Source organism: Staphylococcus sp. EG-SA-15, from assembly GCF_017151895.1.
GTDB lineage: Bacteria > Bacillota > Bacilli > Staphylococcales > Staphylococcaceae > Staphylococcus > Staphylococcus aureus.
Genome location: NZ_JACVZN010000002.1, coordinates 1 through 57,671 on the forward strand (window position 1 = coordinate 1; position 57,671 = coordinate 57,671).

Sequence of the window (57,671 nt, forward strand, 5' to 3'; positions counted from 1 at the left end):
ATACATTAGTTACTACTTTTCCAGTATTACCTGTTCTAGTCATTAAAATATCTTCTTTATTTGCAATTACTGATTGAGGGGGATTTTCGATAAAATATTTAGTTTGACTATTTGGTCTTAAAAATTCGTTTGTTATATAAAAATACAACTCTGGAGAATATTCAGTTTTACGTTCATTAATAGCAATCTGTAATCCTTGATTTATTTTAGTAAAATCAGCAAATTGCTTCTCTTCCCATTCGCCTTCAAACCCTGGGAATCTCAACTCTGGCACATTTTTCTTTTGTGTATTACTCATCTTTCAACACCCCAAGCTCTTTCAGGTATGCATTGATTTCTTGTTCGATTTCTGCGATTTCTTTGTCGATATTTTTCAAATCTTGTTGGACTTGATCTAAATCAATCGGTGCTTCTTCTTCGAATGTATCAACATATCGCGGTATGTTTAAGTTGTAATCGTTATCGGCGATCTCTTGTAATGTCGCGCTGTAGCTATATTTATCAATCGTTTCTTTACGCTTATATGTGTCTATAATACGTTCGACTTGGGCATCGCTTAAATGGTTTTGATTTTTTCCTTTTTCAAAATCATTGGATGCATCGATAAATAATACATTGTCGTCTTGTTGGCGACATTTTTTAAATACTAAGATACATGTTGGAATACTTGTCCCATAGAAAATATTCGCTGGCAAACCAATCACGGCTTCTAAGTAGTTCTTTTCTTCTATTAAATAACGACGAATGACACCTTCGGCAGCACCTCGGAATAATACACCATGCGGTAGTACAACTGCCATGGTACCTTCATCGTCTAGGTAATGTACCATGTGTTGAATAAAGGCAAAGTCTGCTTTGGATTTTGGCGCAAGCTTGCCGTAACCACTAAAGCGTTCGTCATTTTCAAACTTTGAATCAGCTGTCCATTTCGCACTATATGGTGGGTTCGCAATAACCGCATCAAATGTATTGCCTAAAAAGGCTGGATTTTCCAACGTGTCATCATTGCGGATATCGAAGTTCTCATAGCGCACATCATGTAACAACATGTTCATACGCGCCAAGTTGTATGTAGTATTGTTACGTTCTTGTCCGAAATAACGATACACTTGTGTCTCTTTACCAACACGTAACAGTAATGAACCTGAACCACATGTTGGGTCATACACGTGACGTAATTTATCTTTACCGTCTGTGACAATCTTCGCCAGTATCTTAGATACTTGTTGTGGTGTATAGAACTCACCTGCTTTTTTACCCGCTGTCGCCGCAAAGCGCCCGATAAGAAATTCGTATGCATCACCTAACATATCAATTTCCATATCACTGTGAACAAATGGTAAATCGTCAAGATTAACCATGACTTTGGAAATTAGTGCAGTACGTTCTTTGACATTGTTACCTAGTCGCGTTGAACTCAAATCCATATCGCTGAACAGACCGATAAAGTCATTTTCACTTTCTTCACCTAGCGTTGATGTTTCAACTTTACGAATCGCCGTCGCCAAATGTTCGATATCGAAATCTTGCGTTTCAATTTCACGAATCATCGCACTGAATAAATCTTGTGGCTCAATGAAGTAACCGACTTGATCAATTAATTCTGCTTTTAAGTCTTCACGGTATTCTTCGTCTGCCCATGCTTCTTGATACGTGATGTCTTCACCTGACAAGGCATCTGCGTATTCTTGTTCCGCTTTTTCGGATAAGAAGCGATAGAAAATCAAGCCTAAAATGTAATTGCGGAATTCACTCGCATCCATATTCCCTCTTAAATCATTCGCAATCGACCATAATTTTTTATGTAATTCAGCTTGTTGCTGACGTTGTTTTTCAGTAATAGACATGTGATTCCTCCGCCTTTGAATAAGTAATTTATCTCTTTGTGTAATAGATTTATTATAACATTTGGTTATGTTGCGATGTTGAGAATTTTGATGTTGGTGGTGGGAATTTTACCTTTATGGAGATTGGGATAGGATTCATGACACACAAACAAAAACGGCTTAACGACGATATCGATTGATGCATCCTTTTTGTATAAGCTATGCGCACCAATTTACATTTCACCGTTAAGCCGCTTCAATTACTTTTAATTATTTACTTTAAGTTAACTTCAATATCTTTAATTTGTTTGCTTTCTATGACTTCCCCCATATATTTAAATTTTAATTTAGACCTTAAATCAAGGTTATAAAAACTGCCATCTTTCAAGCTAATTTTGACCCTACCATCTTTTGAGATTGTTTTATAAAGTCCGTATTTTTCAATTAGATGCTTTCTCAACTTATAATCCAGCTCTTTTAATGTTATTTTTTCTTTTTTAATGTAATAAGGGTAACCTTTCACAAAAGCATCTTCACCCTTTTCTTTTGAAATATTTAATATTGGGGCACTGACAACTCCAGATGTTTTATTATTCTGTATTACACCACCAACAGTATAAAATATATCGTGCTTATCTCTTTTTTCTTGAACAAAGAAAACATCTAACCCCTCATAACTACGCTGTTGAAATTTACTTTTATCATTTCCAGGCAGTAAAACTTGAATCTTAATACCTCTAAACTTAAAACGTAAGTTGTTTTTACCATGTTTCAAAGCACTAATATTTTTCATTTCCATAGTCTTTCCAGTGTAGTATCGGTATAGTGCCTCCTTGTCATGTTTATTTACTGACTTTTGATTTTGTTTTGCATGACCTGAATGAACTTCTGTTGTTAAAGTTCCTGTTGTTAAAATTCCTAAAGCTAATGTTGCTTTTGCTAATGCTGTAAATTTCATATTTATTTGCTCCAATCTTAATATATTGGATTGTTTTCATTACGTAATTTGAATCATACATTTTTATTATAACGTGCATCGTTTCATACGATAATTAACCTCGATTTAAATATACTTGAATTATTCTTAATGAAAAACAAATATATTTTAATGTTCAGGTTAAATGACTTTCATTATTTCATTTAGTTGTTTTACCGGATTATCGATTACTACAACTGATGATGTTACTCTGTTCTGCTCTTTGAATTACAAAAACAACTTAACAACAGTAATGTATTTAACACAGTTCCTTATATAAGGACACAAATGCCAATTCACATTTTGTCGTTAAGTCGCTTCTTAAGTTATTATACTTAATTAATTCAAATTCACTTCAATATTTTTAATTTGCTTACTATCCATTACATCAAACATACGATCAAAACTTAATTTTTCACTTAAATCAATTACATATTTCTTTTCGTCTTTCATATTAATAACGATTCTACCTTTATCTGACGCGCCTTTATACAATCTATATTTTTCGACTAACATTTTTCTTATTTTAAAATCCAGTTCCTTCAACGATACTTCTTCCTTTTGAATAAAGAACAACTCATTTATCGAAAAGCCATGTTTAGGATCGATTTTTTTAACTTGTAGACTTGGATTACTTACAAATCCAAACACTGATCTCACATTTTTCTTTGTTATACCGCCAACGCTATATATGCCACCTTTTATATCTATTAATTCAGGTACTGCAAAGACATCAAGGCCATGTGTTTTTTCTTTATATTTATTTTTATCGTCACCAAGTAAAAATACTTTAAAAGCTTTATTTCGTTGTTTAAAGTTTAAAACGTTAGAGCCATAGTAATCTTCGCTTTTAACACTAATATTTGTTGGTTCAAAACTTTCTTCAGAATAGTATTGATGTAGCATATTGATATAATATTTGCGTTGTGTCTCATCAAGTTCTACTTTCGCGTGAACAGCTTTACTTTCTGTTGTAAACACACCTGTAGTTAATATTCCTAATGCTAATGTTGCTTTTGCTAATGCTGTAAATTTCATATTTATTTGCTCCAATCTTGATATATTGGATTGTTATTATTACGTAATTTGAACTATCTGTCTTTATTATAAGGTGCATCAAAACAGACTGACATTAACGCTCATTTAAATAAACTTGAATCATTATTAATGAAAATCAAACGTATGTTAACATTCGTATTAACTGATTTTTAATAGCAACATAAATTTTTTTAGGGGAATCATTGTTCTTTCCGATTAGTTTTAGATCTTAAGTTATTCGATACAAAGTGTACAAAAAAGCAGCTTAATAACGTAGTCAATGTTCGATATGTTTTTATTATTAAAACACGTATCAAAATCATTAAACATGGGATTATTAAACCGCTTCTTAAGCTTTCATTCTATATATATCATTGATTATTTCAAATTCACTTCGATGTTTTTAATTTGTTCACTATTAATGACATCTGCCATACGCTCGAAACCTAATTTATCACTTAAATCAATTTCATACTTATTTTCATCTTTCATATTAATAACAATTCTACCTTTATCAGCTGCCCCTTCATACAATTTGTATTTTTTAATTAACAGTTTTCTTATTTTGAAATCAAGTTCCTTCAATGATACTTCTTCCTTTTGAATAAAGAAAAATTCATCATACGAAAAACCGTCTTTATCGTCTATTTTTTTAACTAGTAAGTTCGGCGTTCTTAGAGACTCAAATATTGATTTTACATTTTTCTTTGTTACACCACTAACACTAAATATTCTTCCATCTAAATCTACTAATTCCGGTACCGCAAAGACATCTAAACCATGTGTTTTTTCTTTGTATTTATTTTCATCTTTTCTCAATAAAAACACTTGGAACTTTTGATTTTGTTGGTTAAAAAGCAAAACGTTAGAGTCATAATAACCTTGACTTTGGCCACTAACATTTGTTAACTCATAACTAGGTCCTGAATAGTATTGATGTAACTTGTTTGTATCATATAAACGGTTCATTTTTTCATACTTTCCTTTTGCATTAACCGATTGATTTTCTGTTATCATTGCACTTGTTGTTAATATTCCTAATACAAATATCGCTTTAGCTATCGCTGTAAATTTCATATTCATGTGCTCCAATCTTAATATATTGGATTGCTTTTATTACGTAATTTGAATAATACACATTTATTATAAAGGGCATTGAGACAGGCTGACATTAACACTCGTTTAATTAAACTTAAATCATGGTTAATGAAGTTCTAATTAATATTCAATGGACATCACTTTCAGGAGTAATTTGAATTTTTAGTATGCTCATAACCTACGTTATAAAACATAAAAACAGCCTAACGACACTGTTGATTTAGATACGCTCCTTTATGTAAGGTGTATGTATCTATTCAACATTTCATCGTTAAGCTGCTTCAAATTTATTACTTTAGAGTCATTGATTACTTACTTTAAATTTGTTTCAAAGTCACTTCAATCTTATTAATATCCTTACTATTCAACACATCGCCCATGCGCTCGAATTGCAATTTATCACCTAAATCAATTTCTTGCTTTTTCCCGCCGTTCAAGATGATAGTGATTTTACCGTATTTAGACGTACCTTGATATAAACCGTATTTTTCAACTAATTGCTTTCTAATTTTGAAATCAAGTTCTTTCAGTGAAACTTCTTCTTTATTAATTAAAAATGAGTCATTTGTAGCGTCTAAATTTCCTCCGTCCAATTTATTAACTAATAAATGTATATTAGTTTCAGAAGATTGGTTATTTTTCTTCGTTACACCACCAACAGTAGATAATCTACCGTTTGGATCAATTAATTCTTTTACCACAAAGACATCTTGACCTTGAAGTCCTTGTTTATATTTAGCTTTATCTTCTCCTAATAAGAATAATTGGTGATTTTGTTTTTCTTGGTTAAAGCGTACAACGTTAGAACCGTTATAGTTTTCAACCTTACCACTAATATTACTGAATTCAAAACTTTCTGATGAGTAGTATCGATGTAAGTCTTTAATATCATATAAATGTTGTACTCTCTCTTGCTTTTCTTTTGCGTGGACTGCTTGGCCTTCTGATGTAATCACACCAGTAGTTAATAAGCCTAATGCCAATGTTGCTTTAGCTAACGTTTTTAATTTCATAGTACTATTCTCCCAATCTATTTATAAATTTTGTCTTAATATATTTTTATATGATTAATTCAATTACGTAATACGAACAATCTACTATCATTATATAAGTGAGATACTGCGCTATGAATTAACCTCTTTTTAACTATTTTTGAACCAACGTTAAGTTAGTTAATGAAATACTAACAGTATTAATTATTTTTTATAACACAATGCTAATTTTTTAACTATTCACACTTTCCCTCAATTTAATTATGTTTTCCACATTGTTTCATGTCACGAAAAGGACAACGCGCGACTATAGGTATCAACTATTTCCAAAATTTTGATCATGAACCCGCTTCTATTTTTCATCTCTCCAACACAAAAAAGAAGCTAAGCAACTTATGTTGCCTAACTCCTCTATACTATCCATATTTTACTATTATCCATATTTCATTGCATTATCTAATGTTGGCTTCTATTTTTTCAATATTTCTACCGTCAATGACGTCACTCATGCGATTTGTTTGTAATTTTTTATTAAGTTCAAACGTATAATAGCCGCCATCTTTCATTATCACTTTTATCTTACTATCTTTAGGAAACTTTTTATACAGATCAAAATTTTGAATTAAATACTGTCTCAATTTAAAGTCGAGTTCTTTAAGTGAAATCTCTTCTTTATAAATGTAGTGTACTCTACCGTACGTAGCAATACCGTCACCTTCATCTCTCTTGATTTGAAATCTTGGTGCGTTTATATAATCATAATAAGCGTCTTGATTTTTCTTAGTGACACCACCATATGAAAACACTGTGCCATTACGGTTTTCCGCTTCTTTAACAACAAATATGTCTAATCCCGGATTTTTGCGTGCTTTAAATCTTTCAATATCTTTACCAAATATCTGTACTCTTGTGAATTTTCTATTTTTATCAAAGATAAGGTAATGCTTGCCACCTTTGCTATAACGATAACCAGTAACATTTTTAAGTTCCTTACTTGCGCCACTATAGTAATCTCTTAAGTCAAAAATATCTTTTGTCACATTTTCATATTTTGCTTCATGTTCACTCGCATTTACAGTTTGATGCGTTGATGTTATTGTTCCTGTTGCTAAAATACCTAATGCTAAACTTGCTTTCGCAATTGCTGTCATTTTCATAGTTGTATGCTCCATTCGTAATTATTAGATTTGTTCGCTTACGTCTATTGAATCATACAGCTTTATTATAATTGGCGTATTTGACCTTTCACATTAAACCATGTTTAATAATCATTGAATCATTATTAAGTAAATTAAGGAATCTATAATGTTCGTTAAATAAAACTGATTCCGTTGTGATCCACACCCGATAGATAGGGATTTACAGATAAATTCAGGACTCTTCCACGTCATATTTGGACCCATTGAAAATTCGGGTTCTCAAATCATCGAACATAACAAAAGAAGCTAAGCAACATGTAGGCCGTTGTCACTTAACTTCTTGTTTTTCCGATGACAGCTTCTATTTAGAGAATGTCATGATTATTTTATATTCACTTCAATGTTATCAATATTAGTGCCATCTATGACATCTGCCATGCGATTTTCTTGTAATTTTTTGTGCAATTCAAACGTGTACTTTCCACCGTCTTTCATTTTAATAACAATTTTACCTGAACCAACGTTACCGTAAAGATTATTTTTTTCAATAAGTTGTTTTCTCAATTTAAAATCAAGTTCTTTCAAGGAAATCTGTTCTTTAGTAATCTTGAATTCTGAAACATCATGAGAGATTGTACCTTTATTATCTTCCTTAGTAATTCTTACTCCTGCTTTGTGATCAACTTTTTTACTATTACTCTTTGTGATACCACCGACAGAATATTTTTCCAGATTGTAATTATTTTCTTCTAAAACGACAAATACATCGACATTCCTATGTACTCCTTCACCATATTTTTTATCATCTTTACCAACTAAAGCAATTTTATATATGAAATAATCTGGGACAACATTCATAAATCTTATTGTCGTCCATTTTTTTAAAATAATACCAATCTCATTTTTAAATTCTAAACTTGGTTTCGTATAATACGCTCTTAAATCTTTAAATTTAGGATTTATTTCTGTTGGTACTTGTTTTGTGGTTGGCGATTGTGGCGTTTCCACTTTAGTTGAAGATGGTGTTGTCGCGTTTGGTTTTGATTGCGGTGCTTCTACTTTAGTTGAAGATGGTGTTGTCGCGTTCGGTGTTTGTTGCGGTGCTTCCACTTTAGTTGAAGGTGGTGTTGTCGCATTTGCTGCTTGCGTTGTCGTTGTGATTACACCTGTTGTTAAAAGGCCTAGTGCTAAACTTGTTTTAGCAATCGTTGTTATTTTCATAGTTGTATGCTCCATTCGTAATTATTAGATTTGTTCGATTACATTCATTGAATCATACAGCTTTATTATAGATGGCGTATTGCTCCATTCACATTAAACCTTGTTTAACTATATTTGAATCATCGTTAAGTAAATTAAGAAATCCATAATGTTCGTTAAATAAAAATGATTTTGATGTGATTCAACACTTGGCACATTTGAAGTTTCGTCACTTTTAAGACATAGAAATGCCACTTTTACAAACAAATGAATATTCGTCTTTTTACATCATTGCGCATAATAAAAGAAGCTAAGCAACATGTAAACCGTTGTCACTTAACTTCTTGTTTTTCCGATGACAGCTTCTATTTAGAGAACGTCATGATTATTTTATATTCACTTCAATTTTATCAATGTTTGTACCTTCTATGACATCTGCCATACGATGCTCTTGCAGTTTTTTGTGTAATTCAAACGTATACTTCCCACCGTTTTTCATTTTAATAACGATTGTTCCTGAACCCATGTTACCGTAAAGATTATGTTTTTCAATGAGTTGCTTTCTCAATTTAAAATCAAGCTCTTTCAAGGAAATCTCTTCCTTAGTAATCATGTATTCTGAAACATCACGTGAAATCATACCTTGATTATCTTTTTTAGTAATGCTTAATTCTGCTTTGTGATTAACTTTTTTACTATTAGTCTTCGTGATGCCACCGACAGAATATTTTTTCAATTGATATTTATTGTCTTCTAAAACGATAAATACATCGATATTATCGTAAGGTCCATCTTTATATTTTTTCTCATCTTTTCCAACTAAAGCTATTTTATAGATGAACCTATTTGGAATAACATTCATAAACCTAACCGTCGTCCATGGTTTGAGCATAAATCCAAACTGCTTTTCAAATTCAAAACTTGGTTTCGTATAATACGCTCTTAAATCTTCATATTTAGGAGTTATATCTGTTTGTGCTTGTTTTATGGTTGGAGATTGTGGTGTGTCTGATTTAGTAGATTGCATTGGTTGTGGCGTGTTTGTTGATGGAGGTGTTGTCACTTTAGTTTTCGGCGTTGTGGATTCGGTTGTCGTTTGTGATTGTTCTTGTTTAGGCGCTGGCGTTGCTGATATATTAAGCAATTTCTGCGCTTCTTGTTTAGGTTGTGATACTTTTTCTATTTTGGAAGTTGAAGTTTTTTCCTCATTAGTATTTGGTGCCTTTTCGAGTTTAGGCGTGCGTTCTTGTCCTGTGTTAGCTGCTTGTGTTGTCACTGTATTTGCACCTGTTGTTATGTTTATCATTGCTGATCGCTCTGCTTTAAGCGTTGGTACTTTGTCAACTATAGTTGATTGTACTTTTTCTGCTTTGACTGATTGCGTCGTTACTGTAATTGCGCCTGTTGTTAAAAGCCCTAGTGCTAAACTGGTTTTAGCAATTGTTCTCATTTTCATAATTGTATGCTCCAATCTATATTATATTCGATTGTCTTTTTACGTAATTTGAATCATACAACATCATTATAGATGGCATTCTAAGATAATCACATTAAACCCCTTTTAACAATTATTGAAGTATTATTAAGTAATTTAAGCAAAAAATAATGAGTGATTATGAGGTTAATATAGCGTTTCTATGTGCCTTTGAAATGATTTTTAAGCATTAAAAAGAAGTTAAGCAACGTTTGATCGTCACTTAACCTCTCTATTTCAATTTCAAATTATTTCGTCGTCAAGTATGTGTGTTATGCTTTTCTAACTTTGATTTCAATTCTATCAATATCTGTGACATTGATAACATCGGACATCCGGTCTTCTTGTAACTTTTTATCCAATTCAAATGTATACTTTCCGTAGTATTTCTTTTTGACGGTAATTTTCCCTGTACTCATTTCACCGTAAAGACCATAATTATCAATAAGGTATTTTCTTAATTTAAAATCAATCTCTTTCAATGACATTGCTTCTTTATCTATTTTAAATGGGAAAAAGTCATAATCATATTCACCAATATGATCTGCTTTAATAACTCTTGCTTCTGCTATTAGGTCGACAGCTTTATCGTTTGCACTAGTGATACCGCCAATAGAGTACTTTGCACCTTCAAATCTCTTATCCTCATTAACGTAAAATATATTAAGATTACGATGTACACCCGTATGATAATGTTGCTTATCTTTGCCAATTAAAGCAAGATTATTAACAGAATTACCATCTATGATATTCATAAATTTAATACTTGGTTGAATGAAACTGATATAACCTGTCACATTTTTATATTCAATACTAGGTTGATTATAATAAGCTTTTAATTTTTTGCTATTTTCACTTATTACAATAGGTTTCTTTTCGGCATAAACTGGTTTTTCCGTTGTAGTATTTACACCTGTTGCTAATATTCCTAATAACAAACTTATTTTTGCAATATTTTTCATTTTCATAGTTGTGTGCTCCAATCTATTATAATTAGATTGTTTTATTACGTAATTTGAATCATACACCCATATTATAGGAGCTGTGTGCTGATATTCACATTAACCTGTTTTTAACTATTCATAAAATATGATTAAGCTATTTAAGCAAAAGATAATGCGTGGTGCGACTGTTTGTGTGAGTTTTGTAACTTTTCCCCTCAAAAAAAGAAGCTAAGCAACAGTACGTCGCTTAACTTCCATATATTTCCATAACAAGCACTATTCAACATAGCGCTTTGTTGTTAGAAAGTATTATTTCATTTCTACTAGAATTTTATTAATCTTAGTGCCGTCGATTGACTCACCCATACGTTCTTTTTCAAGTTTTTGACTTAAATCGATTGTATGTGTTGTGCCATCATTCATTGTAATTGTAATTTGACCTTGTTTAAGACCATTTGAATACAAGCCGTGTTGTTTAATCGCACGTTCTCTTAATCTATAATCAAGTTCTTTTAATGAGATGTCTTCTTTATAAATTTGGTATAGACTACTTTGTGGTTCTTCTTTACCTTTCTTGATTTCAAGGATTGGTGTGTGTATATAGTCAATAAAAGGTTGACTGTTTGTTTTTGTTACGCCACCAATTGAGTAATTCGCAGCTTGCCTACTGTCACCTTCCCTAACGACAAATATATCTAGACCTGGATTATTTCCTTCTTTAAATTTATCTTTATCCGGACCTAGTAACGATATTTGATAATACTGATGATCTGTTGCGACTTCCATATAATCTTTACCATTTTCAGTATATTTATATCCAGTCACATTTTTACGCTCGAAAAATGGTTTATTATAATAGTGTTTCAACTCTGATTCACTTTGTTGTTTAACTTCTGTTTTCGCTTGTACTGATTGTATATTCGACGTTATTACACCTGTTGCTAACATTCCCAATGCTAAACTTGCTTTTGCTATCGCTTTAAATTTCATAATTTTTAGCCCCAATCTATTTAAATTTGATTTTTCAATTACGTAATATGAACAATCTACCTACATTATATTGAGGCGCTATCCCCTTTCAAATTAAACCTCATTTAACTAAACTTGAATCATTGTTAAGGTAATTAATAAAATGCTAACTGTTATTAATCAATTCTTATCCGTCGAGACTCTTTTTTATACAAATCACACTTTATACCATTTTTATTTTAAAAACTGTAAAACTTTCAGACACAAAACAGACATCATATTGTCGTAGTACCTGATTAAAATTTTCAAAGATATTAGTGATACACATCAACTAAAACGCGTCATTACGGCATTTTCAACATTAATAATATTTACGTATTTACTATACACGTCGACAATAAATACAGATTAGAATTTTTTATAAAATCAAATGTTTTGAAAACCATCAAATAAGTATTATGTTATGTATATAAAGATTAGGAGATGAAGTGAATGAATATTATGTTAACAGGTGCTACAGGTCATTTAGGCACACATATTACAAATCAAGCCATTGCAAATCACATAGATCATTTTCACATTGGTGTTAGAAATGTTGAGAAAGTTCCAGAAGATTGGCGTGGAAAAGTTTCTGTTCGACAATTAGATTATTTTAATCAAGAAAGCATGGTAGAAGCATTTAAAGAAATGGATACCGTTGTGTTTATTCCAAGTATTATTCATCCATCATTCAAACGTATTCCTGAAGTGGAAAATTTAGTATATGCGGCAAAGCAAAGTGGCGTTGCTCATATCATTTTCATAGGTTATTACGCAGATCAGCATAATAATCCATTCCATATGAGTCCTTATTTTGGTTATGCAGCACGTTTATTGGCAACAAGTGGCATTGACTATACGTATGTAAGAATGGCAATGTACATGGATCCACTTAAACCATATTTACCAGAATTGATGAATATGCATAAACTGATTTATCCAGCTGGTGATGGTCGTATTAATTATATTACTAGAAATGATATTGCTAGAGGTGTCATTGCTATTATTAAAAATCCAGATACTTGGGGCAAACGCTATTTATTATCAGGCTACAGTTATGATATGAAAGAACTTGCTGCTATTTTATCTGAGGCATCAGGCACAGAAATTAAATATGAGCCCGTTTCATTAGAGACATTTGCAGAAATGTACGATGAACCTAAAGGCTTTGGTGCATTATTGGCATCAATGTACAACGCAGGAGCAAGAGGACTATTAGACCAAGAATCCAATGATTTCCAACAATTAGTCAATGATCAACCACAGACACTACAATCATTTTTACAAGAAAATATTTAATAATAAAGGAGCGATACAGTGAATATCATATCGATAATTTTAATCATATTTGTGGCATTAGAGTTTTTCTATATTATGTACCTTGAAACGATTGCTACAACTTCCAAAAAGACTAGCGAGACATTTAATATAAGCGTCGATAAATTGAAAGACAAAAATATTAACCTACTTTTGAAGAACCAAGGCGTATATAACGGTTTAATCGGAATTTTGCTAATATACGGTTTGTTTATCAGCAGTAATCCAAAAGAAATATGCGCAGCTATTTTAGTGTATATCATTGGCGTTGCTATTTATGGTGGCCTTTCAAGCAATATTAGTATCTTTTTCAAACAAGGCACATTGCCAGTATTGGCACTCATATCAATGCTTTGGTAAATATTGGTGTTTGGGGGTTTGGAGATGTAGTCTGGGGTTGAGAGTTTGGAGGGTTTGAGTGTTTTGGGTGTGGACGTTCATAAACTCAGAGTATTTCATCCTAATTATTTCAAGCAGAGGTGACAGTAACGTTGCCTCTGTTTCCTTATAGAAAAATTATTTAATGAAGAAAACCCATATCTGATTTAATTTTCAGCTGATAAATACTAATAGCTATAAACGTCTGTAAAGTAGAAGATGCGTTTTAAAAAAATTATTATTTAAATAGTTGATTTAAATAAAATTTAAATTTTTCATCACAAGTACGCCTACCATCAATGTGTAATGACAAGTTGTTTCTAATATCTGCCCCTAAAGAATCTAATACAAAATCAATTCCTTCTGTTCTTGCTAGTTTAGCAGCAGGTACAAAATCGCTATCACCAGCTATTAAAATAATTTTATCTACTTGATGTTTAAATGATAATGAAGCTATGTCTAAACCTATTTTCATATCAACACCTTTTTGTTGTAATGATAGGGAAAAATCTTTTTCTTTCAAATCATTTAAATCGATACTTCCATTTAATAATTTTTTTGTAATAGAGTATTTTAAGTTGTATTCAACTGAATACTCACTCAACTCTCCTAACCTCAATGCTACCTTTCTTTTTTTGCTCATTTCTTTGAAAAAGTCTTCTGTCCACTTTTTCGTATCAGTATTGGAAAAATTTACATTCTTTTTTAATAAGGGGTGATAAACTATCTTATCAATAGGAGGACAATCATAGTAAAATATTCTGTATAATTTATTATATATTTCTTCTTTGAAATGTGTCTCTTTTAAGTGTCTATTGCAATAACTATATAACTCGTCAGCTCTTTCTTTCGCTGTAACTTTTCCGTAGACTTTTGCGCTTATCTTTCTATAGTATCCACCATCTACTAAAATGGCTACTTTTTCCATTACATCACTCCTTTATATCAAAAAATCCATGATTTCGAAATTCCCGTATGGTGGGGTTCCTACTCTCATGGATCTGTTAACAAAATTATCTGTACCGATATATTATCACAACTTGAATATCCTTTCAACGATTTTAAAAAATATTTTATAAAACATCGCACAACTTAAACACTTGGTTTATTACGTATATCCTCAATACTTACTTTTCATGTACTATCGTTTCAATCATGGTTTTGGTCAAAAAACGTATTTTCATCATAAACTTTTATACCTTCATTAATGAGTAAAGCAGTTGCCACACCTACACCCTTTTTCTTATTTCCTGTAAAATTCCCATCATATATCTCTTGTGATCCACATGATGGGCTATTTGCTTTTAAAATAACTGTATCACATTGATATTTTTTCAAAATTTTTAATGTAACTATTGCTCCATGTTTATAATCGTCAGTTACGTCTTTGTCAGAAATAGTAACAACCTTTGCAGCGTTATTCCACACATCAAAACCATCTCCACCAATAATTTCTGCAGGTTCTCTAGGAATTAACAATCCACCAAGCAATTCTGGACATGCGTGAATAGCTTTTCCACTGTCTATTAATTTTTTCAATCTAACATCCAATTGATTGCCACCATCGTATCTTACATTTTCGCCTATCAAACACGAACTAATTAAAATCATCCCAACCACCTATAAATCATTTTGCTTTAATTTATTTGTCGTATTGCTAATGCCCCTTATGCTTCTCTTTTGCTTTAACCTTTTTAATTTCTCTTTTTCTTTTTTGAAATGCATCACGTTTTTCTTTATAGTTCTTCCGCTTTTGCTTTTTCTTTAATTCTAATTCTTTCTTAATAGCTATTTGTGCTTGGGTAGAGTATTTAGGTTTCTTTTGCTCCTTAGCAATTTGTCTTTGTAGCCTTTTCGGGTTTACTTTTCTAGAAATATTTTTCGTATAAACAATAGTTTGCATATCATCAATCATTTTCATTAATTGATGATGAATAAAATCCAATACCTCTATATCATCAGGTTCATTCCCAAATGTGTATTGGATAAATTTTGATTTATTTCCCATTTTATATTCTACCAATGCTACAAAAAATTGCCCATTGTAAAAAATAGATAGCTCCATGCTATCCCTCCTCTAGTTTAATTAGAAATGACGGACGACCCGAGGAGGAAGGTTACTGACAGTTTTAAAACTGCATTAGGACTACCAACCCAATTGTGTTTTTACACTTCTATATACAGAATATACGCCACAACGTTCCATGTAAACTGTAATTTTAAAAATTCACATTACAGAAGGTATATGTAAATAACGCTAATAAAATATTAACAGGGAAATACTTACACCCCATTAGTGTTGATTGGCATTGCATAACGCTTTTAAACAAATAATTTGGTAACAATAAGAAACGATTTACACAAAGGTAATTGTATAGTAAAATTATTTTATAATACTTAAATTGAATTGTACAAGGAGTGAATATCATGGTACCAGAAGAAAAAGGTTCTATTACTTTGTCAAAAGAAGCAGCTATCATATTTGCAACTGCAAAATTCAAACCATTTCATAATAGAATTAAAAATAACCCACAAAAAACAAATCCATTTCTTAAATTACATGAAAACAAAAAATCTTAATCACTTTATTTATAGCATTTCTGATCTCAGAAATTTAATAAAGGACAACGCCCTCTTTCATAACTATATAAGTCAAGAAACCAAGAAATTCCAAACATCTTTAAACCCTTCAATAGCACATTTCCTAAAACATAAAGCAATAAAAATGAACGATCAAAATTCCATACGTACGTATTTAATTATAGATAAATCAGACCTTGAAATAATGGGATACTTCTGCTTAAAAATTGTAAATATAAAGCTTGAAAAAGACGTTAGTGGAAAAACGAAAAAAGATATTGATTTAGATAAAAATATTCAATATGATTTGAATACTAATACTATGGATGATAAGGGCAGATACGTCGATGAAAATGGAAAACTAATAAATAAGGATTATGACGTTTTCGTAGAACAATTTGAAAATGAAGAATATGAAGCTACATTAATCGACAAAGAAACTGGCGAAATAATAAAATTCAACTCAATTGAAGCTAAATCTTCTGCATTGCCATTAGTAATATTAGCTGCTGTAGCTGATACGGAATAAACTATGCAATTAAAACATATGGAAAAAAAGCAACTCAAACCGCTATCAAAACAAAGAGTTTTGGTAAATTTTTACCTTCTGTAGCCAATCTAGGAGCTAATAAAAGAAAACATATTCTTGCTAGTAAACATAATTGGAATAAAGTTACTAAAAACAATTGGAAAGATGTTTCTAAAGTAATGTCGCATGTTATGAGGTATGGAAAGCAAAGCCGATACAAAAAGTCCGCATACCAAAAAACACTTGTCATGAGTGATAGAACTGTAGTCATAACTTATACACGAAAAAATGGCAATATATATATCGAATGGATGGGTTAAATAAATGAAAAGCGTTAACATTCTATTAAATTTATTACCAACTGAATTAAAAAATATGTTAGAGAATAAAGATATGGAGAATATTCTAACATACTTTATGTCGAACGAAATTTCAGATGAAAAATTAGTATCATATTTATCAAATCTTGCGAATCAAATAAATACAATTGAATATCATGAAATGGTCGCAAGCATCTATCACTTTCATTTCAATTACATAGATAATGCCTATGATTTAGCATACTATCATTATTGGCAATCGTTAGAGATTTCGCAATTTAATAATGCTAATTTATTATACGAATTTTTAGAAATCCTTGGAGAACCAGACTTTAATATGATTTCACATGAGAATATTCAATTGGTCGCAAATAAAATTCTTGAAAGAGACCCTAATAATAAGTTAGCAATTAAATATATTAACTAAAAAACTACTAGGCATAAGGAATGATGGACATTTAATTTCATCGTTCCTTTTGTATTTCTAATATGCTTCGTTGTATCCATCTACAAATATTTCACTTCAAAAATCCAATATTATTTCACTAACTTTAAAAAATAAAACCATACAGTACTTGCTATTACAATAACTACGAAATTGCTAACAAGTCAAATTCTATAACAATTCACAACATACTAATACTACTTGTTTTATATATCATTTTAATATATAAAATTACTCCTTTTTTACCTTTAAAAATGACCTCACTCTTAAATTAATAGGTGCTGTGGTTTGGTCATTTATATTATTATATAAAAATGGCGACCAACAAAGGCCGCCTAAACAATTAAAACAATCTATCCATCGTATCAAACAATTAAATGATGCCATGATTCAATTAGCACAACAACTCAATTATTTTAAAAATATTCATTCGATACCTGGTATTGATATCAATCAGGTAATACACACTTTAAAGATACCATCAACTAGCGTGATAATAAAAAGCAAGATATATCAAACTTATTTATATAATTCTCTAACAACTTCTTCTATTAATTTATCACCACGATTTTTGATCATTTTTATTAAACTATCATATTTTTCATCAATTATATCTATTTCAATAGTATCTATTGTTCTTTTATCTGGATAAAAACTGTTGTTAACATACTGATTTTCTATAGTTCCCGTAATAGATGCCTTATCAATATCTATTGCTGAATAAAGAAATTTTTCTTTTTTTCTTCTATTAATACCAGAGTCAAGTAACATGATGTTACCTAAAGATCCAGCAGGGATTATTGCATTACCTTTATGCAGCTTGTATAATTTTCTTGAAAAAATATGTTCATAATCTAAATTATCATTCAAAGATGAATAGAAGCTTCTAAATTTATTAGCAATAAAAGTAATGATCATCTTCTCATCCGTTTGAATATTAATACTTGTCTTATTTATATTCTCTTCATTCCATCTAAGTAGCTCATTTCTAAACACTTCTTTTGCTAACGGCTTTAAATATCTATTGTTTTGAGATATGTATATATCCATTAATTTTCGATCACCTGTTCCTGACCAGTACTTTCTTATCACATCATAAATTGCATAAATTATGATATTAGACAAAATCACTTGTTGATTTTTTTTCAAAGATTTAGTTTGTTTAATAGAAAATGTGTTTTTATTTTCATCTAATTCAATACTATACGATGAGATCCATAAAGATGAAAAGAATGACATTATTTGTAATCTAGTAAAAGATTTAGTTTCATATTTATCTTCTCTTGACGATACTACCATAGAGAAAGCTTCTTTAAACTTGTTATTTATTATTTTATATATCTTCACAATTTTTTCAAACAAGATTTCTATATTATTTTTATTCTTCATATATTGATATTTATATGGTAACTCATTCATCTTATTTGTAGGAATGCCAAATACAATTAGCATTGTTTGAAATCCTAATTCATTGCATATATCTTCTGTTGACTCTTTAAAAAATGCTTGTAATTCATCAGAAATCACTTTACCAAGTCCATAACATAATTCAGATAAATTAATTACTCTTGACGTCTCCATTTCTTTAGGGTCAAAATTTTCAATTAAGATACCTCTATCATTATTTAATTTTTCGTACCTTTCTATTACATTTTTAAGTATCTCATCACTATACTTTAAATCTCCCAATTCAACTTCATATCTGTCCCAATGTGCAGCAAAAACTTGATACTTCGATAACTTTTAACCTCCACTGTTTAACCTTTGAAAAACTTCTGCCAATTCAGTCTCTTCTCCTTCAAAGAAGATACACGGAATCTTGACATTACTAATATCTAGTTGATTATTAAAATAAGTAATAACATCTGACTGTATTTGAGTGATTTCATCTCTAATATCTGTTTCACCTAATACTGGAAATTTATCTACCATTTTTTTAGCTAGTTCATTTACTTTTACATTTTCTTTTGTAGAATCAATATATTTTTCAATAATTTTCAGCAGAATATCTTCGGCATAATTAACTACTTCTGCTTTTGTACTCTCTGATGCCCCTTTATACAATTCAGCAATTTTCAATGTAAAATCTTCAAATTCAATATAGTTTGTTGGATTCTCCATGAAATCTACCATTGTAGAATACCTTTGCAGGCCATCAATAAGACTGTATTTATTATCATTTTCATATTCGTATAACAGAATAGAACCAAAAGGAAAACCATCTTTCAGCGTTGAGAAAAATTCTTGCTTTTGATTATTAGACCAAACTAGTGCTCTTTGAAAAGTTGGTAACTTTAATTTTCCTTCTAACTCTTCAAACGTTCTTGTTTCTATTCTATATCCCATCCAAACCTCTCCTTTTATCTCAAATACGAATTAAATAGCTATAAAACTATAAAAATTGCTAGAAATATGACATACAAATATATTATAAATTGAAATGTTGTTAAAATACAATATCTTTTCCATTTACATCTTATGTTTAAAGATCAATAGTACTACAACTATTTAAGGATAGATATACATTCTAAGTTTTTAAATACATTCTTCAGTTATATTTGTATATTCCAAATGTTTATTAATAGCATTTCTGATCTCAGAAATGCCATTAAGGACAACGCCCTCTTTCATAACTATATAAGTCAAGAAACCAAGAAATTCCAATCATCTTTAAACCTTTCAATAGCACATTTCCTAAAACATAAAACAATAACAATGAACGATCAAAATTACTTACGTGCGTATTTAATTATAGATTTGTCAATTTCAAGTGATTTAGCCATAACTATAAATTTTCCTATTACAAAAAAAGGCCAGCTATGTTTCGCATTGTTAAGAGGCGTTAGCTGACTTCTGATAAATTAATATTAATCTAAGTGTTATTAATTTTCAAATATAATTCCATTAATATTTGAAATAAATCATCAATTCTATAATTTAAAATACATCTATCCTCAAATCTCACTATATCTTCAATAAATATAGGTACTAATATTGGAATATCAACAATTAAAAGTAAAAAGCTATTTACAATCTATTCGTCTTATTATATATATGTCTGACATTATGACTTATTCACATAAGTATAATAGATTTCTTCCGAGACATACTCTGTTGATTGGAGAACATGTTCATACTCATTTTCAATTACAAAATAATTTACAAATAAAAAATAGCTCTACATCTATATAAACTTATATATGTTCGAGAGAAAGACAAAATCGACTTTCTTTATACTTGTTTACTGATCGCCACTGTTTTTTTGAAACGAATGAACTTAACTAAATATAGTAAATAAGCAATAAATATAAACAGATTAGAAATTAATATTTGCATCGTGCTGATATTACCAAATTTTATACTAATTATTACCCATGATATTATTACTAAAAATAAGAACGAACATACCCATAGATTAAAAAATTTTTTCATGGTATCACTCCTACACTATTAGCAGAATGTGGCTCCACCGGTTAGACCCCCGCCGACAGCACCACCAACAGCTCCAACTACGCCTCCACTAACTGTCCCAATTACTGGAATAGTAACTGTTCCTACTCCTGCACCTGCAAGACCTAAAGTAGTGCCTCCTGTCACTGCGCCACCCGCTATACCAGAAACGCATTTCCCTACTCCACGTTCTTTTTGTGTTTTCTGCACATAAAAACCTAATTTACCGTCTTTTTCAAAATAAATTAACGTAACATTTTTACCATTTTTATCTTTTGCAGTTGATGGCAAAATTTCCTTTTTACCAGTCTTTACATCTTTTAGTGTTGCCACTCCGAACTCCTTTTATATAAAGAAAGAATCCCACATATACTCAAAAGGCATACTAGAGTTCTCTACATAATCTATAGACTCATTTTAACCATTTACAATATACAAGTAAATAAATCAAATAAACCTTTTCGTTTTTAGTAAGTTTTTATTTCTCCGAAAAATTTTATTAAACGATATGCATGATTTCAATCTAGATTGATTTTTCAACTACTTACCGAGCTTTCCATAAACTATGTCGTTTTCTTACATATGTTTCAATCTTCGACCAATCTCAAAGATAGATTGATCGAAGATGTTGAAGTCGTGTTTCACGACGCCACATTTACGATTAACATATCTAGTTATCCAAATTCCTCTTCCACTGTAACAGTGGCGTTTCCCAGCGCATAATAATCTCTAACAATCTTAATAGATTTAAATAAATTAACGACTCTTAACAGTTAAGAATAATATTCTGACACTTATGCAAAACAATTAAATTTAATAGCAATCTCTTCTAAACTATTTTATGAACGGGATGGCAATATGGTAATCAAGTTCATGTGAAAAATTTATTAGTTACTGGCTACACAACTGGAATTTTGAAAATCATAGGGCAAATGTTACTTGCTGTAGCAATTTTTTCACTAACTATTTATTTTGCTTATATAATGGAATCTTTACTTTTTGGGTTCTTACAAACAGTCACTTCATTAGTACTTTTAATATGTTCACTTGTATTAGCTTGGACTTCTTTCATAGTTACATTACTTTTAATAATTGTGTTAAGTGGCATTTTCTATTTTGGTGAAAACGATTAATTAAATTATTAAATGCTAGTTATACGAATTAGGACCTTTCACTCACTTTGTTTTTTTAATGATTATTTACTTATATTTCAAACATTTGGTTTTGCAAATTCACTATTAAAGGAGATAAATGTATAATGAAAATCACAAAAGCTATTGGTTCACTAGTCTTGACTGCCGTTTTATTAACGTCTGTTTCACCTTTAACTAACGCAAATGAAATACAGACAAACAATACAAAAACTGCTCACCAAAGTTATGAAAATATAAATGGTGTGAAAATTAATCGCAATCCTAACTTGCCAATGAATCCAGAAGCACAACAACGAATTGGCGGAACAAAAGTAGTTAAAACTGCTATAAAGCTAATTATTAATAATAGGGGCAAAGCAAAAAATGTCATACAACAAGTTGGTGGCAAAAAAGCTGCAACTATTTTTGATAAAGGGTATTCAGGTATTGTAAAAGAATTGAAACCATTGCTAAAATGGTCAGAAGTACCAGCTAACGCTGTCGGTGATGCAGTTAAACGAGGCGCAATAAATGCCGGTCTAAGTAAAAGTGATGCTGGAATAATCTCAACTGTAGTCAAAGAAGCCATTGCATGGTTATTCTAAAATGATAAAGGAGTGTTTCATATGCTTGAAGATAACGGCGATATCAGATTGCTATATCAATCAATAGAAGAACTTGCTTCAGTTTTGGGTCAAAGTCAATTCGAAACTAAAACTGTCAGCTTAATATTTGTACAAATGGACTTAAGATATAGCGTTTTCGAAAAAGTGCAAACTGATTTTATGAAGTATTTAGCACATAAAAATTCTGATGAAATAAAATATATAGACTTAATCAAAATAATAGAAAATGCATTACCTGAAGATAAAGAACTTAGTATCAATGTGATTAATTCCATTATTATTGGTTTCGCTAATAACTATTATCCAATATTGCAAAGTTTAGTACCGGAAATACAAAGTAGTTATGGCATAACCATAAATAAAAATTTCAATATAGATAGTATAGATTTTTAAATATTATTTAATAAGAATAGGAAACCGATCCCAGGACATAAAATCCAAATCGTAGGCTCTACAATCTTATATTGGTAGTAGTTGACTGCGGAGCCCCAACATAAAGAAATTGGTACGCCAATTTCTACAGATATAACTCCCATCATTTCATCACATGATGTTGCCCATACCAATCGCACCAAAAAAGGCTAGAAACCGCATAATAACGGTACTTCTAGCCTATCATTTGCTATATATAATTATTCCCACTCGATGACAAGAGTACTTTTCGTTAATTTGTACCAGTTTATAACTATTGATATATCAAGATTTTTAATGCTCTATACTTCTCAACAGTTCATGTCACTGCATAATTTACGTATTCATTGCCTACAACGTATGAGATGATATATCAAATCAACTCTACAAGGTTGTAAAATATCAACATTGAAAGCAAGGTACATTTACTCATTATTTGTGGCGGATAAAAGATAAATGCTTTTTATTACTCCTATAAAATAAACCGACCATATTATAATTCAACATTTTTATAAATATAGTGTTATTTGAAAATCTTTCTAACTACAACACAGGGCATTATTCAGCGTAAAAAGACAATCACTTAGTTATTAGTGTGCGCTATTTTTTATTTAGTTATTTTAAAGTAAGAAAGGTTATTTTCAATAACTCCTAACCTAGAAAGTTTAATAAAGTTATGTTCTGAACATTTATTCTCTATCTTAGTTAGAGTCTCATTCCATTCAATAATATTATTTTCTGGCATACTCATAAATATTTTCTTCATAGCTAATAAAAATGTAACTAACCTTTGCTGATATTTATACTTTTCTATATTTACATACATTTCCTCATCACTATGATGTTTTGCACAGGTGTTTGTAAAATTAATTCCATAAATTATATCTGTGTGAGCTATTCTATTTCTCAAAAACCTGATACTATTCAACCATGCACACAATAACTTTTCTGGAAGTTTTATGCTTATACCAGTATTTTTTTCTATTAAATTTTCAATTCGCTTACTTACTTTATTTCTATAAGTTGGTAATGTAGTTCTATAAAAAGTAGACAAATCTCCAAAACTAAAATTTTGGAATAAAACCCAAGCTGGTATAATATTGTATTTTTTAATATTATGTTTAACGTTATCGTTACTTTTCTTTTTTTCTATAGCTCTCCAAAAAACATTTTGTAACCTATTGAACTCTTTTAGCTTTTTGGCAGAATATTTATACTCATCATTAACTTTCTCAAAATATAAATCTTTATCTAAATAGAACAGTGTCGAAGGCTTGTTATTATACTCAATTTCTAACATATATACTTCTAAAATAATATTTCTTATATGAGTTTCCAACATATTTACTAAACTAAATAATTGTTTCAATAAATATCTATCAAATTTATAAAGTATATATACTTCATCAAAATTTTTCGGCTCATCTTTACCAAATTCATTATACATAAAATGCTTCAAATTATAATAGCCAACACTATGTAAAAGCTCCACACATTTTTCTTTTGACTTAATTTCAGGAAAATATAAATTTTTAGTTTCTAATTTATATAACATTTGTTCTATTGTAAAGGGAGTGGGTATTTCACTTTTAGGAGCATCGTTTAGTGTCTCAAAAGTTACTTTTAAATTATCATACTCTTTAACGTCGATTACTTTTTCTTTATACATTATGCTTTCTAATTCTTTTAAGTTAATTTCAAGTGATTTATCCATAACTATAAATTCTCCTATTACAAAAAAAAGGCCAACTGTGTTTCGCATTGCTAAGAGGCGTTAGTTGACTTCTAATAAATTAATATTAATCTAAGGGGTGTCAATTGTCAATTGTAATTCAATCATTCTTGTCTTCTCAAACCTCACTAAATCATCAATAAATATAGGTTCTAACATAATCAGATTTACCTTATCGCCAAATATTCTATGATAACGACCACTTTCTTTTATGTAGTACAAAAGATATTTATTTAAAACTCTTGTCTCTTAGTAACAAATAAATTTGCTCTCACTCCTCTAACGGATATCATCTACAATCATTGTATGACTAGGATTGTCGTTAAATACTTCTTCTACATTTTTGTCTAACTTCTCATCATCTCCGTCTCAAAATATAAGAAAGAGATGACTCCCATCATTTCATCACATGATGTTGCCCATACCAAGTACACCAAAAAAGGCTGGAAACCGCATAATTACGGTAATTCCAGCCTAACCTTTCCTTTAAATTTCGAGCTAAAAATAACCCTCTAACAATTAATGTTAAAGGGTTATATTATTAAATATAATTATTCCCACTCGATTGTGCTTGGTGGTTTTGATGTAATGTCATAGACTACGCGGTTGACGTGATCTACTTCGTTTACGATACGACTAGAAATCTTTTGTAGGACTTCCCAATCGATGCGTGCAAAATCACTTGTCATACCGTCGATAGATGTTACTGCACGGATACCTACTGTGTGATCATACGTACGGTAGTCTCCCATAACACCTACTGATTGAATGTTTGGTAACACTGTGAAGTATTGCCAAATTTCTCTTTCAAGACCTTCTTCTCTAATCACTTGGCGTAAAATCGCGTCTGATTCTCTAACGATTTCTAGTTTATCTTCAGTAATTTCTCCAAGTACACGAATACCAAGACCAGGTCCTGGGAATGGTTGTCTCCACACTAAATGTTCTGGAATACCTAATTCAATACCTAATTTACGTACTTCATCTTTAAACAATGTATTGATTGGTTCGATTAATTCGAATTCCATGTCTTCTGGTAATCCACCAACATTGTGGTGTGATTTGATTGTTTGTGCTGTCTTAGTACCTGATTCGATGACGTCTGTATATAGTGTTCCTTGCGCAAGGAAGTCTACACCTTTAAGTTTTGATGCTTCATCATCAAATACATATACAAATTCATTACCAATGATTTTACGTTTTTGTTCAGGATCTGAAACACCTTTTAATTTATTCATAAAACGATCTTTCGCATTAACACGAATAATATTCATGTTGAACCCTTCACCGAATTGTTCCATAACCATGTCGCCTTCACCTTTACGAAGTAAGCCATGGTCTACAAAGATACATGTTAGTTGATCCCCAATTGCTTTATGCAATAGTACAGCTACAACAGATGAATCTACGCCGCCACTCATCGCACATAATACACGACGGTCTCCTACGCGTTGACGAATCTTTTCAATTTCGATTTCGATAAAGTTTTCCATTGTCCATTGACCTTTACAATCACAAACACGACGGACAAAATTATTTAATAAATCATTACCATATTCTGTATGACGTACTTCTGGATGGAATTGAACACCATAAATGCGACGTTTCTTATCTTCGATTGCTGCATAGTCTGTACTTGGGCTATCAGCGATAACTTCAAAGCCTTCTGGAATTTCAATAACTTTATCAGAATGACTCATCCAAACAGTTTGTTCTGCTGGTAAGCCAGCGAATAACTCATCTGACTTCGCATTAATGATTGCTTTACCGTATTCACGTTCATTGGCACGTTCAACTTTACCACCTAATAATTTAGTAGTTAATTGCATGCCGTAACAAATACCAAGTACTGGAATTCCTAAATTATATATTTCCGGATCAATTGTAAATGAACCTTCTTCATAAACTGAATTTGGACCACCTGATAAGATAATACCTTTTGGATTCATTTTCTTAATTTCTTCAATTGAAATTTCATGATCGTGTAATTCACTATAAACGCCCATTTCACGAATTCGGCGTGTAATTAATTGGTTGTATTGGCTACCAAAGTCTAAGACAAGGATTAACTCTTGTTCTTTTGCCATTTCCATATTTGTCGTTCTCCTTTATCTTAATTAGAATGAGTAGTTCGGTGATTCTTTCGTAATTTGAATATTATGTGGGTGGCTTTCTGCTAAACCAGCAGGACCCATACGTGTGAATTGTGCTTCTTCGCGTAATTCTCTTAAATCGTGTGAACCAGTATAACCCATACCAGCACGCACTCCGCCCATTAATTGGTAAATTGTATCTTGTAAAGCACCTTTATATGCCGTACGTCCTTCGATACCTTCAGGAACAAATTTCTTAGGCGCTTTGTCCTCTTGGAAGTAACGGTCGTTTGAACCTTTTTCCATCGCACCTAAAGAGCCCATACCACGGTATACTTTATATTGTCTACCTTGGAAAATTTCTGTTGCGCCTGGACTTTCTTCAGTACCTGCTAATAAGCTACCTAACATAACCGCATGTCCACCAGCAGCTAATGCTTTAATGATATCTCCTGAGAATTTAATACCGCCATCAGCAATGATAGCTTTACCATGTTTGCGTGCTTCAGTTGCACAATCATAAATTGCTGTAATTTGTGGTACACCAACACCTGCTACAACACGCGTCGTACAAATTGAACCTGGGCCAATACCAACTTTAACAATATCTGCACCCGCTTCAAATAAATCTTTTGTTGCTTCTGCAGTTGCTACGTTACCAGCTACTAATGTGATTTCTGGGTAAGTCTTCTTAATATGTTTCACTTGATCGATAACGCCTTTAGAGTGACCATGTGCTGTATCGATAACTAAGACATCCACACCTGCTTCGACTAATTTTTGAGCACGAATATCAGTGTCTTTTGAAATACCGATTGCTGCGGCTACAAGTAGACGACCATGTTCATCTTTTGCTGCATTAGGGAATTCGATTACTTTTTCAATATCTTTAATAGTAATAAGACCTTCTAGACGTCCGTCTTTAACTAATGGTAACTTTTCAATCTTATGTTTTTGGAGAATTTTTTCTGCTTCTTCAAGTGTTGTATTCACTGGAGCTGTAATTAAATTTTCTTGCGTCATTACATCTACAATTTTAATCGAGAAGTCTTCAATAAAACGTAAGTCACGGTTTGTTAAAATACCTACTAAGTTGCGATCTTCTTTATTATCAACAATTGGTACACCTGAAATACGGTATTTACCCATTAATGCTTCTGCTTCATAAACGCTTTCTTCTGGCGTTAAGAAAAATGGGTTTGAAATGACACCATTTTCTGAGCGTTTTACTTTTTGAACTTCGTCCGCTTGTTCTTCAACGCCCATATTTTTATGAATAACACCTAAACCACCTTGACGAGCCATAGCAATCGCCATTTTAGATTCAGTTACAGTATCCATACCAGCAGAAATAACTGGAATATTTAATTTAACTTTGTCTGATAATTGTACGCTTAAATCAACGTCTTTCGGTAAAATATCAGATTGTGCTGGAATTAATAACACATCATCAAACGTTAATGATTCTTTTGCAAATTTACTTTCCCACATTAAAAACAGCCTCCATTTTTCAAATTAATTAGTTATATTATTTCACATTTTCTTCCGTTTGTTTATACTTTATTCCATTAAAAAAGAAATTAAGAATAATTGCAGAGATTGCGCCTAAAACAATTCCGTTTTGAGTCAACCATGCAAATTGTTCACCTAAACCTTTAAATGCTTGTGGTACAGCGCTTATACCAGTACCTAATCCTACTGATACAGCGATAATTAATAAATTGTTTTGATTTTTAAAATCGATATGTCCTAATATACTAACACCATATGCCATTACCATGCCAAACATAGCTATCATCGCACCACCTAACACAGGTAGCGGTATGATATTTGCTAATGCACCAAGCTTAGGTATACAACCACATATAAGTAATAACACGACCATGCCGTATATAACATTATTTTTCTTAGCGCCGGATAAAGAAACAAGTCCTACATTTTGCGAATAGGCTGTATACGGAAATGAATTGAATATAGAACCTAACACTATCGCTAGACCTTCCGCAGTATAACCTTTACGAAAATCTTTTCTTTCTAACTTCTTACCGGTAATTTCACTTAACGCATGATAGACACCTGTCGACTCAATTAAACTAACGATAGCTACAATAAAGAACACTAACGTCGATGTCACATCAAAGCTAAATCCAGAGAATCTAAACGGCACTGGGATGCCTAACCAACCGGCATGATTGACTTGATTAATATCGACCATCCCAAGTAAGCCAGCACCTATCGTTCCTAAAACGAGTCCAATTAATATGGCAATACTCTTAATAAATCCAGTTGTGAATCTTTGTAAAACAAGAATAATGATTAATGTCATTAAACCTAACAAAATGTTCTTAACATCTCCATAGTCCTTTGCACCTTGACCTCCAGCTAAGTAATTCATTGCTACTGGCATTAAATTGATACCAATGATAGTAACAACACTACCCGTTACTACTGGTGGGAAGAATTTTACAAGATGTGAAAAGAAAGGCGCGATGATAATAACTAATATCCCTGATAAAAATAGCGAACCATAAAGTACATCTATTCCTTTCGTTTGACCAATTAAAATCATGGGCGCAACAGCCGTGAATGTACATCCAAGAACGATTGGTAATCCTGTTCCTGTTACTTTATTGGCTTGTAAAAATGTGGCAACCCCACACATAAATATATCTACTGTAACTAAGTAAGCGATTTGTTCAGGTGTAAACTTCAAACTTGTACCAACAATGATTGGAACTAAGATGGCACCTGCGTACATAGCTAAAAGATGTTGAACACTTAGGATTAAATTTTTCATTATTCTTCTCCCACCAATGTCACTTTATTTCCTTCTAGTGAAGCAACCTTGCAGAGAGACGAAACTGTTAAACCTGCTTCTTCTAAACGTTGATGCCCATTTTGGAAACTCTTTTCAACAACAATACCAATACCAGCTGTCTTAGCATTCGCTTGCTGTGCGATATCGTATAATCCTAATGAAGCATCACCATTTGCTAAAAAGTCATCGATAATAAGTACAGTATCTTCTTCTGATAAAAACTCTTTTGAAACAATGACCGTACTTGTTTTATCTTTAGTAAATGAATGAATAGATGTTTCATAATAACCATCCGTCAAAGTGCTAGGTTTTGCTTTTTTCGCAAATAAACATGGCACATCAAAATGCAGTGCAGCCATGATTGCAGGTGCGATACCGGAAGCTTCAATGGTTAAGATTTTAGTAATCCCTTTATCTTTAAATTGCTCGTAAAAAGTGCGACCAACTTCATTCATTAACTTTGCATCAATTTGATGATTTAAAAATCCATCGACTTTTAAAATCTTCTCATCAATGACAACGCCGTCTTCCTTTACTTTTTGTCCTAGTAACTCCACTCTTAAAACCTCCTCAGATTTGTGTGAAACATTTTGCTCTTAAATTGGTGCTAGATACAAAAAAATCCCCAAACTAAATAATAGTTTCAGGGTTTATGAGTGAACGAACATGCATAACGAATTTGTCATGCAATCAATGTAAAAGAAGTTTCATCAAATAAACTGTGCCCATCATATAAAATGATATAAATCACCCATTATGGTTACAATTTAATGGCTGAAGCTACTCCTAGTATTGTGTTGTTACTCATAGTCATGTCGTTCAAGGCAACATGGTAGAAACTTCTAAAGCCATATTCTTTAGATTATATGAGTTTATGTAAATTATTTAACGATAATAGCAAATTTTCGGCATTTTTTCAATAACTGCTTAGGTAATCTTTTAATCGTTTTATAAATGTACAGAGACGTTTAATGCGAATGAAGACTTATAACTTAATAATGTAAGGGTTTTACTTTAAAATAAGAAGGGTAAAAGATTAAATAAACAAATTTTTAAAGGGGCGACAACTATGGCAGATATTACTGTAGTAAATGACACTGGCGAATTATACAACGTAATCAATCAAAAGAAATCTGAAGGTTATTTAGAATCAGAGCTAACAATTATTAGTAAAAGTAAATTACACCTAAATGACTTACACGACTCTGAAATCTCCCTTATCTCAACAAGTGGAACATTTAGTGATAGAATGACTAAACTGTTAACAGGAGAAGATGGTGAACATGCAGTTTTATCACGCTACAACTTAGCGCCTGATGAATTAGAAAAATATAAACAACTTATTTTAGACGATAAAATGTTAGTTGTAGCGGTTCGTGACAAATCATCACATCAAGAAGTGCATGAAAATAATTCAGCTTATGAAGAGATTGATATTACACATTTTGCTGAAGCATCTAAAGGTCCCAAAGCTTAGTTATCACACTGAATTCAAAATGAGATTACTGTACTGTCTAATTTAAGATAGTACAGTTTTTTATACCATTTAAAAGTTTATGAACAGTCTTTTACAGCAGGCGATTATGCTATAATATTATTTAAATTGGGGAGGTGTTCTTATGGAATTTAAAACCATTCAATCTGTCAAAGATCCACATTACAACGAAGCACTTAAACTTTACGATACTAAGTTAAATTTATCTTTAACTGAAGATAAACGTATCATCAAACGCTCATTAGAAAACAACAAAACCGAAAACGATTATGTCTTTATCGTAGGCTTAGAAAACGATGTTGTTGTCAGTCTAGCAACTGCACATTATGAAGCCACAACCAATTCAGCATTTTTAATTTATTTATTCGCAAAAGACCTACCCAACCATGATGAGTTAATGACGCAAACATTACATCAGATTGAACATGAACTAAACTTATTATCAAACCTTGTTCATTCTAGAAGTATTAACTTTTTAATGATGGAAGTCCCTAAAGAACCTGCAGATTTAACACAAGATAATGGACTCATTATTGAACACCGTAGACAGTTTTTATACGAACATCAATTTGAAAGACAAACTGAAATTGATTACATTCATCCAACTAATGATGGTCACACTAAAAAAGTGGACTTATTTTTAAAGAAAAATATTAAACTGACAAAGGATATCTACGGTACAAGTGTTAAATCAAATTATATTTTGAAGTATGTATTTGCCAATGGTATCGCACGTGAAATTATTTATGCTTTATTAGAAGAAATGGATTTACGTAAACCATTTTAAACAAACTTGAAATCACTAACAATAACGTTTAAACTATGTATGAAGCAAGACTGACGTTTCACTGCCCGTAGACAAACGTCAGTATACATAAAGTATATGCAGAAAGGACTTTAAAGTATGTTAACTAAAGAATTTGCACAACGCGTAGAACTAAGTGAGAAGCAAGTCCGTAAAATTGTTCAACATTTAGAAGAACGTGGTTACCAACTAAGCAAGACTGAATATCGTGGTCGTGAAGCAACTGATTTCAAAGAAGAAGATATCGAGCTTTTCAAAGACATTGCCGACAAAGTAAAACAAACAAATAGTTATGATCTAGCGTTTGATGAATTAGAAAAAGAAAAAGACTTCCTGCAAGTCATTGTCAAAAACGATGACAAAAACTTACCTACTAATCAAAATGTCGCTCAACTAGTAGAAGATTTACGCCTAGAAATCCAGAAAATGCGCGAAGAACGTCACCTACTTGGTCAAATGATGAATCAAGTACATCAGCAACAACAAGAATTAAAAGAACTTCAAAATCAACTTACATCTAAAATCGATTCAAATAGCGAATCCTTAAAAGCCATCCAAACATCACAAGAGGCTATCCAAGAAGCACAAGCATCTCAAGCTAAAGTATTGGCTGAATCAACAAATAAAGTTGAAAATAATGCTGTTACTGAAGATAAAGCTGACAGTAAAGATTCGAAAGAGTCAACAGCAAATGCTGCAACGGATACTAATGCTGAAAATGCAGGCGATGGCACTGCTACTAAAGTAGATAAAGAGGATCAAATTTCTGCAACTGAAGCAATTGAAAAAGCCAGCGTTGAGCAGTCTAAAAATGACAATGCAGCTGAGCCTTCAAATAAAGAAGCTACAGTAGATGCAGAAGCGCAACATGATGCTGAACAACAAGTAGCAGAAGCCCATGCAGAAGCTTCTAAACAAGCTACTTCTAACGATTCATTGGAAGCGAAAGCAGAAAATGACAGCACAGCTTCACAGTCTGAAATGGCAGAACCTAAACCTCAAGAAGAGAAAAAAGGTTTCTTCGCACGTTTATTCAACCTGTAAACTTGTGATTTGAACACAAATTTAATACTCAATAATATATAGCTTTGATTTAAAAACTGATTTTTTATAAACCTATAGAACTGTAATTTACTTTCAAATTTAATACTCAATTCATAAAACCTGAAACAAGCTGATATACTCCATTCAATATCTACTTTGAAGAGAGCATATCAAACTAATTTGTTTCAGGTTTTTTAATTATTCATTATGATTAATATTGAATTTTGAATAAATTTTTATAGTATGTTACTTTTAAATGGGATGGCTTCTGTGTACTTCTAAATAGATTCATCTTAATAAGTCCATTCAATTTAAATGTTTGGCTGTGTTAGTAACTGACGAATCGCACAAGTGCACACTCATATTCACATTTACTACAAACGCCTTTTTGCTCAAACAAAAATATTTGTTTACGGTAGCTTTTGAACTACCACCTGCACACACGAACACTCAAAAGATGCTAATTTTGATTCGACAGAATTTTTTACAACGTGTTTGTTCGAAGCGTCTTTTCAAGGTTGATCATTTATTATCTTTTCATTCAATAAATATGAGGTTAGCAATTTTTATCAAACCGCCATAGCCACATCTCGATTCAAGGATAAATTTGTTTTCTCATATCTTATCTCTCATGACAGTGCACGATATATATCTTTTCCAAATATTCATCACTTTTTTCCTGTTAAAATCATTTCTATTATTAATGCTTTAATGACAACTTATTTAATTTATTGCATTTAATGCCCTGCTTCATTTTCAAATATTAACTTTAATCGACTAGCTCATCACACTATTTACCCTTTCCACCTATCACTACTGAATTCAAAACGATTTGTTTACAAATCCCCTTATGCCAACGGTCGAATTTCATCATGTTTACATTTAATTGCAAATGCCCTCTTGAAATATTTTAAAATTAATATTATTCTTAGCATACTAGTCGGAATTATATTCAAAAATTTGAGGAGTGACGTTCATGAATGCTTTTCTTACACTGATTAATATTATTGTATTGGTGATTTTCATCGTAATATTGCACATGATGGCTCGCAAACATATATCTTTTGCGAAACGTGTGTTTACAGCTTTAGGGATTGGTATAGTATTCGGTGTGTTATTGCATCTTATTTATGGCACACATTCGAATGTTATTACATCAACAAGTGACTGGTTCAACATTGTCGGACAAGGTTACGTTGCATTGTTGCAAATGATTGTGATGCCTTTAATTTTCATTTCTATTGTAGCTGCATTCACTAAAATTCAAATCGGAGAAAAGTTTGCTAAAATTGGTAGTCTCATTTTTATCTTTTTAATTGGCACTGTCACCATTGCTGCGATTGTTGGTGTTGTGTATGCCTTGGTGTTTGGTTTAGATGCATCAACAATTAACCTTGGTAACGCTGAACAAGCACGTGGAAGCGAAATTGCTAAACAAGCGAAAGATTTAACAGCACATACGTTACCACAACAAATTTTGGAATTATTGCCTAAAAATCCATTCTTAGATTTCACTGGACAACGTGCAACTTCCACGATTGCTGTCGTGATATTTGCTTCGTTTATAGGATTTGCTTATTTACGCGTAGCACGCAAACAACCTGATCATGGTGAATTGCTTAAGCGTGCGATTGACGCTATCTATTCACTAGTAATGGCGATTGTGACGTTCGTCTTACGTTTAACGCCATACGGTGTATTAGCAATTATGGCCAACACATTATCGACAAGTGACTTTGGCGCCATTTGGACTTTAGGAAAATTCTTAATCGCATCGTACGCTGCATTAATTACGATGTATATCATTCACTTAATTATTTTAAGCCTGTTAGGTATTAGCCCAATTCGCTATGTTAAAAAGACTTTGGAAGTATTAATCTTTGCATTCACATCACGCTCAAGCGCGGGTGCCTTACCATTGAATGTACAAACACAAACAAGACGTCTAGGCGTGCCAGAAGGTATTGCCAATTTCGCTGCGACATTTGGATTGTCGATTGGACAAAATGGTTGTGCAGGCATTTACCCTGCCATGCTTGCAATTATGGTCGCACCCGTCGCTAATGTAGAAATTGATTTACAATTTATTGTAACGTTAATCGCTGTCGTGATTATTAGTTCATTCGGCGTTGCTGGCGTCGGTGGCGGGGCTACATTTGCATCCATATTGGTGTTGTCAACGTTAAACTTGCCAGTCGCTTTAGCCGGCGTGCTCATCTCCGTTGAACCATTGATTGACATGGGTAGAACAGCATTAAACGTGAACGATTCAATGCTAGCTGGTACAGGTACCGCCAAGTTAACTAAACATTGGGATAAAGATACTTTCGATTCAAATGATAATGCTGCATTAACTTCACACTAATTCATTGCAAGAAATACCCGCCCCCTCTAGCTATACTTATCATTTTAAGCTAGAGGGGGGCGGGTTATTTTGGTATCTTGCTATCGCTGTATTAAGCCTGATTTTTGCAATTGTTCTAACATATCTAATCTTGCTTTGTTTCCTAGGAACATCTCAATTTGCTGCGACCATGTTTCTTTGCGATTCCCGTTTGTACGTTGATCATAGTACTCGCTGATTGTCTGGTCGTAATCTGCCATTTGTGCATACTGTGTTTCCTTATCAGCATGATACTTATTATGATGGAAGACATGGTCAAATGGTAAGCGTGGCTTGGCTGCACCATTTTCGTCATCTGCGGGTTCCCCTACTGCCATACCAAATACCGGGAAGACATAGTCAGGTAAGTCTAAAATTTCTCGAACGCGTTCAACATCATTTCTTAATGATCCTAAAAAGACAATGCCATACCCCATATCTTCAGCAGTTACCGCAATATTTTCGGCAACTAATGCTGCATCGATTGCACCTACTAGCAAACCTTCCGTTGAACCATATGCATTTTCCATATCAGTTTCAGCATGTTGATCAACTAAATGATGACGATAATAATCAATAACAAAGACGAATAAATAGCCATTTTCTACAACATAAGGTTGTCCAGAAACTTCTCGTAAATTTTCTTTAATCTTCTCATCGTCGATACCAATAATTGAGTATGCTTGCAGGAAACTTGACGTCGAAGCGCTTTGTCCAGCTTCTACCAATTTCTTAACAACGTCTTCACTTAAAGGTTTATTCTTAAATTTTCTAACAGAATGATGCTTTTTCACAAGATTATATACATGTTCTGACACGTTACCCACTCCTCGATACTTTACAATTAATTTAAAATCTTCATATTGCAATTGTACACGTCCAAACTTTTTTATAGCAATTATTTGCTTATAAGTTAATAATTGAACTTTTTAAAATATTGTCTCATACTTTAAAAATCCAGTTTCTCACTCATTACCTTCATCCATCTCGAACAAATATTCTCACACCATTATCAATAAGGTTGACTTAGTTGAGAATACAAATCTTCTTTTTTTACATTTTTTACATTAAAATCAAGATATTAAATATAGACACAACCTTTTAAATCATCAACTACAAAATCCATTATCAAAGCACTTTATATTATCTTTCTTTATTTTAAAAGTAATCATTCACTTTACAAAGTTATCCAGTTGACTATTCTGGATCAAAATGTAATAATGCTAACTAAGAGATTAGAATTATTATAATTAAGCGCAATCAATTGATAGTTCTAATTCATACTTAAATTCTTAGGAGGAAGATATTTATGTCATTAATTAACAAAGAAATCTTACCATTTACAGCGCAAGCTTTCGATCCAAAAAAAGATCAATTTAAAGAAGTTACACAAGAAGATTTAAAAGGTTCTTGGAGCGTAGTATGCTTCTATCCTGCTGACTTCTCATTCGTTTGTCCAACTGAATTAGAAGACTTACAAAACCAATATGAAGAATTACAAAAATTAGGCGTAAATGTATTCTCAGTATCAACTGATACTCACTTCGTACACAAAGCATGGCATGACCATTCAGATGCAATTAGCAAAATCACTTACACTATGATTGGTGACCCATCACAAACAATCACTCGTAATTTTGATGTATTAGATGAAGCTACTGGTTTAGCTCAACGTGGTACATTCATTATCGACCCAGACGGTGTTGTACAAGCATCTGAAATTAACGCTGACGGAATTGGCCGTGACGCTAGTACATTAGCTCACAAAATCAAAGCAGCTCAATATGTTCGTAAAAACCCTGGCGAAGTATGCCCAGCTAAATGGGAAGAAGGCGCTAAAACATTGCAACCTGGTTTAGATTTAGTAGGTAAAATCTAAGGAGGCATTACAACCATGCTTAATGCTGATTTAAAACAACAACTTAAACAACTATTAGAACTAATGGAGGGCAACGTTGAATTCGTTGCCAGCCTTGGTTCAGATGATAAATCCAAAGAACTTAAAGATTTGTTGACAGAAATTACTGATATGTCACCTAGACTATCTCTTTCTGAAAAATCTTTAAAACGTACACCAAGTTTCTCAGTCAATCGTCCTGGCGAAGAAACAGGTGTAACATTTGCAGGTATTCCATTAGGTCACGAGTTTAACTCACTTGTTTTAGCAATTTTACAGGTTAGTGGTCGTGCACCTAAAGAAAAACAGTCAATCATTGACCAAATTAAAAAATTAGAAGGTTCATTCCATTTTGAAACATTCATTAGTTTAACGTGTCAAAAATGTCCTGATGTCGTTCAAGCACTTAACTTAATGAGTGTGATCAACCCTAACATCACGCATTCTATGATTGATGGTGCAGTGTTCCGTGAAGAATCTGAAAACATCATGGCAGTCCCTGCTGTCTTTTTAAATGGCGAAGAATTTGGCAATGGTCGTATGACAATCCAAGATATTCTTTCGAAACTAGGCAGTACGGCAGATGCATCTGAGTTTGAAAATAAAGAACCTTATGATGTCTTAATCGTTGGTGGTGGTCCTGCTAGTGGTAGTGCAGCGATTTACACAGCACGTAAAGGTTTACGTACTGGTATAGTTGCTGATCGTATCGGTGGCCAAGTTAATGATACTGCTGGTATTGAGAACTTCATTACTGTTAAAGAAACAACTGGTTCTGAATTTTCTTCTAACTTAGCAGCGCACATTGATCAATATGACATTGATGCAATGACAGGTATACGTGCTACAGATATCGAAAAGACTGACGAAGCAATTAAAGTTACGTTAGAAAACGGTGCTGTCTTAGAAAGTAAAACAGTCATTATTGCTACTGGTGCAGGTTGGCGTAAGCTAAACATTCCAGGTGAAGAGCAATTGATTAATAAAGGTGTTGCATTCTGCCCTCACTGTGACGGACCTCTATTCGAAAATAAAGACGTAGCAGTTATCGGTGGCGGTAACTCTGGGGTTGAAGCAGCAATTGACCTTGCTGGTATCGTTAATCATGTTACATTATTCGAATTCGCTAGCGAATTAAAAGCAGACAACGTGTTACAAGATCGTTTACGTTCTTTATCAAATGTTGATATCAAAACAAATGCCAAAACTACTGAAGTTGTCGGAGAAGACCATGTTACAGGTATACGTTACGAAGACATGAGCACCGGCGAAGAACATCTACTTAACTTAGATGGTATCTTTGTTCAAATTGGTTTACTTCCAAACACATCATGGTTAAACGATGCTGTTGAATTAAACGAACGTGGTGAAATTGTTATTGATCGTAACAATAATACTAACGTACCTGGAATATTTGCTGCTGGCGATGTAACAGATCAGAAGAACAAACAAATTATTATTTCAATGGGCGCTGGTGCAAATGCAGCATTAAATGCCTTTGACTATATTATCAGAAACTAAAGTTTTCACAGTTTTACTGACAGTATCTTACATTTGTTAAGATGCTGTTATTTTTTATCCTGGCATAAAATCATGTTATGATAAACTTAATATATACAACGAGATGTGCGATAATGCTTAAAGTATGTACCTCTCGCAAACAAATCAATATGAAAAATGATATTGAGAAGGAAAAGTATGTGAACGAAATCATTATGCTTTTACGTACGATACCTACATCTAAATTGATACAACCAATTATGCAGTTATTTATAGATAATGCTATCCTTAACAATGTTCAAAACGACGCATTATTGATAGAAAAAGTAACTCATGCACGTAATCATTTACGTCTATGGTCATTGCAAGGTCATCGTGAAATTCCAAACTAATTCAATGTTACTCTATTAAACATGAATACATATTTTTTCAATTAAAGATAAACTAAGGAGTTATATTACATTATGAAAAAGAGATTACTACTAAGTACATTTTTAGCATCGACATTAATTCTTACAGGTTGCGCGTCCGATCAATCTGATAACGAAGATCATCATACAAGTACTGGCATCCATGCACCTAAAAGCGCTAAAAAATTAGAAACAAAAGATATCTTTAACTCAGATAAGAAAAATAGTGATATTAGTGATGCAGAGATGAAGCAAGCTATAGAAAAGTATTTGTCTGTAAATAGCGATATACTTGATAACAAATATATTATGCAACATAAACTAGATAAACAAATTGACAGTCAAACAAAAGTGACTGAAAAACAAGCAGAAACACTTAGCCACTTATCTAACTTAGCTGTTAAAAACGATTTGCATTTCAAGAAATTTGTCACTGAAAACAATATTCCTAAAGAATATAAGAAACCCGTTGAATTAATGATGAATTACTTCAAAGCTTTAAATAGTACAATCGCCAATGTTGATGAAGATATTGAAAAGCTTAGCTATCAACCGCAAAATAAAATCAATGTAGTCGACGTGCCAACAAAATATGCCGGTGATGTTAATAAAAAGCAACAAGATAAAATTAAAGATTTCTTAAAATCTAAAGGTATCAAGAGTGATGTTATCGATAAATAACTGAAAGCCATCATTGCGACATGTAACACATCATTACATGAGCTTTAATTCATGACAATTCTTTATCTTTAAAAGTGACTAATCAATTTAGCTAAAGTCATCATTTGGGCATCAAGCAGCATATTACTGTTTGATGCTTTTTTATTGGTCTTAAATTCTCTATCTATGCCAAAATTCCCATTAGTTGACGCATTTGACTATATATCTAACATATTTCATACTTATATTGACTCTATAAACAAAGGATGGTCATGATGAAAGTTCGAATTACTTTTATTATCTTATCAATTTTATCAACGATTGTTTGCTTATTTTTAGCAGCCATGCATCCAACAGGTCCAAACACAGTAACTTTTGAACAGCCATATTTATTCACCCTCAACATCATTATAATGGTATTAGTCGCATTACCTTCAATTGTTTTAGCTATATATGATTATACGAGTTTTAGAATTTCTTCTGCTATTTTACAATTTCTTGGGGCTATCTCTTGGTTCTTTTTATCATTGATATTATCGTTCACACAATTTACACCTTTTACATTAGCGTCATTTATAACTTCAATTATTTTGTTCGCAAGCACAATTATCACATTATCTATTGGTGGTAAGTCTGTTGATAAGAATGATTCCCATTAAATTCCAAATGCCAAAAAGGTTCTGAAGGCCACTATAAAACACAGCTTTTCAGAACCTCTATACTTCTATTCAATGATATATGGTTTGCAATTTTCAACTTTTAAATCCACAGCTTCTTCCCGTGAAACGTTATTAAAATAAACCATTAAACAACGAATGACAACTTGATGTGCAACAATGACGATATCATCTTTTTGTGTATCTTCATTGACAACATGATTCATAAAATGTTCTACGCGTTGATATACATCTTCATAACTTTCTCCTTCAGGCGCTTTTTGTGAAAAACTATGACGAAAGTCTTTAAAGTTTGGATCATTGAAATATTTTTCATATTTCGGATTCGCACTGATTTCATCTTTATATTCACCCTCAAATACGCCAAGTGAACGTTCTCTTAATAGAGGCGTAGTCGTTGATGCAATGTCATATGGAAAAATATGTTCAAACGTTTGCTGTGTTCTTAATAAGTCTGAAACATATACATGTTTAATCTGTTTCTCTTTAAAATAATCACATAAATCGTCTGCACTTTTTGTGCCAGTATCCGTTAACGGCACATCTAATTGTCCACAAAAATAAGATCTAAAATGTTTATTATCATAATTCGATTGTGATTCACCATGTCTAACTAAATAAATCGTCATGCTATTACTCCTTACCTTATGTATTTCATATCTACCATAACACTTTGACCACTTAATCGGCATCAATCTTAATAGTCTTTTCTAAAAAAGAATTAATTCATATTTTAAATTAATGACTCTAAAAATAGTATTGTCTTTAATCAAGTGATGTGTTACTATATGGGTGTAGTTCTTAAATGACTACACAGTCTTTTATATTCATGAACATAATACTCCTGGATGGCGCAACCCAACGTCATCCTTTTTTTATTTGTCAAATACTCGCTTTTTTATTTCCAACCTCTCCTCATGTTAATTTATTACTTTTTAATCCTATCTTACCTACATTTTCAAATATTATAATACATATTGACCATTTTCACGCAAATAAAAAAGATGACAACTGAATGCCATCTTTATTTCAATTCAACCTAAGTTGAATATTTTATTTTTTACGAACAGCTCTTAAAATTAACGTTACAATTGCAATAAAGATAATTGAACCAATTAAAGCTGGTAAGATGTAAATACTTCCTAATTCAGGACCCCATTGTCCGAATAGTTTGCCACCTACCCATGATCCAATAATACCCGCGATAATATTACCTAAAATACCACCTGGGATATCTTTACCCATAATAGCACCAGCAGCCCATCCAATTAAGCCACCGACAATTAACATTCCAATAAATCCAAACATAATTTTCAGTCTCCTTTTTCTATTTATTTTGCGTTATTCTAAGTAGTACCCCTTATTTACAATTCTAAAACAAATTCAAATTATTTTTATCCAAATATTTTTAAAAGTAGTAATTGAATATCAATTTTATTCAATGTAGCTATCGTTATTTAAAGTCTCTGTACCGGTAATATCATATACATTTACATTATTTTTTCTGCCGAATTCATAGCTTGATTATTTTATGTTATAGGACTAGAATATACACATATTATTAGAGCATCTTTGAATTTTAAATCAAGAAGCGAGGTTAATGAACAATGAATATGCATATTTTATATAACTTACGAACTAAACATAATTTAGAAATTGACGAATTAGCACAGCAATTAAATGAGAAATATGGTACTAAATATGAAGCACATCAAATTTGGGAATGGGAGAATCATCACCATGAACCTAAATTTAAAGATGCCATGCATTTAGCTGACTTCTTTGATGCACCATATGAAATGTTTTTAGAAAGTAAGGTTAAAGAATATCAGAAACATTTAGAAGAAGTCGATATTCGCATGGATAAATAGATGCAAATAAACCCTCACAACACGTTTGGCATATATCCTTTCAAATCTATACTGGATATATTACATTACGTTGTGAGGGTATTTTATTAATTAATATAAATTAAGACATTTTACAAGCGTTAATGCAACGAATCTTTTTAGTGATCTTGCTCACTCTTTAATACTTTACCGTTCTTAGCATCAACAGTAACTTCTTGTTTTTTATTACCTTTTTTCAAATCGATATTGTAAACAAGTTTGCCATCATCTTTTTCAAGTGACCATTCTTTAATATCACCATCAAATTCTTTTTGTCCTTCTTTAATGGCTTTTTTGTAATCTATAGCATCGCTATATTTAAAGTTATCATTTTCATTCACTGTATCTTCTTTTTCAGTCTTTTTATTAATCACTTTTTTATTTTTATCAGCAACAAGTACTTCTGACTCTTCACCAGATTTTTGTTGCGTCACTTTATAAGCCCATTCACCATTAGAATTTTCAAATGAAATTCCTTTCAACTTTTGGCCTTTGTAAGTTTCTTCAGCTTTTTTCACAGCATCTTCTGGGCTTGTTTTAACATCTTTTAAAGCAATAACATCTTTTGTTGTATTAGTGTCTTGATTAGTATTTGACTCTGTTGATTTTGTTTCATCTTTTGGAGTATCATTGCCACATGCAGTAAGCACCACCGCTGACATTGATAACACTGCTAATGATTTTAATTTCATAATATCACTCTCTCTTCCTATTTTTGAAACTCATAACAAAAGCTTATATGCTATATAGATTGTATTACCCCTTGTTTTTAATTTTATTCATAATTATTACAAATATTTTTAAATTAATCATCATGTGTTACTTTCGTTCGTACTCATTTTATAATTGAACCATGTAATATAAGCATGCTATTATCGACTCAGTTTGTCTAATGCTTTTTTAGGTACTTCTTCCTTTTCAACTTCTTCAAAAGTTTCTACATGATGACCTTTATGTGTAATTTTCAAGTATCTATGCGGTTTAACATCAAATGTAGCAGTATACATTAATTGCGTCTCTTTCCCTTCTTTATTAAAAGCACTTTGAGTATAACTTCGGAGTTGATCATCCATTCTAGTAGACACCTCTGTCGTTTTAACATAAGAATCATCTTCCTTTACTAATGGGTTAAATTGATCTGTTATACCATGAGAGTCTATTGTTTTTAAAATGAATAAAGCAGCATAAGCGCCAATGATAGTAAGTGCAAGATATGTTATTGTTTTTAAAATCGTTTTCAAAAGATCACCTCTGACAAAATATAAAATAGGATGCCTCTGAAAACAACTTACATAATTGTAATTAAAGTGTAAGTATTAGGAGAAAATGATGGTATTTGAATCTGAAAGATACGAATCGTTTTTAAAATAAGTTATTTTATAGAGACTTTATTATGGAATTGAAAGAAGTTAATTTTAAGGTTGTCGAATGTAAAAACATATTGATTAACCATAAAAGAGAAATTATTTTTGTAGATTTCGGCATAAACGTCATTAAAGAATTTTCTATATGATGGTGCTAATCATAACAAAGAAAGCTAGGCACCTTTAGATACCTAACTTTCAAAGTATTAGCGATAAAACACTATATATACTAATTTAACTTAATTTCAAACTTGTTCAATGTCATTAACACTTTTCACAAGTTCGAAAGTTACATTTTTTATATCATCAGTATTAATTTTTACATTTTCCCTATCTTTTTGTAGCTCTTTATGCGACTCTAATGTATATTTACCACCATTCTTTGTATTTATGACAATGTTACCTTTAGGCAAATGTTCTCCCATATATAAGCCATAAGAAATATGAGCAAATCTTATGATATGATCCAATTCTTTTAAAGTGACAACTTCTTTATTAAGAGTAATGTTCCTCTTAGGTGTATACACTCTATCAGCAACTCTGTATGTTCCTTCTAAATGTATACGAACTTGGTTTTCATTTAAAGGTCTCTCTGAATAAACCCAATTCCTAGATTTATTAGATTTTCCATTTATTGTATCCTTGCTGTATCTATCGTAAAGTTTTTTAACCAAAGCTTTTTCTGAATTATTTGGTACTTCTTCAACTTTTTGTAATTGTTTATCTTGTACACTTGAGGAATTTTGTGTTGACGCGTCTGCTTTTGGATATATTCCAAATGTTCCCCCATAGATGATACCTAGCGATAGAATAGATTTTAATACGATTGAATTTTTCGAGTCATTTTTTTTGAACATATTTAATTACCTCCTTGATGTAAAGCTTTATTTGCTACAATTATAAAAATAATAGACGTGTTCATGAATTAAATTCATCTTAACTCTTGATTAACTTTAATTTGCTACCACTCTGAATTTAATAACTATAAATCGTCTACACATAATTGGACTAAATCTAAGAGAATAGAATTTGTTAATTTAAAATAGTAAGCAATTCAAAGTTATATGTGTAATAGATAAAATAGATATCCCTATAGTGATGCGTTACTAGCTAAACGTAATAACACTTTAGAAGATAATGAAGATAATGAAGATAAGGAGTTACTGGATTGTTTCGACTATGTAATTAAGTATAAAAATATCCAACGACAAAACGTAATTATAAAATGGTAAAAGCTATGGTACAGTTTCAAATTGCTAATGACATGCGTATCGGTGAGCTACTTGCAATAAAGAGAGAAAATATAAACTATGAAGATAAAACGCTAGATATCGATGGTACAATTAATTGGATAACTGAAAAAAGACGGGAGCATTCGGAGTAAAGGAGACAACTGAAAGAAGTAATAGCTATAAGGCCATAGGGCTCACTACCCAAAGCATCGACTTATTAAGAACACTTATGCTTGGAATGATAAGTTTATTGATAGAGAGTACATATTCACAAATACGGCTGGTAGCCCTATCGACTCGAACAAAATTAGCCACATTATTAAAGGGGGCGCTGATATTAGTTCTATTAAGAAACCTGTAACGACGCATACATTACATCATTCGCATATATCTACACTTGCTCAATTAGGAATTAACTTAAAAGCAATGCAAGAGCATGTAGGTCATTCAGATTATAAAAAAAATCTAGAGATATACACACATGTTACTAATCAGATGGCGAAAGATATGATGAATAAATTTGAATGATTGGGGAGTTAAAAACTATGAACAGAAAAACACCTAAAACTACTGATGGTTTAATGAGACATATAAGAGACAATAAAGGTATCCAAATAAATGGTAGCACGGAAAAAATCCAGTTACGAAACATCGGCTATTTTCATGGATTCAAAGGGTATAATTTCTTTTTAAACAAAGAGGAAGAACTTAATTTTGAAAAATTTAGCGAATTACAAGCTTTATACAGTTTTGATACAGAAATTAAAAGCCTTTTCTATAAACACGTTATGTTCTGTGAAACGGCTATTAAAAATAGATTGCTAGAAATAGTTTGTGTAAACTCTGGCTTTGATTTAGATAGTTTATTTCAAAAATCATTAACATATTATAAAAGTTATAGTCTCGGTAGCTCAAAATATAAAAAACATTTAAAAAATACTACTAGACTAAGAAGAGATATTTACGACATGATCCATGAACATTGTAATTCGAAACCTTACATTTATCATTACATACATCAAGATAGAACCGTGCCACTATATGCCGTATTTGAATTATTCACTTTGGGAAATCTGGTGTTTTTCACTCGTTGCATGTCCCAAAATTTGAATATAGAAGCTCAAAAGCAACTAAAATTATACTCCCCAGCATTTGATCAAAGTAAAGATATACTAGGTGACATCATTGATTGTATGAAAGGCTTAAGAAATGCTATAGCTCACAATGGTGTACTTTATGACTGTAGATTTAAAACTGGAGAGACAAGTAATAGATTAAAAGAATATTTAGCAGTAAAAATGGATATACACAATTTAGATTTCGACAGAATAATTGATTATCTCATTTTATTAATTTTAATTTGTTCTGGTCTCTCTTATTCTAAAACAGAACTCCAAAGAATTATAAAGCAATTCGAACAAAACCTTGATTTTTTACGATCAAAGATAAGCGAGTCGACTTATGATAAAATTATAGGTGTTCGAGCAAGACCTAAATTAAGAAGTTTAAAGAACTTTATCAATAACCTTGATTTTTATCTAAAAACATATTAATATTATACATAAATAGCGGTGCATATCTGCGGAATGCACTTGAGGTTAACTGTTACTGACGGTTGCCTCTTTTTTTATGCATCTAAATTCATATTATTTTTGCAATATAAACATATCTTTGTGCAAATTCCGAACACAAAACATTCACATCATCCTTTTTTGCCCTTTTTCTATACCCCAAAACACAAAAAGCCCCGTAAGCCTATGCCTACGGGGTTTGACAATAAATTATATATTATTGTTCTTCTTTAACATATGGTAATAATGCCATATGACGAGAACGTTTGATAGCTGTAGTCAACATACGTTGATATTTAGCTGAAGTACCAGTTACACGACGTGGTAAAATTTTACCGCGTTCTGAGATAAAACGTTTTAATAATTCAGTGTCTTTGTAGTCGATATGTGTAATACCATTTGCTGTGAAATAGCATACTTTTTTACGACGACGTCCGCCTCTTCTTGGTCCACCTGCCATGATTGTGTGCCTCCTTTGATAATTTTTTCGCTTTAATTTCGTTAATTTTTATTAGAATGGTAAGTCATCATCACTTATATCAATCGGTCCGTTTGCATTTGCAAATGGATTATCAGATTGTTTCGTGTTTGATGAATTATTGTACGAATTGTTTTGTCCTGATTGTTGACCACCGAATCCTTGACCGTAATCTTGGAATTCATTTTGTTGACGTTGGCCACCATTTTGTTGCGCATTTTTAGGTTCAAGGAATTGAACGCTATCACACACAACTTCAGTAACAAACACACGACGACCTTCTTGATTTTCATAATTACGGGATTGTAAGCGACCATCTACACCAGCTAAACTACCTTTAGATAAATAGTTATTTACATTATCTGCTTGTCTTCTAAAAACAACACAGTTAATAAAATCTGCTTCGCGCTCCCCTTGAGCATTCGTGAACGTACGATTTACTGCAAGAGTGAATGTCGCTACACTCACACCTGAGGGAGTGGTTCTGTATTCCGGATCTTTCGTTAAACGACCTACTAATACAACTCTATTTAGCATTTAAACGCCCCCTCTAATTATTACTTGTCTTCGTCTTCACGAATAACCATGTAACGAATGATATCGTCACTGATTTTAGCTAGACGTTGGAATTCGTCAGTAGCTTTGTTGTTATCAGATTTAACACGTACGATGTTGTAGAAGCCATCTTTGAAATCATTGATTTCATAAGCTAGGCGACGTTTACCCCAGTCTTTTGCTTCTAAAACTTCTGCACCTTCAGTAGCTAAGATGCCGTTGAAACGTTCAACTAACGCTTTTTTAGCATCTTCCTCAATGTTTGGGCGTACGATGTACATAACTTCATATGTTCTCATTTTATATTTGCACCTCCTTGTGGTCTATACGGCTTATCAATCTTAAAACAGATAAGCAAGGAATAATTTTCATTACTCACAATAAAGAATTATATCATGCGCCATTACTTTTTACAATAATAATTCAAACTACTCTTCATATCATTTTTGACATTAATTCATTTGAAATTTTCTATGATATTTTTAAAAATACACTTCACAAAAGCGAACGCATGTTCTATAATAGTTGTGAGGTGTTAAGGAATGAATTTAAATATTGATTGGTCTAAAGATTTTCAAGAATTCCAAGAGATACTTAATAGTGGCATTCATCCTGAATGGCTTTATTGTGCAAAGGCTAATCTTGTTTTAGAGCCTGCTTATACTGGCGAAGGCAAACAATTTTTCAGCACTCAAGATATTATTAACGCGAGTAAAATTATTCCATTCTTTTAATAAATTATACGCATAATTAAAAGAGGCGAACAATTGATTCCGCCTCTTCTCCATATATACTATTTAATTAACTTCACTCTATCGTTTATACATTAAATCTGAAATGAACGATATCGCCATCTTGCATAATATATTCTTTACCTTCTAATCGTTGTCTGCCCGCTTCTTTAGCGCCACTTTCGCCACCATATTGTACATAGTCGTCATAACTTGTTACTTCGGCACGGATAAATCCACGTTCAAAATCAGTATGAATGATACCAGCACATTGAGGTGCAGTCATACCTTGTTTAAATGTCCAAGCACGTACTTCTTGCACACCAGCAGTAAAATATGTTGATAATCCTAATAATTCATAAGTTGTTCTAATTAATCGATCTAATCCTGGTTCTTCGATACCTAAATCTTCTAAGAACATTTCTTTATCTTCATCATCTAATGTAGCAATTTCTTCTTCAATTTTTGCACTAATAACAATCACTTCAGAGTCTTCTTGCGCTGCATATTCACGAATCGCTTTTACTTTATCATTATCATCATCACCAATTTCATCTTCACCAACATTAGCGATATAAAGCATTTTTTTAGAAGTCAGTAATTGCGCTTGATTCACCCATTTTTGATCTTCTTCATTAAAGTCAATACTACGAGCGGGTTTACCATTTTCTAAAGCTTCTTTAATAGTTGTTAAAATACGTACTTCCATTTCAGCAGTCTTATCTTTTTGACGTGCTAATTTTTCAATTCTAGGCAAACGTTTCTCAACAGATTCTAAGTCCGCTAGTACTAATTCCATATTAATAACTTCAATATCATCAATAGGGTCTACTCGACCAGCAACATGAGTTACGTTATCATCATCAAATGCACGAACGACCTGACAAATCGCATCTACTTCTCTAATATGTGATAAGAATTTATTACCTAACCCTTCTCCCTTTGAAGCACCTTTCACAATACCAGCGATATCTGTAAATTCAAATGTAGTCGGCAATGTCTTTTTAGGTTGAACCATTTCTTCTAATTTAAGTAATCTAGCATCTGGCACTTCTACTATCCCTACATTAGGATCAATCGTAGCGAATGGATAGTTCGCTGCTAAAGCACCTGCTTTTGTTATTGCATTAAATAATGTTGATTTACCAACGTTTGGCAATCCAACGATACCTGCTGTTAAAGCCATTAATCATTCTCCTATCTTTGTGTATCATCATGAGATTCGATGATTTTTTTAAGTTTTTTATCAAACGTTTGACGTGGAATCATAATACTTCTTTGACAATTTTCACATTTAATTCTTATGTCTGCACCCATTCTAATAATCTTAAAACGGTTTGTTCCACACGCATGTTGTTTTTTCATTTCTACTATATCATTTATTCCATATTTTGACGCCATTAAATATGACCTCCATGTATTATAAACTACTAAACACCGTTTTCACTATGATTATAAGCAGTCATAATTGGTTGAGGTGTTTTAATACCTTCTTGTAAAAACATTTTTTGTACTTCTTTGCGAATAATTCGAGCTCCAGCAAATCCTTCACCTGGAATTGTTTCTGCAGATATTCTCAATATTACTCTTGTATCTTCAATAGCATCAATACCAATAACAACCGGATCACTAACAAATAAGTAATATTTACTACGTAAAGAAGTAAATAGTTTGTTTAGTTTTTTATCAACATTATCAATGTTTTCTTCGACAGACACTGGAATTTTAACGATAGCTGTACCATTTGTAATTGAGTAGTTCGTTATTTCACCCATACTACTATTTGGTAAAATTGTTAATTCTCCTGAAATTGTATTGATTCGTGTTGAACGAAGTCCTATTGATTTAACCGTTCCCTCTGCCACAGTCGTACCACCATTGTTTATTTTAACATAATCACCTACATCAAATTGACTTTCAAATATAATGAAAAATCCAGTAATAACGTCTTTAACAATGGTTTGAGCACCAAAACCTACTGCTAAACCTACGACACCAGCACTTGCAATAACACCTTCAACACTAATGCCAAATTTACTTAAAATCGTCGTAATAACTATAAACCAAACGATATACTTCACTACATTTTGAACAAGAGATATTAAAGTTTTAGATCGCTTTTTGTTACTCTTTTTACTCTTATTTTGAATCTTAAATCCCTGTTCAATCATTTTATTCAGTATTTTAATAACTATGAGGGCTACGATAATATAAATAACAATCATAGCGATTTTAGTTGCAATGTTTTCATATGTTTCTATTTTTGTTAATGGCTCAAATAGAGATGAAATAATATTCATGACTTGATTCATGATAAGCGTTACTCCCTTCTATATGATATATCAATATTGTATTCATATTTTTATATACTTCCAACCTACGAAAGTCTCAATATATCTAGAATCAAATGTTCACTGATTACAATTTATTTACACTTGCACAAAGAGTTATTATATAAAATTGTGTAACTATTTACCATACCTACGATTTAATTGTTCAATTATTCTTAGAAAATCTTCTTGTGAATCAAACTCAAATGAGATTTTACCAACCGATTTTTTTATTGATATATCTACTTTGGTACCATACTGTTCTCGCAACTGTCGTTCTTGCTGCTTTATAAATTTAGGCTTAGTTATATCTACTTTGTCTGTTTCCGACTTTGACGAAACATTTTTTAATTCATTAACATGGTTTTCTAAATATCTGACACTCCACTTTTCTTTAACAACCCGTTTCGCTAACCTAAGCATTTGTTGTTCATCTTTAATTGCCAATAACGTTCGTCCATGTGCACTTGTCAGTCGCCCATCTTTTACCATGTCAGCAATCTTTTTCGGCAAATGTAATAACCTCAACATATTCGCTATATACGGGCGCGACTTACTCAATCGTTTCGCTACTTCTTGTTGTGTAATTTTCAAATCTGTTATCAAACGTTGATAACTTTCAGCTTCTTCAATCGCATTTAAGTCTTCTCGTTGTAAATTTTCGATGACCGCCAGTTCCATCATATCTTCATCTGTTAAATCTTTGATAATCGCTGATACGTATTTTAGACCAGCAATTTTCGAAGCTCTAAACCTTCTTTCACCAACTACAATGTAATAACCTTGAACTGTTTTTCTAAGCACAATTGGTTGCAAAATACCATATTGCTTAATTGAATCTGCCAAATCATTTAAATGATTTTCATCGAAAGTTTTTCGGGGCTGATACGGATTCGGTTTGATATCCGATATATCTATTTGCTTAATTTGTTCATCTTTTGTTTTAGTAATACGTTGATCTTCACTTTTTGACAATTCACTCACATCACTTTTTATTTGATAACAACAGTTAAATATATTTTATGTATTCTAAATGAGTCAGACAACCATTAACCACACTTTATTTAAAAAATAATTCATTTTTTAACTTCAAGATACCAATTACAATTTCACACACAAATTAACTTTTAAATCAAAATTTTCTGAATAATTGTTGACAAATCTTTTTTTACTCTGTAAGCTAATTAATATCTTATAACAGTTTAATGAAACGTAAACACAATAAAGAGGAAAGTAAAACACACCCTGCTTATACAGAGAGTCTTTAGTAGCTGAGAGAAGATTTTGAAAGCGTGTTTGAAAATGGCCTTGGAGTGTTGATGCCAATATGAGGTGTCTACGGGTTCGCCCGTTATAGCGATACAGTATTAACATTGATGTTAAATGGCGTACTGGATTCTTTACGCACGATTTTTTGTTAATAAGTATGGGATAGCACATTACTATATCCTTACTTAACGACTTAAATTGTGATAATTGTTCAGTAAGCATATTTACTTTTAATGCGTACTGAATAAGGTTATTTCAGCGATGGAATAACAAATAAAGGTGGTACCGCGAAACATAAGCTTTCGTCCTTTTTATCCGATTCATTCGGGTACGAAGGACGGAAGCTTTTTATTTTTTCTTATAGGAGGGTCTTAATATGAAGGATACACAGTTAGCCCAAATCACATTAACTGATGATTCAACCGGTGCTATAGCGAATCCAATCCATTTATCTACTGCCTACAAACATCCAAAACTAGGACAATCGACAGGATTTGATTATACACGTACTAAAAATCCTACACGCTCAACATTTGAAACCTGTTTTGCCAAACTTGAGCATGGTATTGCATCATTCGCTACATCAAGTGGAATGTCAGCCATTCAATTAATATGTAATCTATTTAAACCTCATGATGAAATTTTAGTTTCATTCGATTTATATGGTGGCACATTTAGATTATTTGAATTTTACGAGCAACAATACAATATCAAATTTAAGTACGTTGATTTTACAGATTATGAACAAGTTGAAAAAGAAATCACTGATAAAACAGTTGCATTATTCATTGAACCAATATCTAACCCACAAATGATTGCTATTGATGTAAAGCCATACTATCAACTTTGTAAAGCTAAAGGCTTATTGTCAATTATCGACAATACTTTTTTAACACCTTATCTTTCAACACCACTAGCAGAAGGTGCTGATATAGTCTTACATTCAGCCACGAAATATATTGGCGGACATAACGATGTACTAGCAGGTGTCGTAACTGTCAAAGATGAATCACTCGCGCAACAGTTTTTTGATTTTCACAACATGACTGGCGCAACACTTTCACCAATAGATAGTTATTTGTTGTTACGTGGACTTAAAACTTTGCATTTACGCATTGAGCGTGCGCAATCAAACGCTAGAAAACTTGCTAAAAAATGTCAGTCACTTCAAGCAATTGACGAAGTACTATATAGCGGGCAAACTGGCATGCTTAGTTTAAGACTTAACAAGGCCTATAGCGTCGCTGAATTATTAGAAAATTTAGACATTTGCATTTTTGCAGAAAGTTTAGGAGGTACTGAAACATTAGTGACCTTCCCTTACACCCAAACACATGTTGATATGCCAGATGCTGAAAAAGATAAACGTGGCATTGATGAGTATTTAATCCGCTTATCACTAGGTGTTGAAAATTATGAAGACATCGAACGCGATATCATCCAAGCATTAGATAAAGCTCAGATTGGAGAGATTGTATGACACTTTCAAAAGAGACAGAAGTGATATTCGATTGGCGTAGAGGTGTGGAATATCATTCAGCTAACCCACCACTCTATGATTCTTCAACATTCCATCAAACAAGTCTTGGTGGCGATGTTAAATATGATTATGCACGAAGTGGCAACCCTAACCGTGAACTTTTAGAAGAGAAGTTAGCACGATTAGAACAGGGAAAATTCGCTTTTGCTTTTGCATCAGGTATTGCTGCTATTTCAGCAGTACTTTTGACTTTCAAATCTGGTGATCATGTCATCTTACCCGATGATGTATATGGCGGTACTTTTCGCCTCACTGAGCAAATTTTGAATCGATTTAATATTGAATTTACAACCGTAGATACTACCAAGCTCGAACAAATCGAGGGTGCCATTCAATCAAACACAAAATTAATTTATATCGAAACACCATCGAATCCCTGTTTTAAAATTACTGATATCAAAGCTGTTTCTAAAATAGCCGAAAAGCATGAACTACTGGTAGCTGTGGACAATACATTTATGACACCGTTAGGTCAATCACCTTTATTACTTGGCGCTGATATTGTCATTCATAGTGCTACAAAATTTTTAAGTGGACATAGCGATTTAATTGCTGGTGCTGTCATAACTAATAATGAGGCAATTAGTGACGCTCTTTATTTAATACAAAATGGTACAGGCAATATGTTATCTGCTCAGGATAGCTGGACACTTGCTAAACATTTAAAAACTTTTCCAATCAGATTTAAACAATCTGTCGAAAACGCTCAAAAAATCGTGTCATTTTTAATAAAGCAAGATGAAATTTCAGAAGTTTATTATCCGGGACTCACTACTGCTCATTTAGAACAAGCTAAAAATGGCGGTGCCGTTATTGGCTTTCGTTTAGCTGATGAGTCTAAAGCACAACAATTTGTCGATGCACTGACATTACCACTCGTTTCAGTGAGTCTGGGCGGTGTTGAAACGATCCTTTCACATCCAGCAACAATGTCTCACGCTGCACTACCTGAAGAAGTGAGACAAGAACGTGGTATCACTTTCGGTCTATTCCGATTAAGTGTTGGTCTCGAAGATCCTGATGAACTCATTGCAGACATCAAATACGCATTAAAGGAGGCATTCAATGAGTCAATTCCTCACACAATTGAAAGATAATGTTTTAGTAGCTGATGGCGCTATTGGAACCATTTTATACTCTGAAGGATTAGACACCTGTCCAGAAGCATATAATCTTAGCCATCCAGATAAAGTTGAACGTATCCATCGTTCATATATCGAAGCTGGTGCTGATGTCATTCAAACCAATACTTATGGTGCAAATTTTGAAAAGTTAAAACGATTCGGTCTTGAAGATAAAGTTAAAGCTATACATCAAGCCGCCGTACGCATCGCAAAAAAAGCAGCAAATAAAGATACGTATATATTAGGCACAGTTGGTGGGTTTAGAGGTATCAAACAAGAGGATATCAGCTTACAAACTATTCTTTATCATACTGAAATTCAAATAGACACCTTAATTGAAGAAGGCGTTGACGCGCTACTTTTCGAAACGTATTACGACCTAGAAGAGCTAACAAATGTCATTTCACGAACGAGAAAGAAATACGACATTCCAATCATTGCTCAATTAACCGCTTCAAACACAAATTACTTAGTTAATGGTCAGGCAATCAATGAAGGATTAAAACAACTCGTTCAATGTGGTGCAAACATCGTGGGACTCAATTGTCATCATGGCCCGCACCATATGCAAGAGTCTTTCACACATATTGAATTACCAGAGCACGCATTCTTATCTTGTTATCCAAATGCCAGCTTATTAGATATTGAAAATAGTGAATTTAAGTATAGTGACAATGCACAATATTTCGGTCAAGTTGCTCAAAATCTAATTCGCGAAGGTGTTCGTTTAATTGGTGGTTGCTGTGGTACAACGCCAGAGCACATCAAATTTATTAAAGAATCTATTCAGACACTTAAACCTGTTAATGACAAAAAAGTGATTCCGATACCAAAGAAAGCACTTTTCAATCCATCTCAAAATAAAGTTAGACAATCATTAACATCTAAGGTTCAAGAACGTCCAACCGTTATTATCGAATTGGATACACCGAAACATTTAGACACGGATAGATTTTTTGAAAATATCGCTAAACTTGACAAAGCTAATGTAGATGCGGTAACACTCGCAGATAATTCATTGGCAACTGTCAGAATTAGCAACATTGCTGCTGCAAGCTTAATTAAACAATATTACAATATTGAACCACTCGTACATATTACTTGTCGAGACCGAAACTTAATCGGCTTGCAGTCCCATTTACTTGGATTATCGCTCATTGGCGTTAACGAAATATTAGCCATAACTGGTGATCCTTCAAAAGTTGGTCACTTACCAGGTGCAACCAATGTCTATGATGTTAATTCTAAAGGATTAACTGAACTCGCTCTAAGATTTAATCAAGGTATTAACACTGACGGTGATGCGCTGAAGAAACGTACACACTTCAACATCGCTGGCGCCTTTAATCCTAATGTTCGAAAATTAGATGGTGCCGTCAAAAGATTAGAGAAAAAGATAGAAAGCGGAATGTCTTATTTTATAACACAACCCGTGTACAGCAAAGAGAAAATCATTGAAATTTACCATGCCACTAAGCACTTGAACAAACCATTTTTCATAGGCATTATGCCTATCGCAAGTTACAAAAACGCACTCTTTTTGCATAATGAAGTGCCAGGAATCAAGATGTCAGATGAAATTTTACAACAATTTGAAGCAGTTAAAGATGATAAAGCCAAAACACGAGAACTAAGTCTTAAGCTTTCAAAGGATTTAATCGATACTGTTCATGAATATTTTAATGGTTTATACATTATCACACCGTTTCAAAATGTCGAAGATTCATTAGAACTTGCAGCATACTCAAAATCTATTACTGCTCACAAGGAGGCAATATTATGACAACAATTAAAACATCAAACTTAGGATTCCCAAGATTAGGTAGAAAAAGAGAATGGAAAAAAGCCATCGAAAGTTATTGGGCAAAAAAGATTTCTAAAGAAGAATTAGATCAAACATTAACTGATCTACATAAAGAAAATTTATTATTACAAAAGTACTATCACTTAGATAGCATCCCAGTTGGTGATTTCTCTTTATATGACCATATTTTAGATACGTCATTATTATTCAACATCATCCCTGAACGTTTCCAAGGAAGAACTATTGATGATGATTTATTATTTGATATTGCTCGCGGTAATAAAGACCATGTTGCAAGTGCACTTATAAAATGGTTTAACACTAACTATCATTACATCGTACCTGAATGGGACAATGTTGAGCCTAAAGTGAGTCGCAACGTATTATTAGATCGCTTTAAATATGCCCAATCTTTAAACGTTAACGCTCACCCTGTCATTGTTGGTCCGATTACTTTTGTTAAATTATCAAAAGGCGGTCACCAAACTTTTGAAGAAAAAGTTAAAACGTTATTACCACTTTATAAAGAAGTGTTTGAATCATTAATTGATGCAGGTGCTGAGTACATTCAAGTTGATGAGCCAATCTTAGTTACAGACGACAGTGAAAGCTATGAAAATATTACACGTGAAGCTTATGACTATTTCGAAAAAGCTGGTGTTGCTAAAAAATTAGTCATTCAAACATACTTTGAACGTGCACATCTTAAATTCTTAAGTTCTTTACCTGTTGGTGGTATAGGTTTAGACTTTGTCCATGATAATGGCTATAACCTTAAACAAATTGAAGCTGGAGATTTTGATAAATCAAAAACATTATACGCTGGAATTATTGATGGTCGTAATGTATGGGCAAGTGACATTGAAGCTAAAAAAGTCTTAATCGATAAATTGTTAGCACACACTAATGAACTTGTCATTCAACCATCATCTTCATTATTACATGTTCCAGTATCTTTAGATGATGAAACATTAGATACAAGTGTTGGCGAAGGCTTAAGCTTTGCAACTGAAAAATTAGACGAATTAGATGCATTGCGTCGCCTATTTAATCAAAACGATAGTGTTAAATATGATAAATTAAAAGCACGTTATGAGCGTTTCCAAAATCAATCATTTAAAAACTTAGATTATGATTTCGAAAGCGTGCGCACTTCAAGACAATCACCATTCGCGCAACGTATTGAACAACAACAAAAACGTTTGAACTTACCGGATTTACCAACAACAACTATTGGATCATTCCCACAAAGCCGAGAAGTTCGAAAATACCGTGCAGATTGGAAGAACAAACGCATTACAGACGAAGCATATGAAACATTCTTAAAAAATGAAATTGCTCGATGGATTAAAATTCAAGAAGAAATTGGCTTAGATGTATTAGTTC

The 57,671-nt window shown here is 32.2% G+C and carries 59 protein-coding genes, 4 pseudogenes, 1 riboswitch and 1 other annotated feature (1 of these 65 running past the window's edge); of the genes and pseudogenes, 26 read left to right on the forward strand and 37 right to left on the reverse strand.

Annotated features, from left to right (window positions below; all coding sequences use genetic code 11):
* Together IDG64_RS02000 and IDG64_RS02005 are read right to left on the reverse strand one after the other, a co-directional pair.
* A partial coding sequence (locus IDG64_RS02000; RefSeq protein ID WP_029549504.1) for a hypothetical protein occupies positions 1-298 on the reverse strand: 298 nt, incomplete at its 3' end.
* Complete coding sequence (locus IDG64_RS02005) at positions 291-1,847, reverse strand: type I restriction-modification system subunit M (protein ID WP_000028659.1); 1,557 nt, start codon at positions 1,845-1,847, stop codon at positions 291-293. The genes IDG64_RS02000 and IDG64_RS02005, both read right to left, overlap by 8 nt.
* A 59-nt stretch (positions 1,848-1,906) precedes the next feature.
* Between IDG64_RS02005 and IDG64_RS02010 the strand changes: the two genes are divergently transcribed.
* Positions 1,907-2,026 carry a hypothetical protein gene (locus IDG64_RS02010; RefSeq protein ID WP_031864472.1) on the forward strand — a complete coding sequence of 40 codons (120 nt, stop codon included), beginning with the start codon at positions 1,907-1,909 and terminating at the stop codon, positions 2,024-2,026.
* Positions 2,027-2,100: 74 nt separating this feature from the next.
* Here IDG64_RS02010 and IDG64_RS02015 read toward each other — a convergent pair whose 3' ends face one another.
* The 10 genes from IDG64_RS02015 to IDG64_RS02060 all read right to left on the reverse strand — a co-directional run bounded on the left by IDG64_RS02015 (position 2,101) and on the right by IDG64_RS02060 (position 11,677).
* Positions 2,101-2,784, reverse strand: a complete 684-nt coding sequence (locus IDG64_RS02015) for a superantigen-like protein SSL10 (RefSeq protein WP_000673051.1) — start codon at positions 2,782-2,784, stop codon at positions 2,101-2,103.
* Positions 2,785-3,141: 357 nt separating this feature from the next.
* On the reverse strand, positions 3,142-3,840 hold the full coding sequence (locus tag IDG64_RS02020) for a superantigen-like protein SSL9 (RefSeq protein ID WP_000673059.1): 699 nt from the start codon (positions 3,838-3,840) through the stop codon (positions 3,142-3,144).
* Between the two features lie 378 nt (positions 3,841-4,218).
* Complete coding sequence (locus tag IDG64_RS02025; RefSeq protein WP_000673030.1) at positions 4,219-4,917, reverse strand: superantigen-like protein SSL8; 699 nt, start codon at positions 4,915-4,917, stop codon at positions 4,219-4,221.
* Positions 4,918-5,255: 338 nt separating this feature from the next.
* The gene (locus IDG64_RS02030; protein ID WP_000769814.1) at positions 5,256-5,951 is read right to left on the reverse strand and encodes a superantigen-like protein SSL7; all 696 of its coding nucleotides are present in this window, start codon (positions 5,949-5,951) and stop codon (positions 5,256-5,258) included.
* 431 nt (positions 5,952-6,382) lie between these two features.
* On the reverse strand, positions 6,383-7,087 hold the full coding sequence (locus tag IDG64_RS02035; RefSeq protein WP_000784251.1) for a superantigen-like protein SSL5: 705 nt from the start codon (positions 7,085-7,087) through the stop codon (positions 6,383-6,385).
* A 363-nt stretch (positions 7,088-7,450) separates the two neighbouring features.
* Entirely contained in the window at positions 7,451-8,290 is an 840-nt protein-coding gene (locus IDG64_RS02040) for a superantigen-like protein SSL4 (protein ID WP_000705628.1), read from the reverse strand.
* 108 nt (positions 8,291-8,398) lie between these two features.
* Complete coding sequence (locus tag IDG64_RS02045) at positions 8,399-8,536, reverse strand: hypothetical protein (RefSeq protein WP_001791691.1); 138 nt, start codon at positions 8,534-8,536, stop codon at positions 8,399-8,401.
* A 118-nt stretch (positions 8,537-8,654) separates the two neighbouring features.
* Positions 8,655-9,725 (reverse strand): superantigen-like protein SSL3, encoded by a 1,071-nt coding sequence (locus tag IDG64_RS02050; RefSeq protein WP_000784033.1) that lies wholly within the window; start codon positions 9,723-9,725, stop codon positions 8,655-8,657.
* Positions 9,726-10,015: 290 nt separating this feature from the next.
* Positions 10,016-10,711, reverse strand: coding sequence for a superantigen-like protein SSL2 (locus IDG64_RS02055; RefSeq protein ID WP_000782626.1), 696 nt, complete (start codon positions 10,709-10,711; stop codon positions 10,016-10,018).
* A gap of 285 nt (positions 10,712-10,996) precedes the next feature.
* On the reverse strand, positions 10,997-11,677 hold the full coding sequence (locus IDG64_RS02060; RefSeq protein WP_000668995.1) for a superantigen-like protein SSL1: 681 nt from the start codon (positions 11,675-11,677) through the stop codon (positions 10,997-10,999).
* Positions 11,678-12,148: 471 nt separating this feature from the next.
* Between IDG64_RS02060 and IDG64_RS02065 the strand changes: the two genes are divergently transcribed.
* Positions 12,149-12,994 carry an SDR family oxidoreductase gene (locus tag IDG64_RS02065; protein WP_001024382.1) on the forward strand — a complete coding sequence of 282 codons (846 nt, stop codon included), beginning with the start codon at positions 12,149-12,151 and terminating at the stop codon, positions 12,992-12,994.
* 18 nt (positions 12,995-13,012) lie between these two features.
* On the forward strand, positions 13,013-13,372 hold the full coding sequence (locus tag IDG64_RS02070) for a DUF1304 domain-containing protein (RefSeq protein WP_001021571.1): 360 nt from the start codon (positions 13,013-13,015) through the stop codon (positions 13,370-13,372).
* A 256-nt stretch (positions 13,373-13,628) separates the two neighbouring features.
* Here IDG64_RS02070 and IDG64_RS02075 read toward each other — a convergent pair whose 3' ends face one another.
* From IDG64_RS02075 to IDG64_RS02085, 3 genes are all read right to left on the reverse strand, one after another.
* The gene (locus IDG64_RS02075) at positions 13,629-14,318 is read right to left on the reverse strand and encodes an NYN domain-containing protein (protein WP_000416469.1); all 690 of its coding nucleotides are present in this window, start codon (positions 14,316-14,318) and stop codon (positions 13,629-13,631) included.
* A 221-nt stretch (positions 14,319-14,539) separates the two neighbouring features.
* Positions 14,540-15,001 carry a 2-thiouracil desulfurase family protein gene (locus tag IDG64_RS02080; protein ID WP_000600869.1) on the reverse strand — a complete coding sequence of 154 codons (462 nt, stop codon included), beginning with the start codon at positions 14,999-15,001 and terminating at the stop codon, positions 14,540-14,542.
* Between the two features lie 46 nt (positions 15,002-15,047).
* Complete coding sequence (locus IDG64_RS02085; RefSeq protein WP_000423531.1) at positions 15,048-15,455, reverse strand: YjdF family protein; 408 nt, start codon at positions 15,453-15,455, stop codon at positions 15,048-15,050.
* 362 nt (positions 15,456-15,817) lie between these two features.
* Between IDG64_RS02085 and IDG64_RS02090 the strand changes: the two genes are divergently transcribed.
* The 3 genes and pseudogenes from IDG64_RS02090 to IDG64_RS02100 all read left to right on the forward strand — a co-directional run bounded on the left by IDG64_RS02090 (position 15,818) and on the right by IDG64_RS02100 (position 17,246).
* On the forward strand, positions 15,818-15,970 hold the full coding sequence (locus IDG64_RS02090; protein WP_000248840.1) for a hypothetical protein: 153 nt from the start codon (positions 15,818-15,820) through the stop codon (positions 15,968-15,970).
* Between the two features lie 268 nt (positions 15,971-16,238).
* Positions 16,239-16,823 (forward strand): annotated as a pseudogene (locus IDG64_RS02095) (SAR2788 family putative toxin); the annotation flags it as partial.
* Complete coding sequence (locus tag IDG64_RS02100; protein ID WP_000843946.1) at positions 16,824-17,246, forward strand: hypothetical protein; 423 nt, start codon at positions 16,824-16,826, stop codon at positions 17,244-17,246. It abuts the pseudogene before it with no gap.
* A 537-nt stretch (positions 17,247-17,783) separates the two neighbouring features.
* Here the strand turns inward: IDG64_RS02100 and IDG64_RS15115 are convergent.
* From IDG64_RS15115 to IDG64_RS02110, 3 genes and pseudogenes are all read right to left on the reverse strand, one after another.
* Positions 17,784-18,953, reverse strand: a complete 1,170-nt coding sequence (locus IDG64_RS15115; RefSeq protein WP_000502638.1) for a hypothetical protein — start codon at positions 18,951-18,953, stop codon at positions 17,784-17,786.
* A gap of 54 nt (positions 18,954-19,007) precedes the next feature.
* Positions 19,008-19,610, reverse strand: a complete 603-nt coding sequence (locus IDG64_RS15120; RefSeq protein WP_000542271.1) for a GmrSD restriction endonuclease domain-containing protein — start codon at positions 19,608-19,610, stop codon at positions 19,008-19,010.
* Between the two features lie 1,104 nt (positions 19,611-20,714).
* A pseudogene (locus tag IDG64_RS02110) lies at positions 20,715-21,050 on the reverse strand (hypothetical protein); the annotation flags it as partial.
* 922 nt (positions 21,051-21,972) lie between these two features.
* Here IDG64_RS02110 and IDG64_RS02115 point away from each other — a divergent pair.
* Both IDG64_RS02115 and IDG64_RS02120 read left to right on the forward strand, forming a co-directional pair.
* Positions 21,973-22,452 (forward strand): hypothetical protein, encoded by a 480-nt coding sequence (locus tag IDG64_RS02115; RefSeq protein WP_000704946.1) that lies wholly within the window; start codon positions 21,973-21,975, stop codon positions 22,450-22,452.
* Between the two features lie 21 nt (positions 22,453-22,473).
* Entirely contained in the window at positions 22,474-22,866 is a 393-nt protein-coding gene (locus tag IDG64_RS02120) for a hypothetical protein (protein WP_000888757.1), read from the forward strand.
* Positions 22,867-23,491: 625 nt separating this feature from the next.
* On the opposite strand, the gene IDG64_RS02125 is transcribed toward IDG64_RS02120, so the two are convergent.
* The 5 genes from IDG64_RS02125 to xpt all read right to left on the reverse strand — a co-directional run bounded on the left by IDG64_RS02125 (position 23,492) and on the right by xpt (position 30,084).
* On the reverse strand, positions 23,492-24,598 hold the full coding sequence (locus IDG64_RS02125; RefSeq protein WP_000361527.1) for an Abi family protein: 1,107 nt from the start codon (positions 24,596-24,598) through the stop codon (positions 23,492-23,494).
* Between the two features lie 569 nt (positions 24,599-25,167).
* Complete coding sequence (guaA, locus tag IDG64_RS02130) at positions 25,168-26,709, reverse strand: glutamine-hydrolyzing GMP synthase (RefSeq protein WP_000424963.1); 1,542 nt, start codon at positions 26,707-26,709, stop codon at positions 25,168-25,170.
* A gap of 24 nt (positions 26,710-26,733) precedes the next feature.
* A complete protein-coding gene (gene guaB / locus IDG64_RS02135) occupies positions 26,734-28,200 on the reverse strand; it encodes an IMP dehydrogenase (protein ID WP_000264071.1) in 1,467 nt (488 codons plus the stop codon).
* A 37-nt stretch (positions 28,201-28,237) separates the two neighbouring features.
* The gene (pbuX, locus tag IDG64_RS02140) at positions 28,238-29,506 is read right to left on the reverse strand and encodes a xanthine permease PbuX (RefSeq protein ID WP_000793023.1); all 1,269 of its coding nucleotides are present in this window, start codon (positions 29,504-29,506) and stop codon (positions 28,238-28,240) included.
* Complete coding sequence (gene xpt / locus IDG64_RS02145; protein WP_000421406.1) at positions 29,506-30,084, reverse strand: xanthine phosphoribosyltransferase; 579 nt, start codon at positions 30,082-30,084, stop codon at positions 29,506-29,508. Before xpt ends, pbuX begins: the two co-directional genes overlap by 1 nt.
* Positions 30,085-30,314: 230 nt before the next feature.
* Positions 30,315-30,417: riboswitch (purine riboswitch) on the reverse strand.
* A gap of 179 nt (positions 30,418-30,596) precedes the next feature.
* On the opposite strand from xpt, the gene IDG64_RS02150 reads away from it, so the two are divergent.
* The 3 genes from IDG64_RS02150 (at position 30,597) to IDG64_RS02160 (ending at position 32,871) form a co-directional block, all read left to right on the forward strand.
* A complete protein-coding gene (locus tag IDG64_RS02150; protein ID WP_000763768.1) occupies positions 30,597-31,004 on the forward strand; it encodes a general stress protein in 408 nt (135 codons plus the stop codon).
* 142 nt (positions 31,005-31,146) lie between these two features.
* The gene (locus IDG64_RS02155; RefSeq protein ID WP_000394698.1) at positions 31,147-31,809 is read left to right on the forward strand and encodes a hypothetical protein; all 663 of its coding nucleotides are present in this window, start codon (positions 31,147-31,149) and stop codon (positions 31,807-31,809) included.
* A gap of 117 nt (positions 31,810-31,926) precedes the next feature.
* Positions 31,927-32,871 carry a prolipoprotein diacylglyceryl transferase gene (locus tag IDG64_RS02160; RefSeq protein WP_000956142.1) on the forward strand — a complete coding sequence of 315 codons (945 nt, stop codon included), beginning with the start codon at positions 31,927-31,929 and terminating at the stop codon, positions 32,869-32,871.
* Positions 32,872-33,661: 790 nt separating this feature from the next.
* Here the strand turns inward: IDG64_RS02160 and IDG64_RS02165 are convergent.
* Positions 33,662-33,763 (reverse strand): hypothetical protein, encoded by a 102-nt coding sequence (locus IDG64_RS02165; protein WP_001789518.1) that lies wholly within the window; start codon positions 33,761-33,763, stop codon positions 33,662-33,664.
* An 84-nt stretch (positions 33,764-33,847) separates the two neighbouring features.
* On the opposite strand from IDG64_RS02165, the gene IDG64_RS02170 reads away from it, so the two are divergent.
* The gene (locus IDG64_RS02170) at positions 33,848-35,236 is read left to right on the forward strand and encodes an L-cystine transporter (RefSeq protein ID WP_000991007.1); all 1,389 of its coding nucleotides are present in this window, start codon (positions 33,848-33,850) and stop codon (positions 35,234-35,236) included.
* Positions 35,237-35,316: 80 nt separating this feature from the next.
* Here IDG64_RS02170 and nfsA read toward each other — a convergent pair whose 3' ends face one another.
* Positions 35,317-36,072 carry an oxygen-insensitive NADPH nitroreductase gene (nfsA, locus tag IDG64_RS02175; RefSeq protein ID WP_001289311.1) on the reverse strand — a complete coding sequence of 252 codons (756 nt, stop codon included), beginning with the start codon at positions 36,070-36,072 and terminating at the stop codon, positions 35,317-35,319.
* 491 nt (positions 36,073-36,563) lie between these two features.
* On the opposite strand from nfsA, the gene ahpC reads away from it, so the two are divergent.
* The 5 genes and pseudogenes from ahpC (at position 36,564) to IDG64_RS02200 (ending at position 40,380) form a co-directional block, all read left to right on the forward strand.
* Entirely contained in the window at positions 36,564-37,133 is a 570-nt protein-coding gene (gene ahpC, locus IDG64_RS02180; protein WP_000052781.1) for an alkyl hydroperoxide reductase subunit C, read from the forward strand.
* A gap of 15 nt (positions 37,134-37,148) precedes the next feature.
* The gene (gene ahpF / locus IDG64_RS02185; RefSeq protein WP_000930487.1) at positions 37,149-38,672 is read left to right on the forward strand and encodes an alkyl hydroperoxide reductase subunit F; all 1,524 of its coding nucleotides are present in this window, start codon (positions 37,149-37,151) and stop codon (positions 38,670-38,672) included.
* Positions 38,673-38,806: 134 nt separating this feature from the next.
* A pseudogene (locus IDG64_RS02190) lies at positions 38,807-39,043 on the forward strand (hypothetical protein); the annotation flags it as partial.
* Positions 39,044-39,115: 72 nt separating this feature from the next.
* Positions 39,116-39,742 carry an NDxxF motif lipoprotein gene (locus tag IDG64_RS02195; protein ID WP_000746687.1) on the forward strand — a complete coding sequence of 209 codons (627 nt, stop codon included), beginning with the start codon at positions 39,116-39,118 and terminating at the stop codon, positions 39,740-39,742.
* 254 nt (positions 39,743-39,996) lie between these two features.
* The gene (locus tag IDG64_RS02200) at positions 39,997-40,380 is read left to right on the forward strand and encodes a hypothetical protein (protein ID WP_000868263.1); all 384 of its coding nucleotides are present in this window, start codon (positions 39,997-39,999) and stop codon (positions 40,378-40,380) included.
* Between the two features lie 65 nt (positions 40,381-40,445).
* Here IDG64_RS02200 and IDG64_RS02205 read toward each other — a convergent pair whose 3' ends face one another.
* Complete coding sequence (locus IDG64_RS02205; RefSeq protein ID WP_000158389.1) at positions 40,446-41,027, reverse strand: histidine phosphatase family protein; 582 nt, start codon at positions 41,025-41,027, stop codon at positions 40,446-40,448.
* Positions 41,028-41,203: 176 nt separating this feature from the next.
* Between IDG64_RS02205 and IDG64_RS02210 the strand changes: the two genes are divergently transcribed.
* The gene (locus IDG64_RS02210; protein ID WP_000211679.1) at positions 41,204-41,413 is read left to right on the forward strand and encodes a hypothetical protein; all 210 of its coding nucleotides are present in this window, start codon (positions 41,204-41,206) and stop codon (positions 41,411-41,413) included.
* Positions 41,414-41,451: 38 nt separating this feature from the next.
* On the opposite strand, the gene IDG64_RS02215 is transcribed toward IDG64_RS02210, so the two are convergent.
* Positions 41,452-41,706: a GlsB/YeaQ/YmgE family stress response membrane protein gene (locus IDG64_RS02215; protein ID WP_000466746.1), complete on the reverse strand. Its 255-nt coding sequence runs from the start codon at positions 41,704-41,706 to the stop codon at positions 41,452-41,454.
* A 299-nt stretch (positions 41,707-42,005) separates the two neighbouring features.
* On the opposite strand from IDG64_RS02215, the gene IDG64_RS02220 reads away from it, so the two are divergent.
* Entirely contained in the window at positions 42,006-42,269 is a 264-nt protein-coding gene (locus IDG64_RS02220; protein WP_001055897.1) for a helix-turn-helix domain-containing protein, read from the forward strand.
* Between the two features lie 137 nt (positions 42,270-42,406).
* Here IDG64_RS02220 and IDG64_RS02225 read toward each other — a convergent pair whose 3' ends face one another.
* The 3 genes from IDG64_RS02225 to selX all read right to left on the reverse strand — a co-directional run bounded on the left by IDG64_RS02225 (position 42,407) and on the right by selX (position 44,508).
* The gene (locus tag IDG64_RS02225; protein ID WP_000769722.1) at positions 42,407-42,979 is read right to left on the reverse strand and encodes a PepSY domain-containing protein; all 573 of its coding nucleotides are present in this window, start codon (positions 42,977-42,979) and stop codon (positions 42,407-42,409) included.
* 180 nt (positions 42,980-43,159) lie between these two features.
* Positions 43,160-43,528 carry a YxeA family protein gene (locus tag IDG64_RS02230; protein ID WP_000849163.1) on the reverse strand — a complete coding sequence of 123 codons (369 nt, stop codon included), beginning with the start codon at positions 43,526-43,528 and terminating at the stop codon, positions 43,160-43,162.
* 368 nt (positions 43,529-43,896) lie between these two features.
* Positions 43,897-44,508, reverse strand: a complete 612-nt coding sequence (gene selX, locus IDG64_RS02235) for a staphylococcal enterotoxin-like toxin X (RefSeq protein ID WP_000473943.1) — start codon at positions 44,506-44,508, stop codon at positions 43,897-43,899.
* A 205-nt stretch (positions 44,509-44,713) separates the two neighbouring features.
* Between selX and IDG64_RS02240 the strand changes: the two are divergent.
* A pseudogene (locus IDG64_RS02240) lies at positions 44,714-45,411 on the forward strand (tyrosine-type recombinase/integrase); the annotation flags it as partial.
* Positions 45,412-45,428: 17 nt separating this feature from the next.
* Positions 45,429-46,436, forward strand: a complete 1,008-nt coding sequence (locus IDG64_RS02245) for an Abi family protein (RefSeq protein ID WP_001080632.1) — start codon at positions 45,429-45,431, stop codon at positions 46,434-46,436.
* A 235-nt stretch (positions 46,437-46,671) separates the two neighbouring features.
* On the opposite strand, the gene rpsR is transcribed toward IDG64_RS02245, so the two are convergent.
* Genes rpsR through rpsF form a run of 3 tightly spaced genes read right to left on the reverse strand, consistent with a single transcriptional unit; the run spans position 46,672 to position 47,786 of the window.
* The gene (gene rpsR, locus IDG64_RS02250) at positions 46,672-46,914 is read right to left on the reverse strand and encodes a 30S ribosomal protein S18 (RefSeq protein WP_000897044.1); all 243 of its coding nucleotides are present in this window, start codon (positions 46,912-46,914) and stop codon (positions 46,672-46,674) included.
* Between the two features lie 51 nt (positions 46,915-46,965).
* Positions 46,966-47,469 carry a single-stranded DNA-binding protein gene (gene ssb, locus IDG64_RS02255; RefSeq protein WP_000934799.1) on the reverse strand — a complete coding sequence of 168 codons (504 nt, stop codon included), beginning with the start codon at positions 47,467-47,469 and terminating at the stop codon, positions 46,966-46,968.
* A gap of 20 nt (positions 47,470-47,489) precedes the next feature.
* Positions 47,490-47,786, reverse strand: a complete 297-nt coding sequence (gene rpsF, locus IDG64_RS02260) for a 30S ribosomal protein S6 (protein ID WP_001261460.1) — start codon at positions 47,784-47,786, stop codon at positions 47,490-47,492.
* Positions 47,787-48,029: 243 nt separating this feature from the next.
* Between rpsF and IDG64_RS02265 the strand changes: the two genes are divergently transcribed.
* Positions 48,030-48,221, forward strand: a complete 192-nt coding sequence (locus IDG64_RS02265; RefSeq protein WP_001052483.1) for a hypothetical protein — start codon at positions 48,030-48,032, stop codon at positions 48,219-48,221.
* Between the two features lie 85 nt (positions 48,222-48,306).
* Here the strand turns inward: IDG64_RS02265 and ychF are convergent, their stop codons facing one another.
* From ychF to IDG64_RS02285, 4 genes are all read right to left on the reverse strand, one after another.
* Positions 48,307-49,404 carry a redox-regulated ATPase YchF gene (ychF, locus tag IDG64_RS02270; protein ID WP_001218732.1) on the reverse strand — a complete coding sequence of 366 codons (1,098 nt, stop codon included), beginning with the start codon at positions 49,402-49,404 and terminating at the stop codon, positions 48,307-48,309.
* Positions 49,405-49,415: 11 nt separating this feature from the next.
* Positions 49,416-49,619: a DUF951 domain-containing protein gene (locus IDG64_RS02275; protein ID WP_000157345.1), complete on the reverse strand. Its 204-nt coding sequence runs from the start codon at positions 49,617-49,619 to the stop codon at positions 49,416-49,418.
* Between the two features lie 29 nt (positions 49,620-49,648).
* Positions 49,649-50,530 carry a mechanosensitive ion channel family protein gene (locus tag IDG64_RS02280; protein ID WP_001077602.1) on the reverse strand — a complete coding sequence of 294 codons (882 nt, stop codon included), beginning with the start codon at positions 50,528-50,530 and terminating at the stop codon, positions 49,649-49,651.
* 156 nt (positions 50,531-50,686) lie between these two features.
* Entirely contained in the window at positions 50,687-51,532 is an 846-nt protein-coding gene (locus tag IDG64_RS02285) for a ParB/RepB/Spo0J family partition protein (RefSeq protein ID WP_001813832.1), read from the reverse strand.
* Between the two features lie 228 nt (positions 51,533-51,760).
* Positions 51,761-52,130: a binding site (T-box leader), on the forward strand.
* Positions 52,131-52,193: 63 nt separating this feature from the next.
* Here IDG64_RS02285 and IDG64_RS02290 point away from each other — a divergent pair.
* The 4 genes in view from IDG64_RS02290 to metE are tightly spaced (each overlapping or abutting the next) and all read left to right on the forward strand, a layout consistent with a single transcriptional unit that may run on beyond the window.
* Complete coding sequence (locus IDG64_RS02290) at positions 52,194-53,297, forward strand: PLP-dependent transferase (RefSeq protein WP_000655702.1); 1,104 nt, start codon at positions 52,194-52,196, stop codon at positions 53,295-53,297.
* Positions 53,294-54,454 (forward strand): cystathionine beta-lyase MetC, encoded by a 1,161-nt coding sequence (gene metC / locus IDG64_RS02295; protein ID WP_000175846.1) that lies wholly within the window; start codon positions 53,294-53,296, stop codon positions 54,452-54,454. The genes IDG64_RS02290 and metC overlap by 4 nt, the downstream gene beginning before the upstream one ends.
* A complete protein-coding gene (locus IDG64_RS02300; RefSeq protein ID WP_000077316.1) occupies positions 54,423-56,264 on the forward strand; it encodes a bifunctional homocysteine S-methyltransferase/methylenetetrahydrofolate reductase in 1,842 nt (613 codons plus the stop codon). Before metC ends, IDG64_RS02300 begins: the two co-directional genes overlap by 32 nt.
* A protein-coding gene (gene metE / locus IDG64_RS02305; RefSeq protein WP_000207615.1) for a 5-methyltetrahydropteroyltriglutamate--homocysteine S-methyltransferase crosses the window boundary here: on the forward strand, positions 56,261-57,671 show its 5' portion. The gene runs 818 nt beyond the window's last position; only the first 1,411 of its 2,229 coding nucleotides appear in the window; its start codon is at positions 56,261-56,263; the stop codon falls past the right edge of the window. The genes IDG64_RS02300 and metE overlap by 4 nt, the downstream gene beginning before the upstream one ends.

Coding starts and splice junctions, on each gene's coding strand:
- IDG64_RS02035 (WP_000784251.1), bottom strand. CDS start 7,087: ATGAAAATGACAGCAATTGCGAAAGCAAGTTTAGCATTAGGTATTTTA.
- IDG64_RS02215 (WP_000466746.1), bottom strand. CDS start 41,706: ATGTTTGGATTTATTGGAATGTTAATTGTCGGTGGCTTAATTGGATGG.
- IDG64_RS02060 (WP_000668995.1), bottom strand. CDS start 11,677: ATGAAATTTAAAGCGATAGCAAAAGCAAGTTTAGCATTGGGAATGTTA.
- IDG64_RS02115 (WP_000704946.1), top strand. CDS start 21,973: ATGAAAATCACAAAAGCTATTGGTTCACTAGTCTTGACTGCCGTTTTA.
- IDG64_RS02265 (WP_001052483.1), top strand. CDS start 48,030: ATGAATTTAAATATTGATTGGTCTAAAGATTTTCAAGAATTCCAAGAG.
- IDG64_RS02120 (WP_000888757.1), top strand. CDS start 22,474: ATGCTTGAAGATAACGGCGATATCAGATTGCTATATCAATCAATAGAA.
- IDG64_RS02280 (WP_001077602.1), bottom strand. CDS start 50,530: ATGAATCAAGTCATGAATATTATTTCATCTCTATTTGAGCCATTAACA.
- IDG64_RS02220 (WP_001055897.1), top strand. CDS start 42,006: ATGAATATGCATATTTTATATAACTTACGAACTAAACATAATTTAGAA.
- IDG64_RS02005 (WP_000028659.1), bottom strand. CDS start 1,847: ATGTCTATTACTGAAAAACAACGTCAGCAACAAGCTGAATTACATAAA.
- IDG64_RS02020 (WP_000673059.1), bottom strand. CDS start 3,840: ATGAAATTTACAGCATTAGCAAAAGCAACATTAGCATTAGGAATATTA.
- IDG64_RS02055 (WP_000782626.1), bottom strand. CDS start 10,711: ATGAAAATGAAAAATATTGCAAAAATAAGTTTGTTATTAGGAATATTA.
- IDG64_RS15120 (WP_000542271.1), bottom strand. CDS start 19,610: ATGGGATATAGAATAGAAACAAGAACGTTTGAAGAGTTAGAAGGAAAA.
- IDG64_RS02040 (WP_000705628.1), bottom strand. CDS start 8,290: ATGAAAATAACAACGATTGCTAAAACAAGTTTAGCACTAGGCCTTTTA.
- IDG64_RS02290 (WP_000655702.1), top strand. CDS start 52,194: ATGAAGGATACACAGTTAGCCCAAATCACATTAACTGATGATTCAACC.
- rpsF (WP_001261460.1), bottom strand. CDS start 47,786: ATGAGAACATATGAAGTTATGTACATCGTACGCCCAAACATTGAGGAA.
- IDG64_RS02080 (WP_000600869.1), bottom strand. CDS start 15,001: ATGATTTTAATTAGTTCGTGTTTGATAGGCGAAAATGTAAGATACGAT.
- IDG64_RS02030 (WP_000769814.1), bottom strand. CDS start 5,951: ATGAAATTAAAAACGTTAGCTAAAGCAACATTGGCATTAGGCTTATTA.
- IDG64_RS02245 (WP_001080632.1), top strand. CDS start 45,429: ATGAACAGAAAAACACCTAAAACTACTGATGGTTTAATGAGACATATA.
- ssb (WP_000934799.1), bottom strand. CDS start 47,469: ATGCTAAATAGAGTTGTATTAGTAGGTCGTTTAACGAAAGATCCGGAA.
- ahpC (WP_000052781.1), top strand. CDS start 36,564: ATGTCATTAATTAACAAAGAAATCTTACCATTTACAGCGCAAGCTTTC.
- IDG64_RS02225 (WP_000769722.1), bottom strand. CDS start 42,979: ATGAAATTAAAATCATTAGCAGTGTTATCAATGTCAGCGGTGGTGCTT.
- IDG64_RS02300 (WP_000077316.1), top strand. CDS start 54,423: ATGAGTCAATTCCTCACACAATTGAAAGATAATGTTTTAGTAGCTGAT.
- pbuX (WP_000793023.1), bottom strand. CDS start 29,506: ATGAAAAATTTAATCCTAAGTGTTCAACATCTTTTAGCTATGTACGCA.
- IDG64_RS02090 (WP_000248840.1), top strand. CDS start 15,818: ATGGTACCAGAAGAAAAAGGTTCTATTACTTTGTCAAAAGAAGCAGCT.
- IDG64_RS02050 (WP_000784033.1), bottom strand. CDS start 9,725: ATGAAAATGAGAACAATTGCTAAAACCAGTTTAGCACTAGGGCTTTTA.
- IDG64_RS02015 (WP_000673051.1), bottom strand. CDS start 2,784: ATGAAATTTACAGCATTAGCAAAAGCAACATTAGCTTTAGGAATTTTA.
- guaA (WP_000424963.1), bottom strand. CDS start 26,709: ATGGAAATGGCAAAAGAACAAGAGTTAATCCTTGTCTTAGACTTTGGT.
- rpsR (WP_000897044.1), bottom strand. CDS start 46,914: ATGGCAGGTGGACCAAGAAGAGGCGGACGTCGTCGTAAAAAAGTATGC.
- IDG64_RS02150 (WP_000763768.1), top strand. CDS start 30,597: ATGGCAGATATTACTGTAGTAAATGACACTGGCGAATTATACAACGTA.
- IDG64_RS02085 (WP_000423531.1), bottom strand. CDS start 15,455: ATGGAGCTATCTATTTTTTACAATGGGCAATTTTTTGTAGCATTGGTA.
- IDG64_RS02155 (WP_000394698.1), top strand. CDS start 31,147: ATGGAATTTAAAACCATTCAATCTGTCAAAGATCCACATTACAACGAA.
- IDG64_RS02200 (WP_000868263.1), top strand. CDS start 39,997: ATGAAAGTTCGAATTACTTTTATTATCTTATCAATTTTATCAACGATT.
- IDG64_RS02025 (WP_000673030.1), bottom strand. CDS start 4,917: ATGAAATTTACAGCGATAGCTAAAGCGATATTTGTATTAGGAATATTA.
- IDG64_RS02075 (WP_000416469.1), bottom strand. CDS start 14,318: ATGGAAAAAGTAGCCATTTTAGTAGATGGTGGATACTATAGAAAGATA.
- guaB (WP_000264071.1), bottom strand. CDS start 28,200: ATGTGGGAAAGTAAATTTGCAAAAGAATCATTAACGTTTGATGATGTG.
- metC (WP_000175846.1), top strand. CDS start 53,294: ATGACACTTTCAAAAGAGACAGAAGTGATATTCGATTGGCGTAGAGGT.
- IDG64_RS02125 (WP_000361527.1), bottom strand. CDS start 24,598: ATGGATAAATCACTTGAAATTAACTTAAAAGAATTAGAAAGCATAATG.
- IDG64_RS02210 (WP_000211679.1), top strand. CDS start 41,204: ATGACTACACAGTCTTTTATATTCATGAACATAATACTCCTGGATGGC.
- IDG64_RS02205 (WP_000158389.1), bottom strand. CDS start 41,027: ATGACGATTTATTTAGTTAGACATGGTGAATCACAATCGAATTATGAT.
- ahpF (WP_000930487.1), top strand. CDS start 37,149: ATGCTTAATGCTGATTTAAAACAACAACTTAAACAACTATTAGAACTA.
- IDG64_RS02065 (WP_001024382.1), top strand. CDS start 12,149: ATGAATATTATGTTAACAGGTGCTACAGGTCATTTAGGCACACATATT.
- ychF (WP_001218732.1), bottom strand. CDS start 49,404: ATGGCTTTAACAGCAGGTATCGTTGGATTGCCAAACGTTGGTAAATCA.
- IDG64_RS02100 (WP_000843946.1), top strand. CDS start 16,824: ATGAAAAGCGTTAACATTCTATTAAATTTATTACCAACTGAATTAAAA.
- IDG64_RS02195 (WP_000746687.1), top strand. CDS start 39,116: ATGAAAAAGAGATTACTACTAAGTACATTTTTAGCATCGACATTAATT.
- IDG64_RS02170 (WP_000991007.1), top strand. CDS start 33,848: ATGAATGCTTTTCTTACACTGATTAATATTATTGTATTGGTGATTTTC.
- IDG64_RS02275 (WP_000157345.1), bottom strand. CDS start 49,619: ATGGCGTCAAAATATGGAATAAATGATATAGTAGAAATGAAAAAACAA.
- selX (WP_000473943.1), bottom strand. CDS start 44,508: ATGTTCAAAAAAAATGACTCGAAAAATTCAATCGTATTAAAATCTATT.
- IDG64_RS02160 (WP_000956142.1), top strand. CDS start 31,927: ATGTTAACTAAAGAATTTGCACAACGCGTAGAACTAAGTGAGAAGCAA.